Origin of the sequence: Methylobacterium sp. P1-11 (assembly GCF_008329595.1) — a bacterium.
In the GTDB taxonomy this organism is placed as follows: domain Bacteria; phylum Pseudomonadota; class Alphaproteobacteria; order Rhizobiales; family Beijerinckiaceae; genus Methylobacterium.
In genome coordinates this window covers 220839-273591 of record NZ_NPKS01000002.1, presented here as the reverse complement: position 1 = coordinate 273591, position 52753 = coordinate 220839, and the positions used below count along the sequence as shown (strand labels likewise).

The following is a 52753-nucleotide window of genomic DNA, read 5'->3' as shown; positions in this document are numbered from 1 at the left end:
TGCCAGTCGCGCAGCGACGGTCGCGGGTTCGTGGCCATGTCACGATCCCTGGATGCGCAGGGACAGGATCAGCAGCGCCGTCACGGCGGTCAGAAGGCTGAAGTCGAGCAGGGCGCGGTTCCACACGAGGTGGTTGATGCCGATCCAGTCCAGGATCCAGCGCAGGCCCCAGGTAATCACCAGGGCGGCGAGCAGGCAGATCACCGCGGGCTCTACGAAGAGCCCCAGCACGTCGACCGCCCGCAATCCGATCACGCTTGCACCCCTGGATCGAGGTTCGGCCAGCCCGCGCGGTCGACATCCGACACGAGGGCGGCCAGCGCCCCGATGCGCTCCGCCTGGAGCGGCAAGGTCGCCCGGTCGGCGAGATCGCGCAAGGGATCCGGCACCGTCGTCGGCTCTGCCGGACGCGGCGCGACGAACCGGGCCCAGACCATACGGCCAACACGGCGGCCCTCCCGGTCGTCCGTTTCCCGCAGGGCGAGCAGCAGGAGCCCGATGACGAGCAGCCGCTCGCCGCTGCGGGCCGCTTGGTCCTCCGCCCCGATAAGGGCGAGCCGGCCGAAGCCTCGGGCGAGATAGCGGTCGAGCGGCGGCAGCAGGAACGCCGGATCGAGGGCCGCACCGCGCACCGACCGGACCAGCCGGCGACGGGCCCGCAGCCGCAGGGTCGCGGCACGCACCGGCGGAGGCAAAGCCGAGAATGCGACGGCCGCCACCGCCATCCCGAGCAGCTCGGCCAGCGCGGTGTTGAGCGAGTCTGCGAGGTCGTAGGTCATCGGGTTCTTGGGATCGAGAACGCCGAAGACGAAGAAGCCGAAGCCGATCCCGTAGATCGCGCGTTTGTCGGCCCGGCCGACCACCGCCAGCATCGCCACTGGCAGCAGCACGGCGGCCAGGAGCGCGAAGCTCCCGGTTGTCGTCAGCAGGGTGTAGCGCAGGGTGAGCCCGACCACCGCGGCGAGCAGCGCGCCGATCAGGAAGGCCCGGGACTCCGCCCGCGGATCGGCATGCGCGGCGAGCAGGACGCAGACGAGGCTCGCCCAGGTCGCGGCGCCGGCCCCGTGCGACCAGCCGGTGACGTACCAGAAGCCGTTGACGATCAGGACGGCGGCGGCGGTGCGCAGGGCGTTGTCGAAAGCGTGCCAGCCGTCCCAGTCGAGGTCGTTCCACAGGAGCAGGTGCGGGCGGAACGGTACGCGCCGCCGTCCCACCCGACCTCCGGCGCGCAGGAGCTGCGCCGAGACCCGGACGCGCCCGATCTGCCGGACGGCGATCGCCCCGCTGGCCCCGATCAGATCGGTCGAGCGCGATCCCGGACGGTCCGGCAGCAGGGCACGCAGCAGGCCCGCCGCGAGCACACGCCGCAGCCGCGGCGCGGCGTTGCGGATGCCCCGGCCGCCGGAGCGCAAGGAGGGCTGCTCGGTGAAGGTGTCGGTGACCACCTCGCCCAGCGTCATCACGGCGGCGATCGGCATCGGTCCGGGCCGCGCGCCCCGCCGCAGGGCGGCCATCCAGACGTCGCAGGCCTCCGCGGCCGCCTCGAGCCGCTCCGCCAGGGCGCGGCTGACGGCCGGGACGCCCGGAGCGACGAACACGTTCGACGCGTAGGCACAGCCGATCCCGAGCAGGATCGTCGAGCACCGGTCGACGCCGATCTGGAACACCGCCTCCGGATTCTGGACGTCGGCCAGCGCGATGATCGGCACGGTGAAGCCCATCGAGGCGAAGCCGTAGGCGCGCTGGCCGCTCTCGACGCTGGAGGCCGCGGTGAGCAGGCCCATCCACAGGGCCAGCGCAAGGTCGAAGGCCATGGTCGCCTGCGCGAAATTGGCCACCAGCGCCATCGCGACGGCGACGCCCACCAGGGTGCTGCCGGCCCGCCACAGGCTCTTGCGCAGGGAGGCCGCGCGGGTGGCGAGGGTCACCGAGATGACCGTCCAGCCAGCCCAGTGCGGCAGCGCCAGTTCGAGCCACATGGCGAGCCAGATCGCCGCGATGGCGGTGAGCGCGATGCGTAAAGCCTCGGCCGCCTCCCGCGGCCACCATGCCGCGAGCCGCTGCAGCGTGTCGGAGGGGGCGGATCGGAAGTCCGGGAGAGCGGTCTCACCGGCCATGGCGTACCTCCTCCGGGCGGGTGCTCGCGCCGGAAAATGGCGCGCCAGCGAAATGCCGGACCTGCGCCGCCTCCGTCGAGCCGAGAGCGCAGGCGGGGCGGTCCCATCGCAGTGGAGCACCATCGATCCGCACGAGCCCGTGCAGCCGGAGGGCGTGTCCCCACGCCGTGTGCTCGATCTCCGGTGCGAAGTCCCGATCCTGATACCCGCTGAAGGCGGAGCCGGGTGCGCCGCCGGCATGATCCGTGAGCAGACCTGCCGTCCGGGCCAGGGAGAGCTTCGCGGTGACGGCCTGCCCATCCCGCAGACGGGCGATGAGGCCCCGTAGGGATGCGGCTGCCATCAGGTAGCCGGTGGCGTGGTCGAGCGCCTGGACGGGCAGCGGCACCGGCCGGTCGGCCATTTTCCAGCGCTGCCCGGCCGCCGCGATGCCCGTTGCCATCTGGACGAGGCTGTCGAAGCCGCGGCGGCCGGCCCAGGGTCCGGTCCAGCCATAGGCGCAGAGCGCGACGTCGATCAGGTCCGGGTTGAGCACCCGACGGCCGGCCTCCCCGTAGCCGACCCGGTCCAAGGCGCCCGGGCGGTATCCGTGCACGAGGATATCCGCTTCGGCCAACAGGGTCTCGAACTGGCGCCGGTCGGCTGCCCGATGGAGGTCAAGTCGCGTGCAGCGCTTGCCCAGGGTGATGTCGGGCGCCAAGGACGGCTCGTTCCAGCCGGGCGGGTCGATCCGCAGGACTTCGGCACCCAGTCCCGCCAGGAAGCGCGTGGCCACCGGACCCGCCAGGATGCGGGTCAGGTCGAGGACCCGGATCCCCGCGAGGGGTCGGGCCGGGTCCGGGCGCCATAGCGACGGGCGGTGGCCGGACATCGCCGCGATCGACACCAGAGGTTCGACGCGGACCGCTTGGCCCTGGTCCAGCCTCTGCCACGCCTCCGGGCTGCGCATCGCAGCGGCGCAACCGCCCGCGCGCAGGATCGCGGCTTCCAGGGGCTCGGCCGCCTTCCCCGCCAATGCGGCCGCGACGGTGTCCCGTTCGCCCGGACAGTCGAGGACCGCGAGGGCGGCGGCGCGGTGGTGGGGCGCGTTGGTGTGCAGTCGGATCCAGCCATCCGCTGTCCGGTAGTCGCCGGCGATCGGATCCCAGGCAGCCGGTATCGTCCAGCCGCACGGTCGCAGCGACGTCCCGAACCACGCCGAGGCCAAGTGCCGGTCCACCCTTACGTCAGGCGCGTGTCCGAACAGGCCCAGGAGCTCGGAGACGGCGAGGCCGGCGGCACCGATTGCCGCCGTCGCCAGCGCGGTGACCGGGAAGCAGGATGGCAGATTCTCCGCGCCGGTAACCGTCAGCCGTTCCCCGGCATCGGGCGGGAGCGCCAGGGCTGCCAGCACCTCCGAGAGGATCGACGGCAGGGCGTCACCGGCGGCGTGTCGTTCGAGCATGGTCGCGGCCCTCGAAGGGTGCGCGCACCCTGCCGGCCGTCGGCGGATCAATCAATCTTGATCCAACTGATCAACATGACGGACTGGCTGGACCGCGCCAAAGTCCTCGACGCTCGACTTCGCGCTCACGGCCCCGATCCGCAAGGCGTCCCTACCGCGGAGCGCGCCCTTCACGGTCCTCATGCTCGAACGGAGCCGGGGCTGGGCGGGGCACGTCATGGAGCAGGGTTGCCAGGGCATCATGATCCGTCCGCGGGCTCGGTACGAGGGGCGGCGGATCCGCGCGGCGGAGCCCGGCTGATCGACCCCGGCCCCCGCCGAAGGGCCGGCCCCGATGCGCGTCGCGGTGCCGTCCGCGGAGGACGCGGGCTCAGGCGAACATGTCCGGTTGGGTCTCGGCGATGTGGTTGTACAGCGTCTGGAAGTGCAGCCAGCCGATATAGTCGCTGCCCACGTGCTCGCGGCTGTAGCGCGCGGTCTTCTCCGAGAGGAGCTGCGGCTTGATGCCGGAGGCCTCGACCAGGAGCTGCTGCTGGCAGGCTCGCTCCAGGGCGATGAACCAGAAGGCCGCGTCGTCGATGCTGTGCTGCGAGCAGGTCAGGAGGCCGTGGTTCTGGTGCAGCACGCCGCGGTTGCGGCCGATCTGCTGGGCGACCGAGAGGCCGCTCTCCTTCTCAACCGCGACGGCGCCGGCCGAGGCGCCGATCACCGCGTGGCTGTTGTAGAAGGCCGCCGCGTCCTGGCTGATCATCTCGAGCGGTCGGCCAGTGGCGCACCACGCGGTGCCGTAGGTGGTGTGCGCGTGGCACATCGCCATGACCTCGGGGTGCTCTTCGTGGACGGCGGCGTGGAGGACGAAGCCCGCCCGGTTGATGGCGTGACGCCCCTCGACCACCCGGCCCTTGTGGTCGGCCAGGATCAAGTTCGACATCCGCACCTGCGAGAAGTGCACGCACATCGGGTTGGTCCAGTACAGCTCCGGCCGTTCCGGGTCGCGGATCGTCAGGTGTCCGGCGAAGCCATAGTCGAAGCCGTGCAGCGCGAAGGCGCGGCAGGCGGCGACGAGGTGCTGCTTGCGGTACGCGCGCGCCTCGGCATGGGTGGCGAAATCCGGAATTTCCGGGAAGACCAGGCCGGCCTGTTCGGGCTGGTAGATCGAGGTTCGCTTGCGGCCGGCATCGTCGTTGGGCAGATCGAGGACGACGGCCTCGTCGTGGGCGTGATCGTCGAGCATGGCGTGTCCTTGCCGGCGGGGCGCAGCCGATCGCGGGATGGCTGGCACTATCCTGCTGCCTCTCCGCGTTGACAAACGACGATTTTTCACCCTTTTCGTGAATTTGGTTCATGGATTCCGCATGCGCCGGATACCGAGCTTCCCGGCTCTGCGCGCCTTCGAGGCGGCCGCGCGTCTCGGCAGTTTCGCCCGGGCGAGCGAGGAGCTGCACCTCACGCCCTCCGCGGTGAGCCACCAGATCCGGGGCCTGGAGCGCTGGTTCGGCCGCGCCCTGTTCCGGCGGTCGAATCGTCAGGCGCTGCTCACCGCCGACGGCCAGCGCCTGCTCGCGGGCCTCTCCAGCGCCTTCGACGCGATCGAGTCGGTCTGCGCCGAACTCGGCCCGCCTGTGCCGTCGTCGCTTGCCGTCCACTGCACCCCGAGCTTCGCGGCGAAGTGGCTCGGGCCGCGGCTGCCCACCTTCGTGGAGAGCCATCCCGATATCGCCATCCGGCTCTCGACCAGCGCAGAACCGGTGGATCTCGGCCGGCAGGCGGCAATCGACATCCTGATCGCCTATGGGCGCCCGCCGCGCGGGCCCGGCTTGACCGTCGAGTCCCTGGGGCCGGAGGAGATCGCCGCGCTCTGCGCGCCGGAGGTCGCCTGGGCTGCGGAGTCGGCCGCGCCCGGAGCGATCGGTCCCTTCACCCGCCTGGACTCGTCGTTCAGTCCCGTCCGCTGGCCGGACTGGTTCGCCCAGAACGGCCTGCCCGTCCCGGCCGGGGGCGCCGGTACGGCCTTCGACCGGGGAGCATTGGTGATTTCGGCGGCCGTTCAGGGACTCGGCGTGGCGCTGGAGACCTTGCGGTTCGCGCAGGACGAACTCGCCGCCGGACAGCTGGTTCGCCTCGGCGGCGGCCGGGTCGAGAGCCTGACTCGAGACCTCCATTTCATCTGCTACCGCGAGCGCGACGGGGCTCTGGAGAAGATCCGGGCCTTTCGCCGCTGGCTCCTGGAGGTGGAGGCCGAGAGCCGGTCGGGGCGAAGGGCTGAGCCGGCCTGACTCGGAGGAGCCGGCGGGACGCTAGCGCTTCGGTCACAGCGCCGTGACTCACGGTGTCGTTTCCGGCCTCGCAGGCGAGCCCGGAACCCGGAGCCGTCGACGGTGCAGAAGCCCGAGCGGATTCCCCCTCCCGCACGGGAGCGGCGGCGCGTTCCATCGTCCGAACCGACGGTGCCGGTCTTGTCGTTCGACAGGTCTCAACGGGATCGGGAGCCGCTCTAGGTTCAGGTCCAAGCAACGAGGCGAACGCGGCGGAGCCAGGGCCCGACCGTGCGCCGCTCAGGGAGAACGCCCCATGTCCCTATTCGCCAAGCTGCAGCGGCGTGCCAATGAGGGCCGGCCTGTCCGGGTCGGCCTGATCGGGGCCGGCAAGTTCGGCGCGATGTACCTGTCGCAGGCGCCGCGCACGGCCGGGATCCATCTGATCGCGGTGGCCGACCTGTCGCCCGACCGGGCGCGCGCGTCGCTCCGGCGGGTGGGCTGGGACGACGCCCGGTTCGCGGCACGCGGGCTGGAGGAGGCCGCCAGGGCCGGCACGACCTTGGTCACCGAGGAGGCCGACGCGATGATCGCGAGCCCCTTCGTGGACATCGTCATCGACGCCACCGGCAGCCCGGCCGCCGGCATCCGCCACGCACTTCGGGCCTTCGCGGCGGGCAAGCACATCGTGATGGTCAACGTCGAGGCCGACGTCCTGGCCGGGCCGCTGCTGGCGCGCAGGGCGGCCGAGGCCGGGGTGATCTACTCCATGGCCTCGGGCGATCAGCCGGCGCTCATCGCCGAGCTGGTCGACTGGGCCCGCACCATCGGGCTGGAGGTGATCTGTGCCGGCAAGGGCACCAAGTACCTGCCGGCCTACCACGCCTCTACGCCCGATACGGTCTGGGGCCATTACGGCTTCAGCGAGAGCCAGGTCGCGGGCGGCGACTTCAACCCGCAGATGTTCAACTCCTTCCTGGACGGCACCAAGTCGGCGCTGGAGATGGCCGCCGTTGCCAATGCCTGCGGGCTCACCCCGCCCCGCGACGGCCTCGCCTTCCCGCCCTGCGGCGTCGACGACCTGCCGAGCATCCTGAAGCCCGTGGCGGATGGCGGCCTCCTCACCGAGCGCGGCACAGTCGAGGTGGTCTCGTCGGTGGAGCGGGACGGGCGGCCGGTCTTCCGGGACCTGCGCTGGGGTGTCTACGCGGTGTTCGAGGCGCCGAGCCCCTATGTGCGCGACTGCTTCGCCCAGTACGGCCTCAGGACCGACGCGAGCGGCCGGTTCGCCGCGACCTACAAGCCCTATCACCTGATCGGCCTCGAACTCGGCATCTCCGTCGCCTCCATCGCAGTCCGCGGCGAGGCGACGGGGGCGACGGGCGAGTGGCGCGGCGACGTCGCCGCCACGGCCAAGCGGCCGCTGCGGGCCGGCGAGCGGCTCGACGGCGAGGGCGGGTTCACCGTCTACGGCAAGCTGATGCCGGCGGCCGCGTCCCTGGCGCAGGACGCTCTGCCGATCGGGCTCGCCCATAACATGGTCCTCAAGAACGATGTGCCCGCGGGCCGGGCCGTGCGCTGGAGCGACGTCACCTTCGACGCCGGTCAGGAGGCGATCCGCGTCCGGCGCGAGATGGAGGACCTGTTCCGCGGGGCGACGGGGCGGGCTGCCGGCTAGACGGTCAGGCGCGCCGGCCGGCCGTGCGCCCGGTCGGTGAGCGTCCGACGAGTTTCCGGAAGGTCCGGCTCATGGCGCTGGCGCTCGTGAAGCCCGACCGTGCGGCGACCTCCGCCATCGATCCCGCGCCGGACCGGATCAGGGCCTCGGCCCGGTCGACCCGCTCGCGCATGATGTACTGATAGGGCGTGACCCCGGTGGTCTGGCGGAAGGCCCGGATGAAGTAGCCTTCGCTGAGCCCGACGATCCCGGCCAGGGCGGAGACGGTTATCTCCTGATCCAGGTGCTCCCGGATATATGCGCAGGCCCGTCCGGCCTGCGACGCAGAGAGATCAGGGTCGGCCGACCGTCCGGGCGCGCGGATCGCGATGACCGAGCGCAGGACCGCCAGATGGAGGCTCTCGATCAGCAGCGGATCGGGTGATGGATCGTCCTGGTGCACGCAGCTCAGGGCGCTGAGGATGTGACAGGTGCTCCGGCAGGCGCGGAGATCGCTCCCATCGGTCGCGAAGGCGATCCGGCCGATCGGCGCGTCCGCGAGCCGCTCCACGGCGGCGGCCGAGAAGGAGAGAACGCGGCCGGAATAGGGACCCACCCAGCGGGTCGTGCCGTTCAGGCCGGGGCGCCGGACCAGCAGGCCCTCACGCTCGCTCAGGCGCGCCGCGATCTCGTAATCGACCGCGTGGTCCGCCCCCGCGGGCTGCGTGCTGGCGGCGACCTCGAGGCCAGTGACCGCATGCGTGCTCCACCCGCCGTCGGCGAAGCGGAAGTCGATGAAGGTGATTTCCGGGCGACCGCGCACGCTTGGCGCGTAGCATGTCAGCTCGGGACGGTCGGAGAGATGCCCGGAACTCCCGCTGGTGGCATACGCGATGGTCTCGGATAGGCTCTCGGCTGTGCTGTCCATGCCGGCCAAAGCGATTCCGACGGCGTCGCATCCGGGGCGGAGGAGGACGGCCTCGCGGCCGCCCTCCCGATGCGCCGCCGTCAGCGAAGGGCGCCGGTTACGCCACCGACGACGCCGCCGACCGCACCGAGGACGCTGCCTACGAGGCCGCTGACCAGACCGCCCGCCTGGCCGACGAGCCCCGAGACCGCACCGAGTTCCTGGCTTGCGTCGACCCCCAGGCCGACGGTGAGGCCAACTCCGAGGCCGCCGCCCACCTGATCAAGCTCGGCGGCGCTCAGCTCGCGGACGGTATCGATGCTGTCCTGCATGATCGTTCTCCAGGTTGAGACTTATGAAGAAGGCTATACTGCTGCGGTCTATTGCCTGACCGTAGCGTCGAGGTGCCTTGGACGTCGGCACCTGCCTTTAGGATTACAAAGATATGCTTCATGTCAATCGGCCCTGAGCCGCCGATATGGATCGAGACCCCTCCTAATGGACCATTGGGCAAAAACTGACGGCACTTGCCTTTCCTGCGCCGCGCCCCATGCGTTGTCGCTCGATCCGCCCTCGGCGCTGGGGAAGCGGGCGCTTCAGCAACACCCCGCAACGGCAGTCTTCGCAGCGCGGCATGAAACAGTGCAAAAATTGACCTGGTTTTGCGCTGCGAAAGAAGCCGAGCGAAGTTGTCATGCAAATCATTGAAAAATATGATCTTTTGCCCAAAGTTGCGACGTTATGACGCAGTCATGATTATTCAATATTCGACGTGTTTAACGGTGTTGACACAGAACTCCTGTGATGCGAGCGAGTAAGGTGGAGAACGCGCAGCGCATTGTTCTCGAATGTGCGTGTTCCTTGCAGAAAGGTTGCTATTGCCGGGTGCCAAATCCGCTCTTTCGACTTGAGGTTATCGAGGCACGACGCAATGCGTGGCTGGGCGAGGCGCAGATCATCCAGCCCCTGTCGATCCGCATCGTGGCCTTGGCCTGCGTGATCATGGTGGTGGCGGTCGGCCTCTACGCCTGGCAGGGCACCTACACACGCCGCATTCACGCCGTCGGCCTGCTCGCGCCCGATATCGGGCTGATCAGCCTCGCGAGCCCAGTGGCAGGGCGCGTCGGCTCGACTGGCGTTCGCGAGGGCGACAAGGTCGCCCGCGGGCAGCTCCTGTACACGATCGATCTCGACGCCGTGTCGGCGAGCGGCCCCACGCAGGAGCGCGTGATCGCCGAGTTGGAACGGCAGCGCCAGAGCGTGGAGCGGCAGCGGACCGCGCGGGCCGAGCTGGCCGGTACCGAGCGGCAGGCCCTGCGCGAGCAGGTGGCGAATCTGAGCGAGCAGTCGGCCCAACTCGCCAAGCAGATCGAGCTGCAGGACAAGCTCGTGCCGCCGCTCCGGGCGCGGGTCGAGGAACTCGCCGACGCCGTAGCGCGCGGCTACGCCCGCGCCGCCGACTTCCAGAGCCAGAACTACCTCTACATGCAGGCGAGCGCGCAGCTCGCGCAGTTCCAGCAGAGCCGCCTCCAGATCGACGGCAAACTCGCCGACACGAAATCCCAGCTCGCCGCCTACGACGACCGGCTGGCCCGCGACCTCGCCGACCTCGACCGGACCGCGGCCCAGCTGGCGCAGCAGAAGGCCGAGAGCGAGGCGCGCCGCGCCATCGAGATCCGGGCGCCGGAGGCCGGGACCCTGACGTCGATCCGCGCGCAGGTCGGCCAGACCGTGGCGGCCGGGGCGACGCTCCTGACCTTGCTGCCGAGCGCCGGGCGCCTCCAGGCGAACCTGTTCGTCGACTCGTCGGCCATCGGCTTCGCCGAGGCCGGCGCGCCCGTGATGCTGCGCTACGCCGCCTTCCCGTTCCAGCGCTTCGGCCTGCATCGCGGCGTCGTCACCGAGGTCACGCGCGCGCCGCTGGGCAGCGACGACGCGCCCGATTTCGCGCGGCGCGCAGCCGCCCGGGGGGAGGGAACCGACCTCTACCGCATCGTCGTCCGGCCGGATTCCGACACCGTACTGGCCTACGGCGAGCGGCGCAGCCTCGAGGCGGGCATGCGCGTCGAGGCCGACATCGCCCTGGAGAAGCGGTCGCTCTACCGCTGGCTGCTCGATCCGGTGGCGCATGTCCGGGAAAGCCTCGCCCTCGTCACGCGGGGCGGCCTTGACGGCCTGCCGGTCCGGAAGGCCGCGCCGTGACGGCGCCGTCCTTCGCCACCCGGCTGGATTTCGGACTCCGCCGTCGGGTGCCGGTCGTCCTTCAGGCCGAGGCCGCCGAATGCGGCATGGCCTGCCTCGCCATGGTCCTGGCCTATCACGGGCGCCAGATCGACCTCGCGACGCTGCGGCGGCGCCATCCCCTGTCTCTCAAGGGCATGACCCTGCGCAACCTGATCGATCTCTGCGGCGCGCAGGGCCTGACGGCCCGCGCCCTGCGGGTCGAGCTCAAGGATCTGCCCCGGCTCCGGCTGCCCTGCATCCTGCACTGGGGCCTCAACCACTTCGTGGTGCTGACCCGGGTCGAGCGTGGCGGCCTCGTCATCAACGATCCGGGCCGCGGCCGGCGCCGGGTCAGCCTCGCGGAGGCGTCACGGGAATTCACCGGCGTCGCCTTGGAGGCGGTGCCCAACCCGGGCTTCAGGCGCGAGCGGGCCGCCCCGGGCCTGCGGCTGCGCGATCTGTTCCGCAACATGGGCGGCATCCGCTCCGCCCTGGCCCAGGTCCTGGCCCTGTCGCTGGGAATCGAGCTCGTCGCCCTGCTGATGCCCATCGCCTCGCAGGTCGTGATCGACGAAGTGATCGTGAACGCCGATCACGACCTGCTTCTCGTGGTGGCGATCGGCCTCGCGCTGCTGCTGCTGCTCCAGCTCGGCCTCAGCATCGCCCGCACCTGGGCGATCATGCTGGCCGGGACCCGGCTGAACTACCAATGGTCGGCCGGCCTGTTCGACCACCTGTCGCGGCTGCCCCTCGACTATTTCGAGAAGCGCCATGTCGGCGACGTGATCTCGCGGTTCGGCTCCCTGGCGACCATCCAGAAGGGCCTGACGACCGACCTCGTCCAGGCCATGCTCGACGGGCTCATGGCCATCGGCATGCTGGCCATGCTGACGGTCTACGGTGGCTGGCTGGTTGCCGTGGTCCTGATCTCGACGGCGCTGAACGCGATCCTGCGCGTCTTCGCCTACGGCGCCTACCGAGAGGGCAGCGAGGAGGCCCTCGTGGCCGAGGCCCGCCAGCAGACGCACTTCATCGAGACGGTCCGCGGCATGGCGAGCGTCAAGCTCCTCGACCTGCGCGAACGGCGCAGCGGCGCCTGGATGAACCATTTCGTCACCGCCCTGAACGCCCGGCTGCGGCTGCAGCGCCTCGATCTCGTGTTCGGGCGCGCGAACGAGTTCCTGTTCGGCCTCGACCGCCTGATCCTGCTGGTCTTGGGCGCCCGCGCTGTTATCGGAGGGTCCCTCTCGCTCGGCATGCTGGTGGCGTTCCTCGCCTATCGCGACCAGTTCGCCGCGCGGGTCGGCAGCCTGATCGACGCGTGGTTCAAGCTGCGCATGCTCGACGTGCAGACCGACCGGCTCGCCGACATCGTGCTGTGCGAGCCCGAGGAGCAGGATCTCGCCGGCGCCGCGCCCTCCGCCGCGGCGCCGGTCGTCGCCCTGAAGGCCGGGGCGCTCAGCGGCGCGGGCCTGGCCCTGCGCTACGGCGCGGACGAGCCCTGGATCTTCCGCGGGGTCTCGCTGTCAGTCCGGGCCGGCGCCTCCTTCGCGATCACCGGTCCCTCGGGCTGCGGCAAGACCTCGCTCATGAAGGTGATGATGGGGTTGACGCCCCCCAGCGAGGGGATCGTCACCGCCGACGGCCAGGACATCCGCGTTGCCGCGGGGTCCTACCGGCGCCGGATCGCCGGCGTGATGCAGAGCGACGGCCTGTTCGCCGGCTCGATCGCCGAGAACATCGCGGCCTTCGACGAGCATCCGGATGCGGGCTGGATCGCCGAATGCGCCGCCCGGGCGGCGATTCTGGACGACATCCGCCGCATGCCGATGGGCTTCGAGAGCCTCGTCGGCGACATGGGCTCGACCCTATCGGGCGGCCAGAAGCAGCGCATCGTGCTGGCGCGCGCGCTCTATCGGCGGCCCGAGATCCTGTTCCTCGATGAGGCCACGAGCCACCTCGACGAGGCCACCGAGGCGGTGATCGCCGGCGCCCTGCGGGACCTGCGCATGACGCGGGTCATCGTGGCTCATCGCCCGGCGACGATCGCCCATGCGGACGCGGTGTTCGATTTCCCCGCCCAGGTCCGGGGCGCGGCGGATCTGGCCGCCGCGGGCTGACTCGCTTCGCCTAGGGAAGGGCGAGCCGGAGGTCCCCCGGCGCCAGGCCGAAGCGCTTGCGGAACCCGCGATTGAAGGTCGGCACGTCGGTGAACCCGCACGCATAGGCGATCGTGGCGATCCGCATCTTGTCGTCGCGGGCGGCCTCAAGCCGCCTGCGGGCCAGGTCGAGGCGCGCGTCCCGGATCGCCGCCGCGATGCCGCCGGTCTCCGCAAAGGCGCGGTACAGGCTGGTGCGCGACAGACCCAGCGCCACCTGGATGTCCCGCGGGTTCAGGTCGGGATCGTGCATCCGGCGCGCGATATGGGCGCGGGCGAGCGAGACGACGGCCGCCTGCGAGACCTCCTCGGGCTTCGTGCGCTGGGCCGCGCCGTCGACGAGGCGGCCGAGGAGATGGAGCACGCCCTCGATGGCCGCCTGCGCCTCGTCCTCGGACATCCAGGCGATCGAGTTGGCCAGGCTGCGCAGCCGGGCCCGGACCTCCGCCCCGGCCGGGTGCGGGTTGAGGCTGCGACCCACGAACGCGTCGGCGTCGCCGACCCAGGCTTCGAACAACTCGCGCGGCACGGCGAGGCGGATCTCATCGTAGGCGCTCTGGGTGCCGGCCACGAAGGGCCGGTTCCGCGACAGGAAGCTGATGTCGCCAGGGGTCAGCTGGGCCCCGCGGCCGTTCTGCTCCTGGTAGCCGATACCGTCGAGCGCGAGGCCGATCACCACGATCCCGCGGGCGTTCCGGTCGACGTGGCGGGAGCGGAACTCCACCTCGACCGGGCTGCTCACCGTGTGGGTCAGCGACCAACCGGTTGAGGCCACGGTCAGGCGCTTGGCCGAGAACCGCTCCCGCGGATGCTGCCGGTCGATATCGCCGAACGCCGCCAGGGCCGTGCAGCGCCAGAACTCGAAAGACCGCTGGGGCTCGATATGGTTCGTCGTCTCGACGAGGCTTGGGACAAGCACCGGGCTAGACACGTGTGACGCTCCCGTCCTGTCCGGCGGCGCCCTCCCGCCGACTGCACAAGTCTATCCTGTGAATCTTGCCGGATTGGCAATCGAAGTCCTGCCGACCCGGCAAGGTGGGGCGTCCCCGCAAGACTTATGCAACGGCTTGGCCTGACAGGCCGCGCGGACCCGCGACCAGCAGGGTCGCACTCGCGCCCAGAACGACCGTGATCACGGCGAACATCGCATGCGGTCCGTAGGCCGTGAGGATCGGCAGGAGGATGATCGGCGCCAGCGCCGCGACGATCCGGCCGCCGGCCCAGGCGCAGGTCATGGCCGAAGCCCGCAGCGGTGTCGGGAGCAGTTCGGTCGCATAGACGGCAAGGATGCTGCCGTAGGTCGCCGCCGCCGTGTTGAAAGCGATGCCGACCAGGACCAGCGTCAGGAACGTGCCGCTCGCCGCGAAGCCGGTGCCCAGGGCGGCCATCGCTGCCGCCAGACCCGTCAGGCAGGCGCGCCGCTCGAGCCGGTCGATCACCAGCGCGGTCAGCAGGGTGCCCAGCGGCGGACCGAGCATCGACAGCGCGGCGAAGGCGAGGGATTGCTCGACCTTGAAGCCCTTCTCCACCATGACGACGGCGCTGAGCAGCGGAAAAGCGATCGTCGCCAGGGGTGCGAGCGTGTAGAGCCCGACGAACAGGCCGGTCCGGCGCAGTTCGTGCGTCCCGGTGAACAGGGCGCGAAAGCCCACCGCGCCGGGTGCTGCCGGCGTGGTGGCCGGTCCGGCCGGTGTCGAGACCGGCACCCGGCCGGCGGCGCACTCGAACAGGCGGCAGGCGCTGTCGGCCTCGATGGAGCGCCCGATTGAGGCGAGCCACCGCGGCGAGTCCGGCAACCGCGCGAACAGGAAGCCGCCGAGCGCCGCCAGGGCGCCTCCGAGGATCAGCGCCCAGCGCCACGGCTCAATCCCGAGCGGCGCGCCCGGTGAGAGCGCCTGAACCAGGAGGATGACCGCCAGGCCGCCGAGAAGCCCGATCCCGGCACAGATCAGCAGCGTCGCGCCGCGGTGACGCGCCGGCATCACCTCGGCCAGGTAGGTTGCGACCAGGGGCGGAAACCCACCGATCGCGAAACCCGAGATCGTGCGGGCCACGGTCAGCGCGGTGAGCCCCTGGCTCGCGGCAGCCGCCAGCGATCCGGCGGCCATCAGTGCCAGGGAGGCCTGAAGCGCGCGCCTGCGACCGAGGCGATCACCCAGCATCCCGAAGAACGGGGCGCCCACGGCCCCGCCAGCGAAGACGGAGGCGAGAAGCAGCGAGAGGCTGCCGCGCGCCATGTTGTGGGGTGGGGCAAGGAAGATCGCCGCCAACGCGTTGCTCAGGGCGACTTCGGCGATGTCGGTGAACAGGCCCAGCGTGCAGACCGCGAGCGCCGCCGCGTGAAGCCGCGTGATCGGCAGGGCGTCGAGCCGTTGCGTGACGGCCGCGACCGACCCGCCCGTATGCGCGGCGGCATCGGGGGGCCTCGCGGCCTGAATTCGGGCGTCGATCACGCGTGTGTCCTCTCCGATCCGGAGCATGCGCGCAGCCGGTGACGCACCGCCTTAGCGGTGCGCCCGGCATCGGGGAACGTGATGGCGCTCACAAATCCACCATGCGCGCGGTCGTCGCGGCTCAGAGGAGCCGGCGCGGCGCGTTCAGGCGGCCTGCCAATGGTCCGGATCTAACGCGAATGCGGCGCGGCGCGCGGCACAGCGCGACTCGACCGTGCCGTCGCATTCATCCGACGGCGCGGTCGAAAGCGGCCGCCCGTTACGCAAGTTTACTACGATATGCCGGTTGAAACCCTGGCCGGGCGCCTGGAACACGGCGGCGACCTGCGCCGCCAACCAGTCCTCGGTCGGCTTCTGACAGGCGGATAGGATGCCATCTGCTATTTGAGCTGGTCAACCGGCCGTGGCCACCTGTCCGCGTGTCAATTGCCGAGCCATCGTGCGACGCGCTGCGTGCCACCTCTCGATGTGAGTGTTCGGGATCGCGAACGTCACGTTAGGCAGGCGCGTTCGCGGAAATCACTGTCCATCCAGGAAAGCGAGTAGCGCCGCGTTGAAGAGTGCCGGATCTTGGAGGAAGGCGAAGTGGCTGACATTCGGCAGGATCAGGAGACCCGCCCCGGGGATCGTGGCGGCGAGATATTCGGTATGCGCGCGCTTGATACCCTCGTCGTGGTCGCCGTCCGCGATCAGGACCGGCGTGCGGATCCGCTTCAGATCGGCTTCGGTCCAGTGCGGCTGCCCGCTCCACATCCGGCCGACCGCGTCGACGAAGGCGCCATAGTCCTTCGGAGCCGGCGAGAGGGCCTCGTACTCCTTGCCGGCCCGATCGATGAAGGCGGCGAAGGTCGGGTTCTTCTCCACACCCTCGATCAGGCCCGAAGGATCGGCGTTGGCGCCAAACGCGAACACTTTGCCGACGCGGTCGGGGTGGCGCATCGCCATGTCGAGACCCAGGATCGCGCCATCGCTCCACCCGACGACGTCGGCGCGTGGGATCTTCAACATGTCGAGCAGACCGACCACGTCGTCGGTCATCAGATCGTAGCCGAACGGCTGATCATCCCGCGTGCTGCGGCCGTGCCCACGGCTGTCCACGAGGATGACCGTGCGGTGGCTGGCGAGCGCCTCGGCCTGGTGACCCCAGTAATCGGAGTTCGACAAGCCGCCATGCAGCATGACGATCGGCGGGCCATTGCCAATTCTGGCATAATACAGCCGGATGCCATTGACCGCGGCATAGCCCGCGGTCTCGCCGACGAGCGGCGCGGGAGTCGGCGGCAATTCCTGCCAGCGCGGTTTGGCCCAGGCCGGGGCACAGCACAGCAGGAGCGAGAGGGCGATCACACGTCGAAGCATCGAGCGCCTGTCCGTCAGGTTCGGAACCGGGCTGTCGGATAGGGACGGGACATCTCGAACCGCTATCGCCGCGCTACGCGGTCGACTTGCACGCCTCGATCTGCTCGCCTCCTATGACAGGACGATTTCAAAAATGCTCGGGGCCAGCAGCGCCGCGGGACGTCGGCTTTGCCGCGCTCACCCAAACACGGATCGGACGCTCTCCGTCCGTCGCGGGGGCACGAATGGGCATCGAGCGTCGAATCCGGCTCTCTAGAAGCGTGGATTCGTGCGGCGTGACCGGTCCGGCGGCGATGCGGGAGCGGCCAGGGCGGGCCGATGGCCGACCACGTCCCCGTTCCGGTAGGCCTCCCGGATGTTGTGGCGCGCGGCCCGCCCCGCCGTCCCGCCGGGCTGCGTCACGGCCGAGTCGCCCGACGGGGCCAGGACGGTCTGCGCGGCGGCTGGTCCAGCGCCGAGAAGGACAGCGATCGCGGCGCAGCCCGACAGACCCTTCATGCCCGCATTCCTCCTCATCGATCTCGCCGCTCCAAAGTGCGGACACCGGTTCGCCCTTCCGCGTCGGCCGCCGGGATCCGAAGGCCCGGACCGACAGTCGCCTGCGCGCGTCACCCGTCAGGCATATCTACGTTCGTGCGGGCGATCGGTTCACCAAGGCGGCGGTCGTTGGCGGCGCTCGGCGGAACGGACGGGCTTCCGTCGGTCAGGCGGCCTTTCGGCCGAGCCGGATCGCCTTGGCGATCCTTGAGCGGCGCTCGGCATAGCCGGGCGCGGTCATCGGGTAATCATCCGGCAGCCCGTAGCGCGCGCGGTAGAGTTCGGGCGTGAGCCCATGCGCCCGTAGGTGCCGCTTCATGGTCTTGTAGGATCGGCCGTCGATGAAGCTGACGATGCCATCCTGGCGGACGGACCCGCGGATCTGTGCGGGCGAGAGCTGTTCGGGGCGCGCCTCGACGGCCTCCGGTCGGTCGGCGAGTGCAGACAGCGCTCCGTGCACCGTCGCCAGAAGCGGTGGCAGACTGGTTTGCGGGATCGCGTTGTACGACAGATAGGCGGTTACGACTCGCACCGCGACCTCTCTGAGCGTCGGTTCGCGACTGTCTTGGTCCGTGCGCAATTCGATCGATCCCATCTTCGATCCTCGCGAAACCTTCCGTTCATCATGCTTACTCGGACATTATTGGGTGTCAATGATCCATGATGTATCCGGCAAGTGACTTGTTTTGAATAAAAAATTCTTTGCGTGAATGTGCGATGGCGTTTGGTCGCGGATGAGCCTGCGCTCATGTCTGAGATTTCAAGGGAGGCGGTCTGGCGCTTTTGCTTCGCCAGTCTTCGTGATCCAATGCCGTCTTACCGGATCGCGAAGTCTCTCCATGACCGCTACACGCCGCCTGACCGTGTCGAGGCCGAGAGTGCAGAGGTTTTCCGCCCTCACGGCCACGCACCGCGCGGCGCCTGCGGCAGGCCGAGGGTGCGTGGTGCTGGTGGCACTCTTCGGAATGCTGCTCGCGGCGCCCTCTGCGCACGGGCAGGAGGTGGATGATCCGTCGGAAGCCGAGATGCGGGCCCGGGTCGCGGCGGCGTTCCCGGATGCGGGTCTAGTGCGGTTCCGCAAGGTCCGTCCGATCACCGCAGGGACGGAGCCCATGGTGGCGTTCTGCGGCCAGGTCAGCACTGGAAATCCGGCGCAGGGGCAGGCGGATTTCCAGCTGTTCCTCTACGATCGAACCGCCACGGCCGAGACCGTCCGCATCCTCGGCGCCGAGTCCCTCAACGGCTATCGTGTTGGCCGGAAGCTGATCGGCGCGCTGCGGCGCGTCGGCTGCCTCTGAGGCCGACGGCCGGGATGCCCCGTCTCATGCGTGACGGAAATGTGGCAGAAGCTTGACTATTGTGGCGCAACGGGATTATAACTTGACCGTGGCGTTGCAGTTACACCCCCGAGACCTTTGGAGGTTCGGATGTGCGCGCGGAAGACGTTCTACATTTTCGTCGAGGCCTCCGATGGAGCGCAGTTCTGCGCCGTCCGGCAGGATCAGCCGATCCCGTCGGTGATCGACGGTGTGCGCTGGAAGTATGTGAGTTGCATCGATACCGCGCGGGACAAGCCGTACGGGTTCGACGCTGATGCGGCGCATGCGGCAATGCGGCGGCAGGGCGTCTACTTCTACCGGCGCGAGCTGATGTTCCGCAGGGCCGATTTCCTGCTCGAAGCCGCCTGATGGCGGGCTGCTTCGGCAAAGGTCTGGCCGGCGTGCTCGTCCTTCTTGGCGGTCTCGGCCTCGCGCCTGGCGTCGCCGAGGCACAGATGCCGACACGGATCGGCACCTGCGTGGCGACCACGATCACGCGAATCGGAACCCGCTTCAGCGATACGCTCGTGAAGCCGAAGGGTGACGGGACAGGCGATGGGACGAGTGTCGATCTCAAGAACGGCGTCTACGGCATCTCATATGCCTATATCGAGGCTATCGGGCGGTCGCGGGTCGGAGACCGGGTCCTGACCTGCCTCGTCGCCTTGCCGACCGGCTGCCCCAAAGGCGACGATCGCGGCAAGACGTACACCACGACCAACCTGCGCACGCTGGATTCTTGGACGCTGCCCGACTCGCAGCACATGTGCGGCGGGGCCTGATCCCGCGACGGTGAAGCCACCGTGGGGATGACCGCGTTTCCTCACCGAGGGCGAGAATCGGGCCCTTGCGATCAAGAGGATGATCCGTGTCGATCAGGAACGGTCTTGCCGCCCTCATGCTGGCGGCGGCGGGCGCGGCACCGACCCCCGCCGGGGCGTGGGGCGTTCCCGGATGCACCAACCTCCCCGAATACAACCGCGCCCTGGGGGCCCTGCAGGGCATGACGAGCGCCTGCGACATGAGCGTCGAGGAGGCCCGGCGGGTCGTGGCGGCCCATGACGGCGTCGCGCCCGGCCCGGCGGTCGCCGCGGAGCCGCAGGCGTCACCGCGGGGCGCGCCGCGCCACCGCCGAGTGCGAACGCACCGGGGCGCCCGCCCGCGGCATCACCGCTGAACCGGCTGTCCGCCGGGTGACCTGCGCTCAGGTCTCGTTCCGCGCCGTGTCTGGAGGATCGGCGCGCGTGCGCGCCCAGTCCCGGTCGCGCTCCGCCTGCCGGGCGCGCTGCTCCGCCGCGTAGGCGTCCTGGTCGGCGCGCTCCCGCTTCCGGTGGCGGTCGGCGGCGGCTGCCGACCGCTTCCGCCACGCTTCCGTCTCGGCCTTCTGACGGAGCAGTTCCTCGACCGTGATAGGCGCCACCGGCGCCTTGGGTTGCGCCCAAGGATAGGTCCGCCGGGGCGGAGGCGGACGCGACGCCCGGGGCTCGGACGCCTGCCCACTCCGCCGGACGATCTCGGCCGCCTCGGCGAGTGTGAGGCCGGCGCCCTGGGCGATGCGCTCGGCGGCAGCCCGCGCGGCCGCGCGCTCGCCCGCCGTGCCGCCCTGGGCGGCGAGGGTGAGGCATTTTTCGAACCGGTCTCGGTCGGCGGGCGTCATGGGCGGCGTCTTACCGCCAACTCGGCCCGCCTGTCCCGCCGCGGCGCGTCGACCCGTCCGCGCCCGTCAATCCGGCTTCGCGCTGGCCACCGTGTTGGTGAAGCTGTAGCTGCCGAGCTTCTCGCCGACGACCTGGACGGCACCCTCCGTGAGGGAGTTCAACCGTCGGGAGCGGATCTTCATGGTCCCGGACAGGCCCGCGAACTTGCCGGTGCCGCCGATCCACTCGCCCGTCCCCTCGTTGACGGCGCCCAGAGGCTGAACCGGATAGTCCCACTTCTCGAAGACGTGGTCGCCGTCGGCGTCGACGTAGTCGCAATAGCCGTGATTCTCGAGGGTCTTGGCGATGTTGTCGATGAGCGGGGCGGAAGTGCAGCGTCCGGCCATGTTGTGCAGGAGCCGGCCACCCGATTCGTTGACGGCGGTCATCATGTTGATGCTCGCCGAGGCCGTGCGGTTCTCGCCGATCACCACAGGTTTCTGCGCGGAGATACTGGTCGACGTATAGGTGATCCTGAAATCACCCTGCCGCGGCATGTCCTCGGCGCGGGCCGTGATCGCGCCGAGGAGAAGCAGGCCGAGTGCGGTGGCGGACGGACTCGTGAGGGATGCTGCGCGGATGGTCCTTGGTGTCATGGCGACCTCCCAGTCCGACGCATTCGAGACCGGTCGGCTTCGATCGTTCTGTCGGACGACAGCATACCGAATCATGTGCGTCCGTATAATACTGTTCTCGACCAGATGAATATTCAATATGGATCGAACGCAACGAGATTTTTCGGCCGGAATCGTCTGACGGAGCCGTGGGCGAGTCGGTGATCTCTGCAGCGTCTGGCCGGGAGGCCGGTCTTCTGTGGCCGGAGCCGTCGCGCCGTTCCAGACGAGGAGGCGTTCGGGTGCCGCTACGGCCGGGCGCGCCCGTTTCCACTCGGTCTGACCGCCGGCAGGCCGCTCCCGTCCGGCAAGCCGCCGAGCACAACGAGGATGCGTCCCAGCAGCGCCCGCGAGTGGCGCGCGCCGCTCCCGATGGCTGTGGGGTCCGGACGGCCTGGATGGGCCTCGTAGGCCGCGCGCAGCCGGGCAAGCTGCCGTCTGCGCGTATCGGGATCGCTGGAGCCCATGGTCCATCCTCCCGGCGGGCTCTGGCTCGCGGTGCGCCCCCGCGAACGAGCCTTCGACCATCCCGAGTCGGGGAGTTGGAAAACCGTGTCTGAACGGTCCCTACGACCTTTAGCGCCGGAACGCCTGGACATGCGTCGCAGGCTCCCCGACCGTGTGGCCAAGGATGCGGGTGCCGTTCTGGTCGGCACCGACCATCAGACAGGGGGTTCCACGCCCCAGGGTCGCGCGTACGGCCCCGCGGGCTTTCTAACCGCCTCTAGGAACTGAATCCAGCCCGGCGTGTCGCGCCGCGCTCGAGATGGCGGAAGCCGGCATCAATCAGGAGCGCCAGCGCCGACACCACGAGGCCGCCCTGCAGCACGTAGGCGGTGTTGCCGGTGAGGAGGCCGGAGACGATGACCTCGCCGAGGGTGCTGGCCGCCACCGTCGAGCCGATCGTCGCCGTCGCAAGGCCGATGACCGCAGCGAGGCGGATCCCTGACAGGATCATCGGCAGCGCCAGGGGTAGCTCGACGCGGAGGAGCCGCTGCCGGTCGGTCATGCCCATGCCGCGCGCGGCCTCCATCAGCGCCGGATCGAGCTCGTCGAGTCCGGTGAGGGCGGTCTCGAAGATCGGCAGCAGCCCGTAGAGCACGAGCGCGATGAGGGTAGGGGCGGCGCCGAACCCGAAGATCGGCACCGCCAGGGCCAGGACCGCCACGGGCGGGAAGGTCTGGCCGACGCGGGCCACGGACCGGGCGAACGGCAGCACGTCGCGCCCGGCAGGCCGCGTCGCTGCGACGGCGAGGCCGAGGGCGATCACGGCGGCCGTCAGGGTCGCGACGGCGACCAGCAGGAGATGATTGGCGGCGAGTGTCAGCAGCGGCGTCTGCGCGTAGATCGGCGGCGTATCGCCGGGGGTGAACGGGCGGAACAGTGGCGCGAAGCGGCCCGGCGTGATCAGGAACGCGCCGAGCAGGGCGAGGAGCGCGGCCCAGGCGCAATGCGAGGCCCGGCTCACGGCCGGCCGCCCTGGGCCTCGAGGGCCGACCGCGTGACCCGTCCCAGGACCACGCCGTCGCGGCTGACCGGGAGGGCAGGGCGCCGGGACCATAGGCTCTCCGCCAGGGCTACGCGCACCGAGGTCCCGGTCGGGATGGGCAGGCCCGGTGCCGGCCCGGGCTCGACGAGGTCGTCCACGACGCGCAGGCTCATGAGCTGGAAGGCCCGGTCGCCGCTGCCGAGGAGGGCGCCCACGAAGGCGGTGGCGGGCGCGCCGAGAAGGTCCGCCGGCGCGGCCTCCTGGACCAGACGTCCGCCATCCATCACGGCGATCCGGTGGCCCAGGTGCAGGGCCTCGTTCATGTCGTGGGTCACCAGCACGATCGTGGTTCCGTATCGCTTCTGGATCGCCAGCAGATCCTCCTGCGCCCGGCTGCGGATGATCGGATCGAGGGCGCCGAAGGGCTCGTCCATCAGCAGAATCGGCGGCTCGGCTGCGAGCGCCCGGGCGACGCCAATCCGCTGCTGCTCGCCCCCCGAGAGCGCCGCCGGCAGGCGGTCCCGGTAGATCGCCGGATCGAGGTTGAACAGGCCGAGGAGTTCATCGACCCGGGCGGCGATCCGCCCGCGCGTCCAGCCGATGAGGTTCGGCACCACCGCGATGTTCTCCGCGACCGTGCGGTGGGGGAACAGCCCGTGACCCTGGATAGCGTAGCCGATCCCGCGCCGCAGGCGATGTGGGGGCACCTCCCGGATGTCCCGGTCCGCGATCCGGATCGTGCCGGCACTCGGCTCGATCAGGCGATTGATCATCCGCAACAGGGTCGTCTTGCCCGATCCCGAGGTGCCGACCACCGTCAGGATCGTCCCGGCCTCGACCCGCAGGGTGACGCCCGCCACGACCGCGCGCCCGTCGAAGACGCGGCTCACCTCGGCGAGATCGATCATGGAATCCGCTCCGCCGCGCGGCCGCGGCTCAGGTCGATGACCGCGTCGAGCAGCACGGCGGCGCCGGTCGCCATGGCGACGGTCGGCAGCGCGCCGAGCAGGACGAGATCGCCCGCATTCTGGCTGATGCCCTGGAAGACGAACACGCCGAGGCCGCCGCCGCCCACGAGCCCCGCGATCACCGCGAGCCCGATATTCTGGACGAGGACGATCCGGATCCCCGTCAGGATCGCCGGGAGGGCGAGGGGCAGCTCCACCTGGAACAGCCGCTGCCGCGCGGTCATGCCGACGCCCCGGGCGGCGTCGCGCACCCGCCAGGGCACGGCGTCGAGGCCGGTGACGGTCGCTGCGGCCACGGGCAGGAGCGCGTAGGCCAGCAGCGCCACGAAGGCTGGTGCGGCGCCGATCCCCGCGATGCCGAGGGCGGCCGCGCCCGGAATCTCCCGGCCGATCCAGGCGAGCGGCGCGATCAGCATCCCGAACAGCGCCATGGATGGGATGGTCTGCACGACGTTGAGGGTGGCGAGCAGGCCGGTCCGCAGCGCCGGGACCGGGCGGCCCAGGATGGCCGCCGGGATGCCCAGAGCGGCGGCGGCCGCCACCGAGGCCAGGGCAAGTCCCGCATGGGTCCGCAACTCCCGGCCGAACGTGTCGGAGCGGCTGGCATATTCCCGCAGGACCGAGAGGTTGTTCCAGAACCCGGCTCGCAGGGCGAGCCCCGTCACCGCGGCTAACGACGCCAGCAGAGCGATCCGCAGGACCGGTCCCGGCCGCAGCCGCGCCAGCCCGTCGCCGACGGCGAGGGCCGCCGTCACGAAGGCCAACCACCAGCCCGCATCCGGCGAGACCCGGCCGTAGCGGTCGCCCGGCGCAGTCAAATGGTCGGCCGCCCAGCCGGCCGCGAGGCCGAGCAGAAGCAGCGTTGCGGCGGCGGCGACAAGGCGCAGGAGCGGTGCCGCTCGCAGGGCCAGGAGCGGCAGGGCGACGGCAACGATGCCCCCGAGGAGAAGCGCCTCGCCGGGCGGAAGCGCCGACCAGGCGGTGAGCCCGGAGCCGGCCGCGATCCTGTTCGGTCGGGTCGTCATCAGCGGTAGGACGAGAAGACTCAGTGCCAGCAGGGCAGCGAAGGCCGAGCCCAGCGGATCAACGCCGGGGCGGAACAGCCAGGTCGTGGAACGTTCCCCCATCCTCAAGCTCCGACGGTGCCCGGCGGCGCTAGTTCAAGTCTGGTCTGCACGGGGGCGCGCTTCATGAGACTGGTGACCGGCTCCGCGACGCGTCCCTGCGGCCCGCCGACCATCCTTGCCGACGGAGCGTCGGCTTGTCGACGCAGGATCCTTCGGAAGGCCGTTGAGGATTCCGCACCGTCACTTCGCGCGGCGAGCAGCAATCCCGTGGGCACCATCGCGTCCGATGTCGCGCGGCCCTGGATTGCTTACGCTCCGCTCGCAAGGACGCGGGTCGCTGCGCTGTCTGTGCGGGCTGCTCAACGCACGAACCCGTTCTGCCGGAGGAAATCCGCCGCGACGGCGGAGGCCGGCTCGCCGCCGATCTGGACGCGGCCGTTGAGATCCCGCAGCGTGGCGAGATCGAGCCTGCGGAAGACCGGTTCTAGCGCCCTGGCGATCTCGGGGTGGGCTTTCAGGACAGCCCCGCGGACCACAGGTGCCGGCTGGTAGACCGGCTGTACGCCCTTGTCGTCATCCATCATCACGAGCCGCGCGGCCGCGAGGCCGCCATCGGTGCCGAACACCATGGCGGCGTTCGTTCCAGAGGTGCCCCTTGCCGCCGCGGCGATCGTGGCGGCCGTGTCGCCGCCGGCCAGGATGACGAGTTGCTCGGGCCTGAGCGCGAAGCCGTAGGTCCTGCCGAAGGCCGGCAGCGCGCCCGGGGCAGTCACGAATTCCGACGACGCGGCGAGCTTGATCGAACCGCCGCCCGCTACGTGGCGGCCGAAATCGCTCATGGTCTTTAGGCCTGCGGCCTGCGCGATGTCCTGGCGCACCGCGATGGCCCAGGTGTTATTGGCCGAGGCCGGGGTCAGCCATGCGATGTCGTTAGCGGCCAAGTCCAAGTCCCGGGCCGTCCGGTAGGCCGCCTCCGGGTCCTTCCAGACAGGGAGATCTGTCTTCCCGAAGAAGAACGCCGCGTTACCAGTGTATTCGGGATAGATGTCGATCTGACCCTCGATCAGGGCCTGACGCAGGATCGCGGTGGCGCCGAGCTGGATCTTGTCGACCGTCGGTAGGCCTCTGGCCTTCAGGACTTGCAGGATGATGTTCCCGAGCACCCCGCCCTCCGTATCGATCTTGGAGGCGACGACGATCCCAGCCGCCTGCGCATCGGGGAGGGCGATGAGCAGCGCGATGGCCGACGCGGCGAGCCATGCGAGGATCCGCTTCACCATCGTCTCAAGGTTCCCCCATTCGTGCGCCGGCCGGTCTCGGCAGGCGCCTGCGCCGCGACATGTAGGGTCGGCCCGGGGAAATCCCGTTGAGTTCGGGCGACATTCCGGTGGCCACGGTCGCGGCGCGATTCGACGGCGCACGGGGCGGACGTTTTCAATCGCTGGCTTCGGCGCCGTTCCTGCGCGTGGCCTGGGAGCTGTTCGCCGCGCTCGTCATGCCGGGAAGGCACATCGAACGAAGGCCCGAATCGGAGCCGTATCAAATGAACGCAATCCCGTTAATATTGCTTAACCTTTACATGATGCTGCTGCGAACAATCATAGCCCTAAAGAGATAATCTTGGTTAGATTGTTCTTGTCGAAAGGAGGGGAGATATGTCGTATTCGATTCTCGTTCGCGATCTCACCCGCGCGAACGCAGGCACGCAGCAACTTCTGGCCTACGACATTCATGACCGGTCGGCGGCGGAAACTCTCGTTTCCGTGATCGCTACGTCGTACCGGGATCACGGTTTCAATCCAGCCACCCGCGTCCACTGGTTTCGCCATCAGGGGGGCGTGCGCGAGATCTTCACCTGGCCGCGCCATTGACCGGCGGCGCACCGCCTCACGTGCCGCAGAAGGTGCGATAGCCAACGCCGCCGCCCTCGGGCGCCGCGGCGAAGGCGGCGTGGTCCGGCTGGTCCGCGTAGGGGCGAGACAGAACCGCCAGGAGCGTCTCGAACGGCGCGAAATCCGCCCGCTCCACGGCCGCCTCGATCATCGCCTCGACCCGGTGGTTGCGCGGGATGAAGGCCGGATTGGTCCGGCGCATCGCGTCGGCTGTCTTGGCCGGGTCGCGCGCCTCCTGCGCCAACCGGCTGCGCCATTCAACCGCCCAGGCATCGTAAGCCGTGGGATCGACGAAAAGGTCGCGCACGACCGCGTCGGCCTCCGGGCGCTCCGCGGCGGCGCAGAGATTGCGGAACGTCAGGGTGAAGTCGGCCTGGTTCTCGGCCATGCGCTTGAGGAGGTCGCCCGCCAGGGCGGGGTCGCCTTCCCGGGTCTCGGCGAGGCCGAGCTTGCGGGCCAAGCCGCCGTGATAGGCGGCCTCGAAGCGCGGCGCGTAGAGGGCCAGCGCCGCCTCGGCCTCAGCGACCGAGGCGGTCTCGTCGTCGGCGAGCAGCGGCAGCAGGGTCTCGGCGAGCCGGGTCAGGTTCCAGAGCGCAATGCGCGCCTGCTGGCCATAGGCGTAGCGACCGTTCCGATCGATCGAGCTATAGACTGTCCGGGGATCATAGGCGTCAAGAAAGGCGCAGGGCCCGTAATCGATCGTCTCGCCGGCGACCGACATGTTGTCGGTGTTCATCACCCCGTGGACGAAGCCGACATGCAGCCAGCGGGCGACGAGGTCGGCTTGGGCGACGACGACGCCCTCCAGCAGCGCCCGGTAGGGGCTCGCGGCCGTAGCGGCCTCGGGATAGTGTCGGGCCACGACGTGGTCGGCGAGGGCGCGCAGGCCCTCGACGTCGCCGCGCGCTGCGAAGAACTGGAACGTTCCGACTCGGATATGGCTCGAGGCCACGCGGGTGAGGACCGCGCCGGGCAGGAGCGTCTCGCGCACCACTGGCTCGCCGGTGGTGACGGCGGCGAGCGCCCGGGTGGTCGGGATGCCGAGCGCCGCCATGGCCTCGCTGACGAGATATTCGCGCAGCACCGGGCCGAGCGCCGCCCGCCCGTCGCCCCGCCGGGAGAATGGCGTCGGGCCCGCCCCCTTGAGCTGGATGTCGCGGCGATGCCCATCACGGTCGACCACTTCGCCGAGGAGGACCGCCCGGCCGTCGCCGAGCTGCGGCACGAACTGGCCGAACTGATGCCCGGCATAGGCCGCCGCGATCGGATCGGCGCCCTCCGGGACGACGTTCCCCGCGAGCGCGGCAACGCCGTCCGGGCCGGCGAGCCAGTCCGGATCGAGACCGAGTTCCTCGGTGAGCGCGCGGTTCAGCCGGACCAAGCGCGGCGCCGCCACGGGCGTCGGCAGTCGGCGCGCGTAGAAGCGCTCTGGCAGGCGGGTGTAGCTGTTGTCGAAGGGGAGTGCCGTCATCGTCAGGATCTATGAAGGGCGGGAGCGGGGGGCAAGCGGCGCCCTCCGGGGGAACGGGATCAGACGGTGCAATCGAGTCCGGTGAGCGTCTCGGACAGCGACCAGAGCCGCTGAGCGGCGGCGGAATCGCGAGCCTGTGCGGCGATGTCGGCCCGGGTCGGATAGCCGTGCAGCTCCCAGATCCCGTCGGGCCCGCAATAGGCGCCGCCCTCGGCCTCCGGCGCCGTGGCGGCGAAGAGCAGCGGCAGCGCGCCCCGCGCCGCAGGCTGGCCGATCACCGTGAAGATCAGGTGCCCGGCGAGCCGCTGGACCGGCCCGGCCCGGTCGCCGCGGCGGAACACATCCGTCCGCGCCGCGCCGGGATGGGCCGAGACCGCGCGGATCGGCGAGCCCGCCGCCTTCAGGCGCCGGTCGAGTTCGAGCCCGAACATCAGCATCGCGAGCTTCGGCTGCCGGTAGGCCTTCTGCGGCCCGTAGCCCTGCTGGAGCTGGAGATCGTCGAAGTGAATCCGCCCCCGCCGATGCGCGAGGCTCGCCACTGGGACGATCCGGGAGGTCGCCTGCGCGGGTATGAGGGGCAGGAGCAGCCCGGTAAGCGCGAAATGGCCGAGATAGTTTGTGCCGAGCTGGCGCTCGAACCCGTCCACTGTCTCCTCGCGCTTCGGAACGGCGGCAATGCCGGCATTGAGCAGGAGAATGTCGACCGGCCGCTGGTCCATCCGGCACGCCGCGCCGAAGGCGCGCACGGAGGCGAGGCTGCCGATGTCGAGATGGCGGAAGTCCAGCCGCGCGCCCGGATGACGGCGCCGGATCGACGCCATGGCGCGCTGCGCCTTCTCTACGTCGCGGGCGGCGAGGATCACTGCGGCGCCCGCCCCCGCGAGGGTGAGGGCGGCCTCGAAGCCGAGCCCGCTGGTCGCGCCGGTGACGATCGCCCGCCGACCGGTCTGGCTCGGCATGTCGCGGATCGTCCGCCGGGTCCGGGTCATCGTCGCTCACATCTCCGCTCCTCGGCTAATCCGCCGGGCGCGGGGTGGTTCGCGGCGGAGCCGCCGCGCTCAGGCGTCGGCGGGGCTGATCGTCTCGATCGCCCGCGCTGCCGGATCCCGACGAGTCGAGGCGCCGGCCGGCGCGCGCCGCACAGCCCTGTCCCGGCAGGCGAGGGCAGCGAGGGCCAGCAGCCCGCCCGCCAGCACATCCGACAGGTAATGGCCCCCCGATCCGACCGTCGCGACGATCACCGCCAGGTTGAGCAGGACGGCGAGGAGGCCGAGGAGCGGCACCGGTGCGAGCGCCCAGGCCGTCAGGATCGCCAGGCAGACATGGAAGGATGGGAAGGTCGCGAGTCCGCGCAGGTCGCCGAGCGCCAGCGTGTGCAGGGTACCGGCCCGCAGCCGCGCCACCGGCTCCAGGTGCCAGAGCGCGCCCACCGTCTCAAGCGGCTCGGACGGGACGAGGGGTGGCGCATAATGGGCGTAGGGTCCGAGCGCCGGCAGCAGCGCCGCGAGGGCGATCACACAGAGCAGCGTCGCGGCGAACAGCCGGATGTAGGTCCAGAGCCGACCGAGCCGGCGGGTCGCGCTCAGCGCGATCACCACGAGCCCGACCTGCGGCCCGCTGGAGTGGTAGGCGAGCGCCAGCCACCACGACAGGGTCGGATGCCGGGCCAGGAAAGCCACGTGGGCCGTCCAGTCGAAGCCGAGGGCAGTCTCGATGCGGGCCAGCATGCCATCGATGAAGGGCAGCCCGAGCCCGGCCGCCAGGAAGTGCAGGACCGCCACCGGCACCGTGAAGGCGATCAGGAATGCGCTCGCCAGGGCCATGCCGCGCAGGGGCGGATCCGATTTCACCGTGCTCAGGCAGGAGGCCGCGATCAGCAGGACAAGAACGGCCCCGCCGGCGAGGCTGAAGCCCAAGGGCTCGGCCGCCACCCCGGCCACCCCCATCCAGATCGCATCGACCACGCTGATCGCCAGGGCGAGAACCCATAGCCCGGGATCTGGCGCGGCGATCCCGGTGCTGTGCCGGCGCAGGAGACGGTACCAGGGGCGGGCGGAGCTTCGATCGGGGCGGGCGGGCTCGCGGCGGGCGTGAACGACCCGGTCTTGACGCATGATCCGGCTCACCTCGCCCGTCACGGCCAATGCTTGGCCGCGACAGGGATACGCCGCCCAGCCGGAAAGGTTCTCGGCCTGGGGATGCGGCGGGGATTAACGGCCTGTCGGCGAGGCAGCCCCGGTGGCCGGGGGCTTGCCGGTACCGACCTCGCCCTCCGTCGGGGGCACGGCGGACGGATGGGTGACCGCGTCGGTCGCGGTCTTGCCCGGATCCTTCGTGTCGGCTGCCGGCTTCGGCGCAGTCTCGGCGCGGGGCTCCGGTCCGGGCCGGTCCTGCGCCCAGGCCGCGGCCGGCAGGGCGGCCACGGTCGCGGCGGCGAAGAGAAGGGCGGGGATCGATCGGTTCAAGCTTGGCTCCGTCGCGCTCGGTCGGGCGTTCAGCGGGGCCAACGGCCGGCCGCAGGCGTCGTTCCGACGCGCGGCGGCCCGGAGGTGACGGGCGGGTGCAGCCAGCGCGCCATGCCCGATCCCGTCATCCCAGCTCCGCGCCCGAAGATCGGGCGCCGGAGCGCGGCCGGCGCTCACGCCTCCGCGGTGGCCTTCCGGGACTTGCGGCCCCTGCTCGACTTCGTGCCGCTCGCCTCCGGAGGCGTGACGGCGTCCGAGGCTTCGCTCCGCTTCGTGGCGGGGCCCCGGCGCTTGTGGCCCAGGCCTGCATTGCGAGCGAATTCGGCCCGCATTGCCGAGTAGTTGGACGCGGTCGTCGGGTAATCCGGCGGCAGCCCGTAGCGCTGCCGGTATTGCTCGATCGTCATGCCGTTGCCGGTGAGATGACGCTTCAGCGTCTTGTACGGCTTGCCGTCGATGAAGCTGATCAGGGCGTCCGGCGTGACCGACTTCTTGATCTGCGCCGGTGTCGCCTTCTTGAACTCCGGCTCGGCCGAGGCCGTCGTCTGGCCAAGACCGGCCAGCGCAGCATGAACGCCGGACAGGAGCGACGGGAGGTCGGGAACCGGGACCGAGTTGTTGGCCACATAAGCCGAAACAATGTCGGCGGTCAGCTCAACGAAATCGATCGGGTCCTGGTGCGGTGCAGGATTGCTATCTTCCATAGGCGCCTCTCACGTGTGAGTGATCCATGAACGTGGATTCGCTTCTCGACAGTCAAGTCCTTATCTGCATGAAGATATCCCATAATGCCTGTTATCTACCGGATGCATCGACGAATACCAACATAGATCAGTGGCGATTTTGGCGCTGGATACTTTCAGACACGATGGCTGCGCGCGCCGCCGGATCGACTGGCGCGCTCTCGCGCGGGACGGAGCCGTACGGGCGGCTTTAGAAAGCGTTAATCCTGCCGTGGTCCCTGGCAGGGTCGCTCCGGTTTCAGGGGCAAGAAGCCGAACGACAGGCGGGCCGAGCCATGCCCCTCCAAGCTCGGCCCGCGCCCTCGCGGCGCTCAGGCGTTGGCGGCGGTCCCGATGGGCGTGGTGATCGCGCCGCGCGTTCCCGGCGGGACGACAGCCTGCAGCACCCGCGCCGGCCCGGACGCGTGATCGGCGCGGTAGCTGCGCTCAAGGGTCATCAGCGTCCGCATCGGCGCCTCGGCCAGATCGAGGAGGCGGGCATCGCGCCAGCGGAGCTTGGTGAGACCGGCCCGGCTGAACCACCGCGGCCTTTCCTCTTCGACGAGCAGGACCAGCTTGCCCGTCCACGTCTTGCGAAACCAGAACCGTCCCGTGAGCTTGGCCGCGCCGAACATGCCGCACCTCGCGTGAGAGCCCCCTGAGGCAACGCGGGTCAAGCTCGGCGGTTTCCGCCGGAAGCTGGTTGCTACGCGCCGAAAAGGTGCCGCATCCCTGCACGGACTACAGGCGCGCGAGTGGCCACCGTCGCGACGCCCCGCGCTTCGCCCCTACCCTCTCGCGATGTCAGTGAACCGGTCCGGCGGGACTCATTCGCAGGTCCGGTCGCCCAGATCACGGCCATTGAGGGTGCCGCTGGCCAAGGGACTGCTAGCCAACGCATCGCTGGCTAACGGGCCGCTGCCGAATCGGCGATCGGCCAGGATCGCGAGCGGGCGGCCCGCCACGGCGCCGACAAGGCCGGCGCCGGCCTTCACGAGGAAGTCGTCGAATCGGCCATGGCGGGATCCGGTGAGGGTCTGGCCTGCTTCCAGACCGCCGGCCAGGACCACGCTGCCGGCCAGGATCCAGAGCCAGTGCCGCGGGTAGGCCACTGTCATGAGCAGCCCGGCCGCTGCGTAGGCCGCGATGCGCTCGATGCTGGGATTGGCCGTGACCACGGGGCGGAGGCCGATCGGCACCAGCGTGACCACGGCGATCAGCGCCACCAGGATCCAGGCCGCGACCCGTATCAGGCCCCGCCACCGCACGTTCGATCTCAGCATCGCGGAAACGTAACCTCACATCGACGGAGGCCGCGTACAATGATGGCGCGGCGCCGTCCGTATCATAACGACCGCCGGTGACCGGAACATCTCATCATGCGTGGTATTCTGGTCGTCGCCACCCTCTTCGCCTTCACGGCGATCCCCGCCGCCATCGCGGCCAACCCGGTGCGGGACGTACTCTGGGTGGCGCTGCAGGGCTGCGTGCTCGCCAAGAAGGCGGCGGGCCGAAGCTTTCCCTGTCTGGCCGTCGACCTCGGCGACGGCGCGCGCCCTGGAACGGCGGTGCTGCGCGCGCCGGGACAGCCCACCCACACGGTGGTGATGCCTACCGACAGCGTCTCGGGCATCGAGGCCCCCGCGCTTCAGGGCGCGCGGGGAGCCGCCTACTGGCGCGCGGCACTGGCGGCCCGACACTACGTGTCGGATGCGTTGCAGAACCGGCTGCCGGTATCGGCGGTGGGCTTGGAGGTGAATTCCGCAGACGGCCGCAGCCAGGACCAGTTGCACATCCACCTCGACTGCATGCGCCGGAGCGTGATGGCGGCCCTGAAGGCCCATGGCGGCGCCGTCGGCGAGGCCTGGTCCCCGTTCCCGGTGCCGCTGGAGGAGGTGCCCTACATCGCCCTTCGGGTTCCGGCCGACGCCGTGGCGGACTTCAACCCGTTCGCGGCCCTGGCCCACGTGCCGGGCTGGCAGGGTCATCTGCACGATGCGACCTTCGCGGCGGTGGAGGCCGTGCCCGAAGATCCGCGGGGCGGGATGATCCTCCTGGCCTATCGGGAGCCGGAGGCCAGCGCCGAGTACCTCATGGATCACAGCTGCCGGATGGCGAAGGCCGACCGGGCCGGATGAGCGGCTGCACCAGGCGGCCACTGTTGCCGCTACGTTCTATCCGAGGTGCAGGCGAATCGGGCATAGAACGGCCATGCGCATGCCGGTGCTCAGCTTGTCCGCGATGCTCCTTCTGGCCACCGATCCTGCGGCCGCGGGTTCGGCCGCCGGCGTTCCTGATCCTGCCGAACTGGAGCGCGCTTGGCATCGCTGCCTGCGGGAGGCCAGGGTACATCAGCCGACGGGCCAGAGCCGCGCGGGCGATGAGCGCAACGCCCTCGACGAGTGCAAGCCCCGAGAGGACGCCCTGGTGGCGGCCCTGATGGCCGGCGCTCGCCCGGCGGATGCGCGCACCGGCACGGTCTGGTCGCGGACCTGGGCCGCGTTCGTTGAACCGGTCGCCGCCTGGTTCGGCGCGCTCCGTCGCTGAGCGAGTAGCGGTTGGCTCGTTCGGGCGGGACCTCAGGCTCCGCCGATACCGGTCGTCACCTTGCCGGTGCCCTTGCATTCGGGACAACTTGCGTCAGCGACCTTGCCGGTTCCGCCGCAGGCTCGGCACAGATTCTCGCCGGTCCCCGGCGTGCCGGGCGGGGCCTCGTCCCCAGGTTTGCGCGGATCCGTCTCGGCCATCGTCTACCCTCTCCGGACGCTTGGTTCTGCCGGGCAAACCGGGCGCGGCCGACGCTGTTCCGGGCCACGTTCGTCGCGGCATCCTCTGGGTGTGACAGTGAGCCGGTTTCATCGCTCGGTCCCCGGGATCCGCCTCGATCCGTGCCACTGCGGAGCGACGTTGCGGCCGCGTCCGACCACCTCGGTGTCGCGCAGCGGAGTTCGAAATTCAGCCCCGCCGCGTCCGGGTCACTTCCGACAGAGGTTCTGGCTTGCCCGCCTCCGGGGTGATCCTTCGGGTCTAGGCTCACCTTGGGCGCCCCGGACAGGCGGTTCGGAACGGCGGGCGCGCCGCATCGACGCGTGGGTGCGTTCTCGAACGCGCGACCTGCAGAGCCGCGGCATCGCACCTCGTCTACCTAGTCGAACTGCGGCGCGCGCGCACCGTTTGGCGTCCATGAGCGATCAGACCCCCAAGCCGCATCCGGATCCCGTCACCGAGGCGCGTCGCCGTGAGATGGCGACGGAGCATCTTCTGTTCGGGACGATGCAATTCCTGGCGCGGAGCCAACCAGACCTGCTGGACGAGCTTGAAGGTAGCCTCGCCCACCTGTGGGACACGGTTGAGGGCGAGGCGCGGGACGATGAGGCCGTGCGGACCATTGCCCGGCGCATGATCAAGGGGCTGCGGGCCGAACGATGATCGGTCCGGCCCGGTCTAACGCTGGGCGGTGTCGTTCAACCGGATGGTGGGGATCATCGCGACGGCCTGCGCGGTCACCCGGTCGAATACATCCCCGGTCAGGCCGCGTTCCGCCGCGAGCTTCCGGATCCGCTCCGCATGTTGCGAGAGGGTCAGGCCGAAATAGGACTTCTCCGTCGCCTGTTCGACAGACTCGGTGGCCACGCTTCAACTCCTGTTCATGGTTGGTGAGGAGCGCTGATTTGGCCCAGGGCGGCCGCGGCTTCAAGCCCCGACCGCAGCCATGGGAGCCCGGCCATGAACCGTCGTCATATCCGCTCCCGGGAGCAGCCCGGCCTCACCGGTCGCAGCCGATGCAGATGCCGCGCGTGATAGCGTCGTTGCGCTGTTCGACGGCGTCCCGCCGTTCGATGCTGCCGGTCTCGTTCGGGCCGAAGGCGCTCGGGTTGGGCACCGTCTGGCCGGTCGCTGCGGTGTGAGGCGCCTTGGCGGCCGTGTCGGGACCGCCGCCGGTTCCCGTCTGGCTCACGGGATCGGCCCAGGCGGTGAAAGAGGCAAGGGTCAGGGCGGCCATGGCGAGAATCGCGGATCTGCACATGAGAAGCTCCCAGCACTGCGTGCGTCGGTCTGCGAGAAACTGACGCATGCGCACGCGAGAAGTTCCCCGACGCGCGGGATCGGCGCCGACGCGCGGCATTCTGCGGCGGATCAGCGCCCAGACGGTGTCGAATGCAGGCGCTCACCTTCGGGCGTAACGGCTAAGCCATTTTGAGAACTGTCTTCGCGGCAGAAGTGGCAGATGGTGCCGATCGAACATCCGGAGGCACGCGCATGAACCCGACCGTCAGAGCCGTTCTGCTGAACGAGCGGGCCGCCGTGCTGTCGGCCATCGCGGCGCGTCAGGGCACCGTGTCCGACCTCTTGGTCCAGATCAACGGCGTCGAGAACGACATCTGGCGCCTGCGCCACCGCCTCATCGACCTCGAAGCGTACCTGATCGGGCACCGAGTCGATCTGCCGAACGTGGGCGATGAAGCGGCCGAGATCGCCGCCGAGCCCGACGCCTTCGTGGCGCGCGCACCGGCGACGCAAGCCGGGCCACGACCGGCAGAGGTGATCGGCCTCCCGGTCTGCAAGCCCCTCGGCGACTTCGTCCGGCCGAAGACCGCCGCGCGCAAGGCGCAGGCGGCCGCCCCCTCTCGCCGGGTCGAGACTGCCTGAGTTCGCCGGGGACCAAGCCCATGCACCGCATCCGCAACGGGACGCGCCGGAGACCCGTGCCGCCCGCGCCGGCTCTGCCCGAGAGCCTGACACGCTTCGTGTCGCAACCGGTCCCGAAGCCAGGTTGGATTACCGCTCCGCTCCGGGACATCGCCATGGCGCTGCTGGTCGGGATCGTGGTCGCGCTCGTCGGCGGCCGGATCCTGCAGGCCTGGTAGCCGGTCCTGACTGCATCCTTGCCATGGCCTATGAGGATCGATGAGGATCCCGAGGGGGCGACGGATGGGCAACGGCGACGGCGGCGGCGCGAAGATCGCGGAGGTGCAGCGCCTCGCCACGGCGCTCGCGGCGCGGGTGCGCTACGCGCAGTTGGTGGGCCGACCGGTCTACGAGGCGCAGATCTCCGCGCTGGTCAGCGCCGCACGCCTCATGGACGAGGAGAAGGCACCCTGGCCGCCGATGGTCGAGGAGGTGCTGACCGAACTTGCCCGCACCATCGAGGGGGCCGGCCCCGTCGCGGACGGCGTGTCGGGAGAGCCTTGAACGCGGCGCTCCGGGAGCCACCCTTGTATCGATCACCACGAGATCGAGGCAGGGACGCAATGCCGCAGGACACGCCGGGAGTCGATCGGACGGCCCGAACGATCGCCGAGAACGTCTACGCCGCCTATTGGCGCCAGGCCGCTGGGGCCGATCACCCGCAGATCGAGCAGACCTGCCTCGCGCGTCTCGCCGAGGCGATCCGGCCCGAGATCCCGGGCGGATCCCCCGGCGCGATCATCGACGCCGCCAACGCTGTTCTCGACGCCCTGGAGCAGCAGAATCCGGGGCTGCGCGGCCCGCGCGTCAGCGCCTTGAACCGCGCGGACGGGACGGTCGCAATGGGCCGGGCCGGCGCCTGAGCGGGCCGGATCGTCGCGGCCTTCAGGCCGGAACGCCCACCATCGCCCGCCGCTCCCGGACGGGGTGGCCGCCGGCCGCGTGCCGAATGCGGGCCAGGTGGGGAGAGGCCCGCATCCGGGACAAGGGCCAGCCCGCGGGCCGTCACCCTGTCCTCCCTCTGCAATTCTGCTTTCCAGGGCGGCCGGTCCATCCCTGGCCAACCGGGCGGTCCGGCCCGGAACTTCGTCGCGAAGGGCCGATTGATCAGAGGGACTGGCACGAAAATCCGCGCCGGTCACTGTCGCGCGACGGTCTCGTCCGGCCGCAATCCTTCGTTTTGCTTTCGATTCGAAGTCGATGTCCACATGATCCTGAACCTGCAGGCCGTGCAGGTCGCAACCGGCAGCGACGATGCTGAAAGTCAGCTCGTCTTCGCCGACGGGTTTCTGGTCGCGGTCTTGGTCCGTCTCTCGGCGCAGCACGACGAGGATGCCGGGAAATGGTTCCTGGAGGCCGGGTTCGGCCCGATCGGACCGGCCGCGCCGTCGCTCTTCGCGGACCTCGGGGCGGCCCGGGCCTGGATCATGCGGCAGCTTGCCACCGCAGCCTGACGCCGACGGCTCTCAAGACGGCGTCCCGAGCCAGCGGAGCGAGCGCCGCAGGCGCGCCGTACCGTCCCCCGCGAACCAGAGGCCGTGCGCGAACACGACCCGCTCGGGCGCCAGGCCGACGAGGTCTGCCGCCGCACGCGCCGCGTCGCGCCTGCGGAGCTTGATGACGAGGCGCAGATAGGGCGGCGGCTCGCCGCAGGGCGGCGTCATGTGGGCGAGACGCAGGAACGGGCGCAGGAGGGCCGGCATCTTCGCCGGCTCCAGGTTGAGGACGAGATCGGTCAGAATCAGCGTCCGGCTCGCGCCGTGGAAGAACGCGACCTCCCGGAAACCGAAGCCGCCCGGCACGACGATCTGACGCAGATCCGCCGCCCAGTCGGGGGGCGCGGCATCCTCCAGCACCCGGTCGATGCGCAGCCCGGAGCGACGGACCTGGCGACGCTGCCGCAGGTTCGGCGCCCCCCAGGTCAGTGCCTCCGGGCAATGGGTTTGCCAGTCCTTCAGGAAGGTCCAATGGGCGATGTTGGGGGCGACCAGATGGCGGATCGGCCCCAGCGCGGCGATCGCGCGACACAAACTCTCGTCGAAGCGCGTCGGCGAGTGCAGCCAGATCGCCCCGTCCCGAAGCCGGATCACGGTCATCCGGACGGGCAGGGGAATGCCGAGGGCCCGGAGCGGACCGCTGTCGACGATCCAGACGCCGTCGGCCACGGGCTTGAGGACGTCGAGGGGCGGATAGGTTGCTTCGGGCAAGTCCCGGTCTCTCACTTGGCCGGCCGGCGTGGCGACCCCGCACCTGTGCAACAGCGGAACCGCGACGAATTTCCCGTATGGATCGCCGCAGGTTCCGCGCGCCTCACGCCCGCGCGCAGTCCGGTGCGACCGGTTCCACGGGCGCCACCGCGACGGCGCGCATGAGCGCGATCCCGAGGCCGAGGATCGTCAGCACGTCGCAGGTCAAGCCGAAGACCGAGCCGACCAGAAGGTTGTGCCCGGCCCAGCACAGGGAGGCGCCGAGGAACAGCTGGCGCATCATCTGCGGAGCCGCCTGCAGCCGCGCGCCGGTGGCGAGCAGCGTGCCCAGGGCCGCGCAGGCCGATGGCCACCCGTTCCATGTGGCCACGGTCAGGCACGCGGCCGCGACGGTGCTGGCGGCGAAGACGGGCGGAACCCAGCCGCTCCGAACCGACGTGCCGATGCAGCGGAGGGAGACCAGGCTCTGCAGCACCGAGATGGCGCACATCGCCGTCCCGGTGAGTGCCCCGAGCGTCAGGTAATGCGCGCCGAAACAGGCCGCACAAGCCGCCGAGGCAGCAAGGATCCAGGCGCGCCGCGGCATCACGCCGGCAGTAAAGCCCAGGAGCAGGCCCAGAGATCCGAACAGATCGAGGTGCGTCGCGGCCGTGGCGGACCAGGAATACAGAAACGTTGCGGTGTTCATCATGCGCGACCGGCCGGCGCGGAGGCGCCGGTTCTGCCGATTGCGTTAGGATCGCATGGTAATCGGTTGGTTAACGACGCGTCGGACCTCGATTACGACGCGGCGAGCGTGGCGGCGCGGCCGCACTGCGATCCCTTGCGCCGGCCCGCCCTGCGGTCGGCTGCGACCGTTCGATCGTCCAGAGATCGAAATCATGGCCGTCTTCTGCTAAGTATTAAATTCATATGTACTCTTAATGATCCAGAATTAACATAGATCAATCGGTGGATTGGCGATGCCGGTCGGGGAACAATGCTGGCCGTCTCCGGTTTTCCGGGCATTCAAGTCGGGATTACACCGCGGCCGGCCGGGCGGTGGTGTGCGCGTCCGCGCCCGACGCCGATGGTGTGAACCAACGCTCATATGCAGCTTCCTACGAATGACGATCAACATCCCGTTGCCGCACGGTTTCGGGACTTCATCGAGCATGCGCCGTTCCCCTGTGTCGGTGCCAAGTCCGCCCTTTCGCGCGGCCAGATGAAGATCGTGGTCGCCCGCGACATCACCTCCGGCCTGGACGATGCCCGGATCTATCCGGCCCTGCTCGCCTTCATCTGTCGGTACCGTGCGCAGCCGAGCCTGTTCCAGAGCTTCGCGGTACTGTTCGAGGAACCGCATATCCTCTCAGAGGAAGCCTTCGAGGCCGCGCTATGGCAGCGGGTTCAGTCTCTCTCCGATATGGATCAGTGCCTCGGCCAGGGCTACGACCCGCGCGTCGCTTCCGACCCCGACGATCCGCATTTCTCGCTCAGCCTCGGTGGCCAGGGCTTCTTCCTCGTCGGGCTGCATCCCGGGGCGAGTCGCCGGGCCCGCCGCTTCGAGACGCCTGCCCTGGTGTTCAATCTGCACGACCAGTTCGAGCGGCTGCGAGCCGCGGGGCGCTATGAGCGCCTGCGCGCGGCGATTGTCGACCGCGACGCGGCCTGGACCGGAACGATCAATCCGATGCTCGCCCAGCACGGCGAGCGTTCGGCCGCCCGGCAGTTCAGCGGACGCGCGGTCCCCGACGATTGGGCCTGCCCGTTCCGGCGCGGGGAGGCGGCCCCGACCTGGGACGCGCAGCAGGTTGCCGCCGATCTCGCCTCGGGTGCCTTCGTGATGCGCCAGATGGACAGCTGAGGGCCGACCGATGACGCGTTCCGTTCCGTTTCCGCAGGACGAAGAGGCGGTGCTGTCGCTGGGGCGTGCGCTGCGCGAGACCGGCTACACCTTCACCACGGTGACCCCGGCCACCCATGCCCACGTCAACGCCCGGCCGCGGAACGCCGAGGCCCGGAGCCTGCGCGACGTGTTCGGCTGGAGCCGGCCCTTCCGCGCCGATCTGGTCCCGGAGCCGATCCTGCGCCTGATGCGGGTGGCCGGCGCCATCACCGAGGATGGCCCGCTGCTACGACCGGCGATCCGGTTCTCCAGCCTCGACAGCGAATTGTTCGCCCATTCCTCGTATCCGCCGAGCGCGACCGACGCGGTGTTCTTCGGTCCCGACACGATGCGCTTCGCCGCGGCCGTGATCGCGCATCTCGAGGCGCGGTCACGGCCGGTGCGCCGTGCCGTCGACATCGGCTGCGGGTCGGGCGCGGCCGGGATCTGCATCGCCAAGAGGGCGCCCGGCGCGGAGGTGGTGCTCGTCGACATCAACCCGGCGGCCATGCGGGCGGCGCGCGTCAACGCCCGGCTCGCCGGCACCGACGGAGTCGATGTCCGCCGCAGCGACATGCTGCGCGACGTCGAGGGCCAGTTCGACCTCATCGTGTCGAACCCGCCCTTCATGATCGACACGGCGGAGCGCGCCTACCGTCACGGTGGCGGGCCCCTCGGCGCCGGGCTGTCCCTCGCCGTGGCCGAGCAAGCGGCCGAGCGGCTTGCCCCCGGCGGCAGCCTCGTCCTGTTCACCGGCGCGGCCATCGTCGATGGCGAGGATCCGTTCCGTGCCGCCGTCGCCGAACTCTGCGGGCGGGCCGGGCTGGATTGGACCTACAGCGAGTTCGACCCGGACGAATACGGCGAGGAACTCGCGACCGCCGCCTACGACGCGGTCGAGCGGCTCGCCTTGGTCATCCTGACCGTCACGCGCCCTGTGATCCAGCCATGACCGACACATTTCTCCGTGACGCCCTCGCGGGCCTGACCAGCCAGCCAAAAACACTGCCGGGAAAGTACCTCTGGGACGAGACCGGCTCCGACCTGTTCGATCGGATCTGCCACAGCGCCGACTACTATCCGACCGCGCAGGAGATGACTGTTCTGCCCCAGGTCGCCGCCGACGTGGCCCGCTTGGTGGCCCCAGGCGTGACCGTCGTGGAGTTCGGAAGCGGCGCCAGCCGCAAGATCCGCACCCTCCTCGATGCGCTGCCCGAGCCGGCGGCCTACGTAGCGATCGACATCTCCGGCGCCTACCTGGAAGCCGCGATCCAGCGCCTGTCCGCGGATTACCCTACCATCCCGATGGTTCCGGTCTGCGCCGACTATTCGAAGCCGGTGCAGCTGCCCCGAGCGGCGGGACCGGGCGGAATCCTCGGTTTCTATCCGGGGACGAGCATCGGCAATTTCGATCCGCACGAGGCGCGGCTCTTCCTCGAGCGGGCGCGCGCGACGCTCGGACCGAGCCTGTTCCTGGTCGGTGCAGACGGCACGACGGATCCGGAACGCCTGCAGCGTGCCTACGGGCGTGCGGACGGCCTGATGGCCGCGTTTCACCGCAACATCCTTGCGCGGCTGAACCGGGAACTTGGCGCCGATTTCGACGGCGACAAGTTCCGGCACACCGTCCGGATCTGCCCGGATCCGCTGCGGGTCGAGGCACATCTCGTGGCAACGCAGCCCGCTACGTATCGCCTGGGCGACCAGACCATCGCGTTCGCTTCCGCCGAGAGCATCCGGACGGACACGTCGCACAAGTACCCTGCGGATACCTTCCGGGCCCTCGCGGTCCAGAGCGGCTGGCAGCCCCGCGCCCTCTGGACGGCAGAAGGCGGGAGCTTCAACCTCCACCTCCTGCAATCGGAGGGCTGACCCGGCTCTACAGGGCCTCGATCGGGGTGTGCTTGCCGTCATGCGCCGCACCGGATTGCAGGCTCCGCGTCTCGGCGGCGTGCCGCTGATCCCGGGCGGGTGGCGGATAATCCGTCAGCGGACGCCAGGGGGCGGCCGGAGCGCCGAGGCGCGCGCCGGACGGCCGCAGCGCCATCCAGATCGCGACGGCCATCCAGGGGACGACGAAGAAGACGAAGGCGGCGAGCCCCACGGCGATCCTCCACAGAACGGTGCTGCCGGGAGAACGCAGGACCGGTGGCCGCGGATCCGCGCCGGAGGCTACGGTTCCAGCCGGTCGCAGGCCTCCCGCTCGGGCGCCGCGTCGCCCGCCGGCAGCACGAGATCTCCCAGCGCGGCGCGCACCGCATCGAGGCCGGCGACCCGGTGCATCAGCGCGATCTCCCCGCGTTGCTCGTGGTGGATCGCCTGCGCCATGATCCGCAGGCGCAGATCGACCGCCCGGTCCATCGCCGTATCGGCCATCTGAATCGCGCCGGTGTGGTGGAAGATCATGAGCGCTGCGAACTGCGCCTCGAAGGCCGCCCCGGTCATCGCGCGCAGCTGGTCGATCTGGCCGGGCTCCAGCATGCCCGGCATCGACGCTTCTTCCGCCGGTGCGCAGATCTGGGACACGGCGCCGAACCAGCTGCGCCACCACTGATCGAAGACCGCGAACTCGCCGCCCTGGGCGGCGGCGATCAGGCGCGCCGGAGCCCGGAGATGGTCGTTCTGTGCGCGCACCGCCCCGAGCCGGGCGAGGTCGATCCCCTGGCGATGATGGGCCATCATGCGCCGCATGTAATCCTGGTCGAAGGTGGGATCACGCCCCATCCAGGCGACCTCCCGGCCCTGCCAGCCGAAGAGGGCCAGCACCCCGAGCATGCCCGCGCCCAGCAGCGCGCCGCCGCTCCAGGCGACCGCGAAGCGGCGATGGGGCGACGGGTGCCGCCGCGCGACGGCATCCCGCAGGCATGGGAAGAGCGGGTAGAGCGAGGCCGAGGTGACGTGGACGAGCAAGCCGATTCAGTAGGGTGGCTCCAGGGAGAAGATCGGCTGCCGGAACGGCGGCAGCCGGAACAAGGACGAGCCATTCGGTCGCCGAGGTGAACAGCGCCCAGACCGGCGCAATCAGCAGGATCATCCAGGGATTGAGGCGGCCGGTCCAGCGCCCGAGCAGGCCGAAGAACACCACCGCCCAGGAGAAACCCGCCGCTTGATGAAACAGGATGCCGGCGAGGATCACGGGACCGGACGGATCCATCTGAAGCGCGCCGTCGCGCAGCGGGATCGCGGCGACCACCATCCGGTCGACGACGGCATCCCGGCCGATGCGGGCCGCCGTGACTTGGCTGACCAGCGTCGAGAACGTGCTGCTGAGCAGGCCGAGCAGCATGGCGGCGCGCCCGTTGATCCCGGCTTCGCCCGACCAGAGGCGTTGTGAATTCCGCGCACGCGCTGCCCCGCTCGTGATCGGAATGGCCGTACGAAGCCTGAGCCGGGACGGCGATAGCCTATGTTGGAAACGGCGGCGCAGCGCCGACGGAGCGAGGCGGAGGGGCGATCGGGCCTGGAGCTCGGCGCGGTGAGCACCTACAAGGATCGGCCGCTCAGCCGGGAATCCGGGATCTGATTGGCAGCCCCGCCGGGCGCGACCCGCGTGACCCGGTCCGGACGCCTTCGCGGCGAAGCGAGGCCTGCTGGGAGCGAGCAATGGCAGATCTTTCCGGGAAGACGGTCCTGGTCACGGCGGCGGGACAGGGAATCGGGCGCGCCAGCGCCCTCGCCTTCGCCCGCGCCGGGGCGCAGGTCCACGCCACCGACATCAACGCGGCGGCCCTGGCCGATCTGCGCGCCGACAACCTCAGCACCGCACCCCTCGACGTGCTGGATGCGGGCGCCGTCAGCGCCCTGGTCGCGCGCATCGGCGCGGTCGACATCCTGTTCAACTGCGCCGGCATCGTGCATGCCGGCACCATCCTGCAGATGCGCGACGACGAGCTGGACTTCGCCCTCGACCTCAACGTCAAGGCGATGATCCGCACGATCCGGGCGGTCCTGCCCGGCATGCTGGAGCGCCGCGACGGCGCCATCGTCAACATGGCCTCCGTCGCCTCCTCGGTGAAGGGTGTGCCCAACCGCTTCGCCTATGGGGTGACGAAGGCGGCGGTGATCGGCCTGACCAAGGCGGTGGCCGCCGACTATGTCGGCCACAACATCCGCTGCAACGCCATCTGCCCCGGCACGGTGGAGAGCCCGTCGCTGCAGGAGCGCATCCGCCAGCAGGGCGACTACGAGGAGACCCGCGCCGCCTTCATCGCGCGCCAGCCGATCGGGCGGCTCGGCACGCCCGAGGAGATCGCCGACCTCGCCGTCTATCTCGCGGGCGCCACCTACACGACCGGCCAGGCTGTCATGATCGACGGCGGCTGGACGATCTAACCCGGCAGGGCAGGCCTCAGAACCGGGCGACCAGCGCGACACCGCCGATCATCAGGGCACCGCCCAGGATGCGCCACAGGCTCGCTTCGTGGACCTTGAAGCCCACGAGGCCGAAATGGTCGAGCAGGATCGACGTGACCACGCCCGCCGTCACGATCAGCCCGAGGAAGCTGGCGGCGCCGATCCGCTTGGAGACGGAGAGCTGCGCCATGGTCAGGCCCGCGCTCATCAGGCCGCCGAGCCATGCCCACCAGGGCACCTGCGCGAGGCGGTCCGTCGCCGGCAACCCGTACTGCCCCGTCACAAGCATGGCGGCGAGAATCGTGGCGATGCTGACGACGAGGCTCACCACGCCGGCGAGCAGCGGCCGCGCGAGGGATTTGGCGAGGCCCGCGTTCTGGCCCGGTTCGATCGCGGTGGCGATGCCTGCCAGCAGGGCAAAGCCGTAGAGGAAGATCATGCTGGGATCCTGAGGATGCGACACGTTCGGATTGTCGGCCGGGGCCGTCAGAACACCGCCACGAGAGCGACGCCTGCGACCATCAGCACGCCCCCGAGGATGCGCCAGAGGCTGGCGCGATGGCGCTCGAAGCCCACGAGGCCGTAATGATCGAGGGCGATGGAGCCGACCACGCCCGCCGTGATCACGCAGCCCAGGAACGCTGCGGCACCGACCGTCTCGGAGATGTAGAGCTGCGCCAGGACGACGGCGGCCCCGAGGATGCCGCCGGGCCAGGCCCACCACGGAACGCTGGACGCCGCTTCGGCCTGCGTCCGTCCCCGCAGCCGGGCGACGATCATGGCGCCGAGGAAGCAGACGATCGCCAGGCCGAAGCAGAAGAGACCCGCCAGCATCGGCTGTCCCGTGACCTTTGCCAGCGTGGCGTTCTGGCCGGGCTCGATGGCGTTGGCGACGCCGGCCAGCAGGGCGATGCCGTAGAGATACCACATGGGCTGTCTGGGATGTCCCGGAAGATGCGCCCGGCACCCCGAGCGGGGCGGCGGGGACGGTCTGCTACGAAACCCTCCAGGGCGGCAGGTGACTGCATCCCGTCGACCGCATGACCCAGGGACAGATCGCCTCAGGCCTCAACCGTCGGGGATGCGGAAGGGGGTATGGCGGCAGGCCCGGGGAAAGTTTTCGCCCCTCGGATGGTTTGCGGACGACAGCCCGAGTGGATGATGGACGCCTGCAACCCGACGATCACGCCGAAGACGCAGGACCGTCAGGCCGAGCTGACCCTGCGCGGGATCGCGCTCGGCGCGGCCATCACCGTCGTGTTCATGGCCGCCAACCTCTACATGGGTTTGAAGACCGGGATGACGTTCTCGTCCTCGATCCCGGCCGCGATGATCTCAATGGGCGCCTTCCGGTTGATGGGCGGCGCCGGCATCCTCGAGAACAACATCGTGCAGACCCAGGCTTCGGCGGCCGGCACCCTGTGCAACGTCATCCTGGCCCTGCCAGGCCTCGTCCTCATCGGGCACTGGCACGGCTTCCCGTTCTGGCAGACCACGGCCGTGTGCCTGCTGGGCGGCCTCCTCGGCGTCGCCTTCTCGATCCCGCTCCGGCGCGCCCTCGTATCGGGCAGCGACCTTCCCTATCCCGAAGGCATCGCCGCCGCGGAGGTGCTCAAGACCGGCCACGAGGAGCAGGGCGGCCACGGCCTTCGGGACCTGCTCGGCGCCGCCGCGGCCGCCGGGATGATCGGGCTGGCCACGACGGGGCTGAAGATTCTGGGCGAGGGCCTCAACGGCGCGGTCAGCCTCGGCGGCGCCGTGTTCCGCAGCGGGACCGGCTTCTCGCTGGCGCTGGTCGGCGTCGGCTATCTCGTGGGCATCGGCGCCTCTCTGGCGCTGCTGACCGGCGTCCTGGTCGCCTGGGGGATCGCGGTCCCGATTCTCACCGCGCTGTCGCCCGATCCCGGCAAGTCCGCGGGGGCGGCGGCCGAAGCGGTCTGGTCCGGGCAGGTGCGCCTGATGGGGGCCGGCATCATCGCGGTCGGGGGGATGTGGACGGTCGGATCCCTGGCGCGCCCGATCTTCGCGAGCATCCGCGCCGCCCTGTCGGGCAGTGGCGGGCTCGGCAAGGATCATCCGCGCGAGGAGCGCGATCTGCCGATAACCTGGGTCGCCGCCGCGACCCTCGGCCTGTGCGTGCCACTGGCCATCCTGTTCGGGTACTTCGCCAAGCCGGCCGACCTCGGCAGCCTGATGATCGTGCTGGCGGTGGCCGCGACCCTGTTTACCATCCTGTTCGGCTTCCTGATGGCGGCGGCCTGCGGCTACCTCGCGGGCCTTCTCGGCTCCTCGTCGAGCCCGATCTCGGGGATCGGCATCCTGACCACGATGGCGACCGCGCTGCTGCTGCCTGTCATCCTCGGGCATTCCGCCGGGGCGGACGGGGAGCGGTTCGTCACCGGCATGGCGCTGCTGCTGACGTCCGTGATCATCACGACCTCCTCGATCGCCAATGACAACCTGCAGGACCTGAAGACCGGGCAGGTCGTCGGCGCTACGCCCTGGCACCAGCAGGTCGCCCTCATCCTCGGCGTCGGGGTCGGCGCCGTGGTGATCGCCCCGCTCCTGGCGCTGCTCTATGAGGCCTACGGCTTCGTCGGCGCCCCCGCCCACGAAGGCCAGGATCCGGGCAGCGCCATGCCGGCCCCCCAGGCCGCGCTGATGACCCAGATCGCCAACGGCATCACGCAGAACGAGCTTCCCTGGAGCATGGTGCTGATCGGTGCCGGTCTCGGCGTGGTGCTGGTCGCCGCGGAGTCTTGGCTGAAGCGGCGCAATCTCACCTTCCCGGCGCTGACGGTCGGGATCGGCATGTACCTGCCGCTCTCAGTGGAGATGACGATCGCCATCGGTGGCGTGCTCGGCTGGGTCGCCGAGCGCCGGCTGCGCGCCTGGATCGGCTCCGACGGCGGCAAGACGGGGAAGAAGGCCGACAAGGCGGTAGGCGCCGCGCGCCGCCGGGGCGTGCTCCTCGCCTCCGGGTTCTTGGTCGGCGAGAGCTGCGTGGGCGTGCTGCTCGCCGGGACTGATCTCCTGGCGGGCCACAGTGCGGCAATCGCGATCGCCGGCAAAGATTTCGCACCTTACGCCACGGGGCTCGGCCTCGCGGTCTTCCTGGCGGGTCTGATCGTCTACCTGCGGATGGTGTCGACCCCGGCCGTGACGCCGCGCGAGCCGTGACGGATCCGCCGGGTTCCGGAGCGGTTTTTCCTCGAGACGCCGTCGTCCTGGCGTGCGGAGCGAAGCATTGACGGGGCCCCGGATCATCCGCCAAGCGGGAGTTGTGCATGGAAGCGGCTGACACCCGAAAGCGCGTCTTCCCGCTGAGCGCCGGCATCCTGTTCGGGCTCGGGCTCGGCGGCTTCTTCGACGGGATCGTGCTGCACCAGGTTCTGCAATGGCACCACATGCTGAGCAGCTGGTACCCGGTCGACACGATCCCGAACCTCGAACTGAACACCCTCTGGGACGGCATCTTCCACAGCGCGACCTACGTCTTCGTGGTCCTCGGGCTGTTCATCCTCTGGCGAGCCGCGCACCGCACGCACCTCTATTGGTCCAGCAAGCTGCTCGCCGGGTCTCTCCTGATCGGCTGGGGCCTGTTCAACCTCGTCGAGGGCGTGATCGACCACGAGATCCTCGGCGTGCACCACGTCAACGAGCTGATGCCGCGGGCGCAGTGGCTCTACTGGGACATCGGGTTCCTGCTCTGGGGCGGCGCGATGCTGGCCGCGGGCCTCGGCCTCGTTCTGGTCGGCCGGGGGGAGGAGGCGTCGCTGGCGCGGCGACCCGCGTGAAGGCCGCCGGTCCCAGCCTTCGACCGGTTCTGCCCTGGCTCGCGCTGACAGCCGGCCTGATCCTTGCCACCCTGCCGGCTTGGCGGCCGCTGATCTTCGGGACCGCGCTCACCGTTGAGGATCTTCTCACCTTGCGCTGCCTGTCGCGCTGATCCGCGCGTCTCGGCATGCGCCGGTCAGGCCCCCTCCGTTGCCTCGCCGAGCAGCGTCCGGACGAAGCGGCGGGTGCGCGGATCGGTCGGGCGGCCGAAGAGGTCCGCTGCCGCGCCCTGCTCGACGATCGTGCCCCCTTCCAGGAACACCACCGTGTCGGCGACGCGCCGCGCGAGGCGAAGGTCGTGCGTGGCCATCAGCATGGTCATGCCCTCGCCCGCGAGGCCGGCCAGCACGTCCACCACCTCGGCGGCGAGTTCCGGATCGAGGGCCGAGGTCGGCTCGTCGCAGAGCAGCAGGCGCGGGGAGGGGGCAAGCGCCCGGGCGATCGCCACCCGCTGCTGCTGGCCGCCCGACAGGCTGGCGGGCCAGTCCGCGGCCTTGTGGGCAAGTCCGACGCGCTCCAGCAATTCCAGGGCCCGCGCCCGGGCCCGGGCCTTCGGCCACTTGGCGACGGTGACGAGGCCCTCGGTGACGTTCTCCATCACTGTGCGGTGGGGGAAGAGCTGGAAGTTCTGGAACACCATGCCGGTCTGCCGGCGCACGGCGAGCACGTCCCGCCGCGCCGGCGCGCTGCCGGGCCGGAAAGTCAGGCGGATGTCGCCGAGTATGAGAGTCCCGGCCTGCGGGAGTTCCAGCAGGTTCACGCAGCGCAGGAGCGTCGACTTGCCCGAGCCCGACGGGCCAATCAGCGCCGTGACGCGCCCCTCCGGCACCGCGAGGTCGACGCCCCGCAGGACCGGGTTGTCGCCGAAGCGCTTCTCGATGGCCGACAGGGCGATCACGCGCGGGCCTCCAGGTAGCCGCCGTAGCGCCCGAGGCGCCGCTCCAGCAGCGTCTGGAGCCAGGACAGGAGCGTCGACAGGACGAGGTAGATCAGCGCCACCTCGATGTAGAGGATGAGCGGCTCGTAGGTGACGGCGACGATGCGCTGGGCCGCCTGGAACAGCTCCGGCACGGTGATCGCGGCGGCGAGCGAGGTGTCCTTCACCAGCGCGATGAAGGAGTTGGCCAGCGACGGCACGGCCACCCGTGCTGCCTGGGGCAGGATCGTGCGGCGCAGGGCCTGAACCGGCGTCATGCCGGTGGCGTAGGCCGCCTCCCACTGCCCCTTCGGGATGGAGGCGATGGCCGCGCGGACGATCTCGGACGTGTAGGCACCGACATTGAGGGTGAACCCGATCACGGCGGCCGGAAAGGCGTCGATCAGGATGCCGGTGCTCGGCAGGCCGTAGAAGATCACGAAGAGCTGCACGAGGAGCGGCGTGCCCCGGAAGATCCACACGTAGAGCCACGCCAGCGCCGCCAGCGGTCGCGGTGCGAACAGGCGCACGAGGGCGGTCCCGAGCCCCAGCGCGAGGCCGAGCGCGAAGGCGATGAGCGTCAGCGGCACGGTGAAGCGCAGGCCGGCCGCGAGCAGCGGCCCCAGCGACTGGAGCATGAGGTCGAGCCAGTGCGGCACGGGACGGCGTCTCCTACCGGGCGGAACGAGCGGCGAGCTTTACGGGATCGGCGCCCGGACGGGTCCCCGCCGGGCGCGCGCTGCGGGCGGTCTACTTTGAGACGTCGGCCCCGAAGTACTTCTGGGCGATCGCCGCGTAGCTGCCGTCGGCCTTGATCGCCTCGAGCGCCCTGTCGATCGCGGCCTTCAGCGCGGGGTTGTTCTTGCGCATGATGATCCCGGAGGCGTCCGCGTCGGCCTGCTCGGCGGCGATCTTCACGGGGGCGTTCGGCTTCTGCTTGTGGAAGTCCAGGAACGACAGGCTGTCGTTGACGGTCGCGTCGGCGCGGCCGGTGAGGACGAGCTGGACCGACTGGTCGAAGCCGTCCGTTCCGACGAGCTCGGCGCCGGACTGCTCGGCGAGGCGCGCGAAGTTGCTGGACAGGCTCTGGGCGGCCTTCTTGCCCTTGAGGTCGGCGAAGGCCTTGATGTCCGACCGGTCCGCCCGCGTGATCAGCACGGCCCGGGCCCGGATGTAGGGCTCGGAGAAGTCGAACTTCGCCTGCCGCTCCTTAGTGATTCCGACTTGGTTGATCACCACGTCGTAGCGCTTGCCGTCGAGCCCAGCGATCAGGCCATCCCACTTGCCTTCGAGGAATTGCGGCCCGACGCCCAGCTGTTCGGCGACCTTGCGGCCGATCTCCACGTCGAAGCCGACGAGCGCCCCGGAGGCATCGTGGAACGTGAAGGGCGCGTAGGTGCCCTCGGTGCCGATGCGCAGGGTCCTGGCGGCGCGGATCGCGTCGAGGTCGTCGGCCTGTGCGGGGGCATTGACGGGCACGCCGAGGAGTGTCGCGATGACAAAGGCCGCGACGCGGCTGACGGAGAAGAATTGCATTACAGTAGACTCCGGAAGGAAAACGCTGTTCTCGCGCGGCCGCCGCCCGTGATCTCGGCTGACGATGGATAAAGCAATGAAGAGCTCGGCCGTACAGGAAAGTCGGTGCTCTTGTCGACAGCTTGGTTTGCTCGATCCGGCCCGCACCCTGTCCGATGTCACACCATTCGGCGCAGCGTGCTAAGAGACGGCCGGGTCCCGCCCGCGGATACGATTCGTCCGTCGGGATGCGCGATCCCGGCAGAAGGACCGCGCATGACTTCGTCCGCCCAAGCCTATCGCGGCGTCTTTCCGGTCGCCCCCACGGTCTTCGACGCCGCGGGCGCCCTGGACCTCGACGGGCAGCGCCGAGCCATCGACTTCATGATCGACGCCGGGAGCCAGGGCCTGTGCATCCTGGCCAATTTCTCCGAGCAGTTCGTCCTCACCGACGACGAGCGCGAGCGGGTGATGCACGCCGTGCTGGAGCACGTGGCCGGCCGCGTGCCGGTGATCGTCACCACGACGCACTTCGCCACGCAGGTCTGCGCCGAGCGCTCGCGCCGGGCTCAGGAGGCCGGTGCCGCGATGGTGATGATCATGCCGCCCTATCACGGCGCCACGATCCGCGTGCCGGAGCTCGGCATCTTCGACTTCTTCCGCGCAGTCTCGGACGCGATTTCGATCCCGATCATGATCCAGGACGCGCCGGTGGCGGGAACGCCGCTATCGGCGCCGCTCCTGGCGCGCATGGCCCGGGAGATCGCGAACGTCGCGTACTTCAAGATCGAGACCGCGGGCGCTGCGTCCAAGCTCCGCGAGTTGATCGCGCTGGGCGGCGACGCCGTCGTGGGCCCCTGGGACGGCGAGGAGGCGATTACCCTGATGGCCGACCTCGACGCCGGCGCCACTGGGGCGATGACCGGCGGCGGCTACCCGGACGGGATCCGGCAGATCACCGACGCCTACGCGGCGGGCCGCCGCGACGAGGCGATGGACGCCTACGCGCGCTGGCTGCCGCTGATCAACTACGAGAACCGGCAGTGCGGGCTGCTCGCCTGCAAGGCGCTGATGGCCGAGGGCGGGGTGATCGCGAACGAGACCGCGCGGCTGCCGATCCAGCCGCTGCACCCGGCGACGCGGGCCGGCCTGATTGAGCTCGCCCGGCGGAACGACGCGCTGGTCCTGCGCTGGGGACGTTGAGGCGGCGTGACTCGAGGCGGCACGGAGACCGAAGGGCTGCCGCCGGACCCCGCCCGAATCAGTGTGCCGCCGCGGCCGGCACGCTGGTCCCGAGCACGCCCGTGAGCCGGCGCACCGCCTCCCGCGCCAGGTCCGGGCTGATGGCGAAGCACATCCGCACCAGGCCCTCGCCCTCGGGCCCGAAGGCGGTGCCCGGCGCCACGCCGACCTTGGCCTCCCGCAGGAGGCGCAGCGCCAGGTCGAGGCTCGGCTCGTCGCCGCCCATCCGGGCCATGAGGTAGAAGGCCCCGTCCGGCGGCGCGACCGTGACGCCCGGCAGGCGCGACAGCCCCTCCACCAGGATCGCCCGGGCCTCGGCGCAACGCTCCACCATCGTGCGGATGAAGGCGTCACCCTCCTCGAGGGCCGCGATGCAGGCGTGCTGGACGAAGGTCGGGATCGAGGTGGTGCTGTACTGCCCAAGCTTCGCGAAGGTCGGCGCGAGGCCGCGGGGATAGATCACCCAGCCGGCTCGCCAGCCGGTCATCGCCCAGTTCTTCGAGAAGGTGTTGGTCACGATCAGCCGGTCGTCCTCCGTGCAGATCTGCAGGAAGGACGGCGCGATTCGGTTGCCGTAGGTGAAATGCGCGTAGACCTCGTCCGAGAGGATCCAGAGCCCGCGGTCCCGGGCGAGGTCGCGCAGGGCCTTCATCTCGGCGAGCGGCATGGTCCAGCCCGTCGGGTTCGAGGGCGAGTTCACCATGATCACCCGGGTGCGCGGCGTGATCGCCGCCGCGATGTCGGCGAGCGGCAGCGCGAAGCGCCCGTCCGGCAAGCGTCGGTACGGCACCGTCACGGGCACGCCGCCGGCGATGCGGACTGCCTCGCCGAGATTGGGCCAGGCCGGGGAGGGGATGATCATCTCGTCGCCCGGCTCCAGCAGCACCTGGGCCGCCTGCATGATCGCGTTCATGCCGCCCGCCGTGACGCCGAACCGGTCCGGCGGGATCTCCACGCCCCAGTGGCGGGCGTGGTAGGCCCCGAGCGCCGCGCGCAGCGCCGGGAGCCCCAGCGACGTCGTGTAGCGGGTATGCCCGGCCAGCATCGCCCGGTGCGCGGCCTCGACGATGAAGGGCGGCGTCGGCAGGTCGCCCTCGCCGATCCACAGCTTCACCACCTCCGGGTCGTCGCGCCCGCGATCCGCCACGAGGCCGATCTGGCTCGTGCCGATGCCGCGGATGCGCGCCGAGAGCGCGGCGGAGAGATCGACGGGTGCGGCGGAGACGAGGGTATCGGCCATGGCGGCGCGTGCTCTCCTTGCGCCGGGACGCGGCGGGTCGTGACGCAGCGAGCCACGCGGCGCCTGAGAGGT

Annotated in this window: 67 protein-coding genes (1 of these 67 running past the window's edge); 26 read left to right on the top strand and 41 right to left on the bottom strand. The window is 70.2% G+C overall.

What is annotated here, in order from left to right; translation table 11 throughout:
* From CIW48_RS03535 to CIW48_RS03515, 5 genes are all read right to left on the bottom strand, one after another.
* Positions 1–38, bottom strand: the 5' portion of a protein-coding gene (locus tag CIW48_RS03535) for an HlyD family secretion protein (RefSeq protein WP_149309100.1). It extends 958 nt beyond the left edge of the window; only the first 38 of its 996 coding nucleotides appear in the window; its start codon is at positions 36–38; its stop codon lies beyond the left edge, outside the window.
* A gap of 1 nt (position 39) precedes the next feature.
* On the bottom strand, positions 40–255 hold the full coding sequence (locus CIW48_RS03530) for a DUF1656 domain-containing protein (RefSeq protein ID WP_149309098.1): 216 nt from the start codon (positions 253–255) through the stop codon (positions 40–42).
* On the bottom strand, positions 252–2117 hold the full coding sequence (locus tag CIW48_RS03525) for an FUSC family protein (RefSeq protein WP_149309096.1): 1866 nt from the start codon (positions 2115–2117) through the stop codon (positions 252–254). Before CIW48_RS03525 ends, CIW48_RS03530 begins: the two co-directional genes overlap by 4 nt.
* The gene (locus CIW48_RS03520; protein WP_149309094.1) at positions 2107–3561 is read right to left on the bottom strand and encodes a CoA transferase; all 1455 of its coding nucleotides are present in this window, start codon (positions 3559–3561) and stop codon (positions 2107–2109) included. The genes CIW48_RS03525 and CIW48_RS03520 overlap by 11 nt, the downstream gene beginning before the upstream one ends.
* 370 nt (positions 3562–3931) lie before the next feature.
* Positions 3932–4795, bottom strand: coding sequence for a class II aldolase/adducin family protein (locus CIW48_RS03515; RefSeq protein WP_149309092.1), 864 nt, complete (start codon positions 4793–4795; stop codon positions 3932–3934).
* A gap of 121 nt (positions 4796–4916) precedes the next feature.
* Between CIW48_RS03515 and CIW48_RS03510 the strand changes: the two genes are divergently transcribed.
* Positions 4917–5837, top strand: coding sequence for a LysR substrate-binding domain-containing protein (locus CIW48_RS03510; protein WP_149309090.1), 921 nt, complete (start codon positions 4917–4919; stop codon positions 5835–5837).
* Positions 5838–6132: 295 nt separating this feature from the next.
* On the top strand, positions 6133–7494 hold the full coding sequence (locus CIW48_RS03505; RefSeq protein ID WP_149309088.1) for an SAF domain-containing protein: 1362 nt from the start codon (positions 6133–6135) through the stop codon (positions 7492–7494).
* 4 nt (positions 7495–7498) lie between these two features.
* Here the strand turns inward: CIW48_RS03505 and CIW48_RS03500 are convergent, their stop codons facing one another.
* Positions 7499–8401 (bottom strand): AraC family transcriptional regulator, encoded by a 903-nt coding sequence (locus tag CIW48_RS03500; RefSeq protein WP_149309086.1) that lies wholly within the window; start codon positions 8399–8401, stop codon positions 7499–7501.
* An 80-nt stretch (positions 8402–8481) separates the two neighbouring features.
* On the bottom strand, positions 8482–8712 hold the full coding sequence (locus tag CIW48_RS03495; protein WP_149309084.1) for a hypothetical protein: 231 nt from the start codon (positions 8710–8712) through the stop codon (positions 8482–8484).
* A gap of 553 nt (positions 8713–9265) precedes the next feature.
* On the opposite strand from CIW48_RS03495, the gene CIW48_RS03490 reads away from it, so the two are divergent.
* Together CIW48_RS03490 and CIW48_RS03485 are read left to right on the top strand one after the other, a co-directional pair.
* Complete coding sequence (locus CIW48_RS03490; protein WP_149309082.1) at positions 9266–10582, top strand: HlyD family efflux transporter periplasmic adaptor subunit; 1317 nt, start codon at positions 9266–9268, stop codon at positions 10580–10582.
* Entirely contained in the window at positions 10579–12723 is a 2145-nt protein-coding gene (locus tag CIW48_RS03485; RefSeq protein WP_149309080.1) for a peptidase domain-containing ABC transporter, read from the top strand. The genes CIW48_RS03490 and CIW48_RS03485 overlap by 4 nt, the downstream gene beginning before the upstream one ends.
* 10 nt (positions 12724–12733) lie before the next feature.
* Here CIW48_RS03485 and CIW48_RS03480 read toward each other — a convergent pair whose 3' ends face one another.
* From CIW48_RS03480 to CIW48_RS03455, 6 genes are all read right to left on the bottom strand, one after another.
* Positions 12734–13693, bottom strand: coding sequence for a helix-turn-helix domain-containing protein (locus tag CIW48_RS03480; protein WP_246695110.1), 960 nt, complete (start codon positions 13691–13693; stop codon positions 12734–12736).
* A gap of 124 nt (positions 13694–13817) precedes the next feature.
* Positions 13818–15215 carry an MFS transporter gene (locus tag CIW48_RS03475; RefSeq protein ID WP_149309078.1) on the bottom strand — a complete coding sequence of 466 codons (1398 nt, stop codon included), beginning with the start codon at positions 15213–15215 and terminating at the stop codon, positions 13818–13820.
* Positions 15216–15359: 144 nt separating this feature from the next.
* Complete coding sequence (locus CIW48_RS03470; RefSeq protein ID WP_149309076.1) at positions 15360–15551, bottom strand: hypothetical protein; 192 nt, start codon at positions 15549–15551, stop codon at positions 15360–15362.
* Positions 15552–15734: 183 nt separating this feature from the next.
* On the bottom strand, positions 15735–16574 hold the full coding sequence (locus CIW48_RS03465) for an alpha/beta hydrolase (RefSeq protein WP_149309074.1): 840 nt from the start codon (positions 16572–16574) through the stop codon (positions 15735–15737).
* A gap of 252 nt (positions 16575–16826) precedes the next feature.
* Complete coding sequence (locus tag CIW48_RS03460; RefSeq protein WP_149309072.1) at positions 16827–17072, bottom strand: hypothetical protein; 246 nt, start codon at positions 17070–17072, stop codon at positions 16827–16829.
* Positions 17073–17277: 205 nt separating this feature from the next.
* A complete protein-coding gene (locus CIW48_RS03455) occupies positions 17278–17691 on the bottom strand; it encodes a MucR family transcriptional regulator (protein ID WP_246695116.1) in 414 nt (137 codons plus the stop codon).
* Between the two features lie 364 nt (positions 17692–18055).
* Here CIW48_RS03455 and CIW48_RS03450 point away from each other — a divergent pair, with 364 nt between their 5' ends.
* From CIW48_RS03450 to CIW48_RS03435, 4 genes are all read left to right on the top strand, one after another.
* Positions 18056–18409: a hypothetical protein gene (locus CIW48_RS03450; protein WP_149309068.1), complete on the top strand. Its 354-nt coding sequence runs from the start codon at positions 18056–18058 to the stop codon at positions 18407–18409.
* A 129-nt stretch (positions 18410–18538) separates the two neighbouring features.
* The gene (locus CIW48_RS03445) at positions 18539–18799 is read left to right on the top strand and encodes a hypothetical protein (protein ID WP_149309066.1); all 261 of its coding nucleotides are present in this window, start codon (positions 18539–18541) and stop codon (positions 18797–18799) included.
* Complete coding sequence (locus CIW48_RS03440; protein ID WP_149309064.1) at positions 18799–19212, top strand: hypothetical protein; 414 nt, start codon at positions 18799–18801, stop codon at positions 19210–19212. Before CIW48_RS03445 ends, CIW48_RS03440 begins: the two co-directional genes overlap by 1 nt.
* An 86-nt stretch (positions 19213–19298) precedes the next feature.
* Entirely contained in the window at positions 19299–19607 is a 309-nt protein-coding gene (locus CIW48_RS03435) for a hypothetical protein (RefSeq protein ID WP_246695109.1), read from the top strand.
* A gap of 27 nt (positions 19608–19634) precedes the next feature.
* On the opposite strand, the gene CIW48_RS03430 is transcribed toward CIW48_RS03435, so the two are convergent.
* The 7 genes from CIW48_RS03430 to CIW48_RS03400 form a co-directional block, all read right to left on the bottom strand.
* Positions 19635–20087, bottom strand: a complete 453-nt coding sequence (locus tag CIW48_RS03430; RefSeq protein ID WP_149309062.1) for a hypothetical protein — start codon at positions 20085–20087, stop codon at positions 19635–19637.
* Positions 20088–20153: 66 nt separating this feature from the next.
* Positions 20154–20723, bottom strand: a complete 570-nt coding sequence (locus tag CIW48_RS03425) for a hypothetical protein (RefSeq protein ID WP_149309060.1) — start codon at positions 20721–20723, stop codon at positions 20154–20156.
* 266 nt (positions 20724–20989) lie between these two features.
* Positions 20990–21208: a hypothetical protein gene (locus CIW48_RS03420; protein ID WP_149309058.1), complete on the bottom strand. Its 219-nt coding sequence runs from the start codon at positions 21206–21208 to the stop codon at positions 20990–20992.
* A 257-nt stretch (positions 21209–21465) separates the two neighbouring features.
* Entirely contained in the window at positions 21466–22209 is a 744-nt protein-coding gene (locus CIW48_RS03415; RefSeq protein WP_149309056.1) for an ABC transporter permease, read from the bottom strand.
* The gene (locus CIW48_RS03410) at positions 22206–23138 is read right to left on the bottom strand and encodes an ABC transporter ATP-binding protein (RefSeq protein ID WP_149309054.1); all 933 of its coding nucleotides are present in this window, start codon (positions 23136–23138) and stop codon (positions 22206–22208) included. The genes CIW48_RS03415 and CIW48_RS03410 overlap by 4 nt, the downstream gene beginning before the upstream one ends.
* Positions 23135–24325: an ABC transporter permease gene (locus CIW48_RS03405; RefSeq protein ID WP_149309052.1), complete on the bottom strand. Its 1191-nt coding sequence runs from the start codon at positions 24323–24325 to the stop codon at positions 23135–23137. The genes CIW48_RS03410 and CIW48_RS03405 overlap by 4 nt, the downstream gene beginning before the upstream one ends.
* Before the next feature lie 299 nt (positions 24326–24624).
* Entirely contained in the window at positions 24625–25545 is a 921-nt protein-coding gene (locus tag CIW48_RS03400; RefSeq protein WP_149309050.1) for an ABC transporter substrate-binding protein, read from the bottom strand.
* A gap of 86 nt (positions 25546–25631) precedes the next feature.
* On the opposite strand from CIW48_RS03400, the gene CIW48_RS03395 reads away from it, so the two are divergent.
* Together CIW48_RS03395 and CIW48_RS03390 are read left to right on the top strand one after the other, a co-directional pair.
* Complete coding sequence (locus tag CIW48_RS03395) at positions 25632–25883, top strand: hypothetical protein (RefSeq protein ID WP_149309048.1); 252 nt, start codon at positions 25632–25634, stop codon at positions 25881–25883.
* A 37-nt stretch (positions 25884–25920) separates the two neighbouring features.
* Positions 25921–26136 (top strand): hypothetical protein, encoded by a 216-nt coding sequence (locus tag CIW48_RS03390; RefSeq protein WP_149309046.1) that lies wholly within the window; start codon positions 25921–25923, stop codon positions 26134–26136.
* A 16-nt stretch (positions 26137–26152) separates the two neighbouring features.
* Here the strand turns inward: CIW48_RS03390 and CIW48_RS03385 are convergent, their stop codons facing one another.
* The 7 genes from CIW48_RS03385 to CIW48_RS03355 form a co-directional block, all read right to left on the bottom strand.
* Entirely contained in the window at positions 26153–27628 is a 1476-nt protein-coding gene (locus CIW48_RS03385) for a protein adenylyltransferase SelO (RefSeq protein WP_149309044.1), read from the bottom strand.
* A gap of 59 nt (positions 27629–27687) precedes the next feature.
* Positions 27688–28617 carry an oxidoreductase gene (locus CIW48_RS03380; protein ID WP_149309042.1) on the bottom strand — a complete coding sequence of 310 codons (930 nt, stop codon included), beginning with the start codon at positions 28615–28617 and terminating at the stop codon, positions 27688–27690.
* Positions 28618–28686: 69 nt separating this feature from the next.
* Positions 28687–29742, bottom strand: coding sequence for a phosphatase PAP2 family protein (locus CIW48_RS03375; RefSeq protein ID WP_149309040.1), 1056 nt, complete (start codon positions 29740–29742; stop codon positions 28687–28689).
* Between the two features lie 96 nt (positions 29743–29838).
* On the bottom strand, positions 29839–30093 hold the full coding sequence (locus CIW48_RS03370) for a hypothetical protein (protein WP_149309038.1): 255 nt from the start codon (positions 30091–30093) through the stop codon (positions 29839–29841).
* 173 nt (positions 30094–30266) lie between these two features.
* A complete protein-coding gene (locus tag CIW48_RS03365; RefSeq protein WP_149309035.1) occupies positions 30267–30797 on the bottom strand; it encodes a MucR family transcriptional regulator in 531 nt (176 codons plus the stop codon).
* A 350-nt stretch (positions 30798–31147) separates the two neighbouring features.
* On the bottom strand, positions 31148–31450 hold the full coding sequence (locus CIW48_RS03360) for a hypothetical protein (protein WP_149309033.1): 303 nt from the start codon (positions 31448–31450) through the stop codon (positions 31148–31150).
* Between the two features lie 192 nt (positions 31451–31642).
* The gene (locus CIW48_RS03355; protein ID WP_246695108.1) at positions 31643–32041 is read right to left on the bottom strand and encodes a hypothetical protein; all 399 of its coding nucleotides are present in this window, start codon (positions 32039–32041) and stop codon (positions 31643–31645) included.
* A 153-nt stretch (positions 32042–32194) separates the two neighbouring features.
* On the opposite strand from CIW48_RS03355, the gene CIW48_RS03350 reads away from it, so the two are divergent.
* Both CIW48_RS03350 and CIW48_RS03345 read left to right on the top strand, forming a co-directional pair.
* Positions 32195–32953, top strand: coding sequence for a CDP-diacylglycerol diphosphatase (locus tag CIW48_RS03350; RefSeq protein ID WP_149309031.1), 759 nt, complete (start codon positions 32195–32197; stop codon positions 32951–32953).
* A gap of 73 nt (positions 32954–33026) precedes the next feature.
* A complete protein-coding gene (locus tag CIW48_RS03345; RefSeq protein WP_149309029.1) occupies positions 33027–33362 on the top strand; it encodes a hypothetical protein in 336 nt (111 codons plus the stop codon).
* 32 nt (positions 33363–33394) lie between these two features.
* Here the strand turns inward: CIW48_RS03345 and CIW48_RS33095 are convergent, their stop codons facing one another.
* Complete coding sequence (locus CIW48_RS33095) at positions 33395–33562, bottom strand: hypothetical protein (protein ID WP_173009167.1); 168 nt, start codon at positions 33560–33562, stop codon at positions 33395–33397.
* A gap of 436 nt (positions 33563–33998) precedes the next feature.
* On the opposite strand from CIW48_RS33095, the gene CIW48_RS03340 reads away from it, so the two are divergent.
* Positions 33999–34244: a hypothetical protein gene (locus tag CIW48_RS03340; RefSeq protein ID WP_173009166.1), complete on the top strand. Its 246-nt coding sequence runs from the start codon at positions 33999–34001 to the stop codon at positions 34242–34244.
* Between the two features lie 15 nt (positions 34245–34259).
* Here the strand turns inward: CIW48_RS03340 and CIW48_RS03335 are convergent, their stop codons facing one another.
* Complete coding sequence (locus CIW48_RS03335; RefSeq protein WP_149309027.1) at positions 34260–34448, bottom strand: hypothetical protein; 189 nt, start codon at positions 34446–34448, stop codon at positions 34260–34262.
* Positions 34449–34581: 133 nt separating this feature from the next.
* Positions 34582–34842, bottom strand: coding sequence for a hypothetical protein (locus CIW48_RS03330; protein WP_149309025.1), 261 nt, complete (start codon positions 34840–34842; stop codon positions 34582–34584).
* 233 nt (positions 34843–35075) lie between these two features.
* Here CIW48_RS03330 and CIW48_RS03325 point away from each other — a divergent pair, with 233 nt between their 5' ends.
* The 5 genes from CIW48_RS03325 (at position 35076) to CIW48_RS03305 (ending at position 36958) form a co-directional block, all read left to right on the top strand.
* On the top strand, positions 35076–35465 hold the full coding sequence (locus tag CIW48_RS03325; protein ID WP_149309023.1) for a hypothetical protein: 390 nt from the start codon (positions 35076–35078) through the stop codon (positions 35463–35465).
* A 20-nt stretch (positions 35466–35485) separates the two neighbouring features.
* On the top strand, positions 35486–35683 hold the full coding sequence (locus tag CIW48_RS03320; protein WP_149309021.1) for a hypothetical protein: 198 nt from the start codon (positions 35486–35488) through the stop codon (positions 35681–35683).
* Positions 35684–35747: 64 nt separating this feature from the next.
* Entirely contained in the window at positions 35748–36008 is a 261-nt protein-coding gene (locus CIW48_RS03315; protein WP_149309311.1) for a hypothetical protein, read from the top strand.
* 59 nt (positions 36009–36067) lie between these two features.
* Positions 36068–36367, top strand: a complete 300-nt coding sequence (locus CIW48_RS03310) for a hypothetical protein (protein WP_149309019.1) — start codon at positions 36068–36070, stop codon at positions 36365–36367.
* Between the two features lie 345 nt (positions 36368–36712).
* A complete protein-coding gene (locus tag CIW48_RS03305) occupies positions 36713–36958 on the top strand; it encodes a hypothetical protein (protein ID WP_091775304.1) in 246 nt (81 codons plus the stop codon).
* Between the two features lie 12 nt (positions 36959–36970).
* Here the strand turns inward: CIW48_RS03305 and CIW48_RS03300 are convergent, their stop codons facing one another.
* Both CIW48_RS03300 and CIW48_RS03295 read right to left on the bottom strand, forming a co-directional pair.
* The gene (locus tag CIW48_RS03300) at positions 36971–37711 is read right to left on the bottom strand and encodes a DUF4336 domain-containing protein (RefSeq protein ID WP_149309017.1); all 741 of its coding nucleotides are present in this window, start codon (positions 37709–37711) and stop codon (positions 36971–36973) included.
* 103 nt (positions 37712–37814) lie between these two features.
* Positions 37815–38399, bottom strand: coding sequence for a YgjV family protein (locus CIW48_RS03295; RefSeq protein WP_149309309.1), 585 nt, complete (start codon positions 38397–38399; stop codon positions 37815–37817).
* Between the two features lie 402 nt (positions 38400–38801).
* On the opposite strand from CIW48_RS03295, the gene gntA reads away from it, so the two are divergent.
* The 3 genes from gntA to egtD are packed head-to-tail and all read left to right on the top strand — an operon-like array spanning position 38802 to position 41450.
* Positions 38802–39557 carry a guanitoxin biosynthesis heme-dependent pre-guanitoxin N-hydroxylase GntA gene (gene gntA, locus CIW48_RS03290; protein ID WP_149309015.1) on the top strand — a complete coding sequence of 252 codons (756 nt, stop codon included), beginning with the start codon at positions 38802–38804 and terminating at the stop codon, positions 39555–39557.
* Positions 39558–39567: 10 nt separating this feature from the next.
* Positions 39568–40530, top strand: coding sequence for a class I SAM-dependent methyltransferase (locus tag CIW48_RS03285; protein WP_149309013.1), 963 nt, complete (start codon positions 39568–39570; stop codon positions 40528–40530).
* Positions 40527–41450, top strand: a complete 924-nt coding sequence (gene egtD, locus CIW48_RS03280; protein ID WP_149309011.1) for an L-histidine N(alpha)-methyltransferase — start codon at positions 40527–40529, stop codon at positions 41448–41450. The genes CIW48_RS03285 and egtD overlap by 4 nt, the downstream gene beginning before the upstream one ends.
* Positions 41451–41457: 7 nt before the next feature.
* Here the strand turns inward: egtD and CIW48_RS03275 are convergent, their stop codons facing one another.
* The 3 genes from CIW48_RS03275 to CIW48_RS33790 form a co-directional block, all read right to left on the bottom strand.
* Entirely contained in the window at positions 41458–41682 is a 225-nt protein-coding gene (locus tag CIW48_RS03275; RefSeq protein ID WP_149309009.1) for a hypothetical protein, read from the bottom strand.
* A gap of 68 nt (positions 41683–41750) precedes the next feature.
* The gene (locus CIW48_RS33795) at positions 41751–42302 is read right to left on the bottom strand and encodes a DUF305 domain-containing protein (protein WP_246695107.1); all 552 of its coding nucleotides are present in this window, start codon (positions 42300–42302) and stop codon (positions 41751–41753) included.
* Positions 42292–42864: a hypothetical protein gene (locus CIW48_RS33790; protein WP_246695106.1), complete on the bottom strand. Its 573-nt coding sequence runs from the start codon at positions 42862–42864 to the stop codon at positions 42292–42294. The genes CIW48_RS33795 and CIW48_RS33790 overlap by 11 nt, the downstream gene beginning before the upstream one ends.
* 317 nt (positions 42865–43181) lie before the next feature.
* Between CIW48_RS33790 and CIW48_RS03265 the strand changes: the two genes are divergently transcribed.
* A complete protein-coding gene (locus tag CIW48_RS03265; protein WP_149309006.1) occupies positions 43182–43910 on the top strand; it encodes an SDR family oxidoreductase in 729 nt (242 codons plus the stop codon).
* A gap of 16 nt (positions 43911–43926) precedes the next feature.
* Here CIW48_RS03265 and CIW48_RS03260 read toward each other — a convergent pair whose 3' ends face one another.
* Positions 43927–44370, bottom strand: a complete 444-nt coding sequence (locus CIW48_RS03260) for a DMT family transporter (protein WP_149309004.1) — start codon at positions 44368–44370, stop codon at positions 43927–43929.
* A gap of 47 nt (positions 44371–44417) precedes the next feature.
* Positions 44418–44861: a DMT family transporter gene (locus CIW48_RS03255; RefSeq protein ID WP_091775281.1), complete on the bottom strand. Its 444-nt coding sequence runs from the start codon at positions 44859–44861 to the stop codon at positions 44418–44420.
* A gap of 231 nt (positions 44862–45092) precedes the next feature.
* Here CIW48_RS03255 and CIW48_RS03250 point away from each other — a divergent pair, with 231 nt between their 5' ends.
* From CIW48_RS03250 to CIW48_RS33090, 3 genes are all read left to right on the top strand, one after another.
* Positions 45093–47111, top strand: coding sequence for an oligopeptide transporter, OPT family (locus CIW48_RS03250; protein WP_149309002.1), 2019 nt, complete (start codon positions 45093–45095; stop codon positions 47109–47111).
* Between the two features lie 107 nt (positions 47112–47218).
* Positions 47219–47728 carry a DUF2243 domain-containing protein gene (locus CIW48_RS03245; protein WP_149308999.1) on the top strand — a complete coding sequence of 170 codons (510 nt, stop codon included), beginning with the start codon at positions 47219–47221 and terminating at the stop codon, positions 47726–47728.
* Positions 47725–47880, top strand: a complete 156-nt coding sequence (locus CIW48_RS33090) for a hypothetical protein (RefSeq protein WP_173009165.1) — start codon at positions 47725–47727, stop codon at positions 47878–47880. Before CIW48_RS03245 ends, CIW48_RS33090 begins: the two co-directional genes overlap by 4 nt.
* Before the next feature lie 24 nt (positions 47881–47904).
* On the opposite strand, the gene CIW48_RS03240 is transcribed toward CIW48_RS33090, so the two are convergent.
* The 3 genes from CIW48_RS03240 to CIW48_RS03230 form a co-directional block, all read right to left on the bottom strand.
* Positions 47905–48666: an amino acid ABC transporter ATP-binding protein gene (locus tag CIW48_RS03240; RefSeq protein WP_149308997.1), complete on the bottom strand. Its 762-nt coding sequence runs from the start codon at positions 48664–48666 to the stop codon at positions 47905–47907.
* Entirely contained in the window at positions 48663–49343 is a 681-nt protein-coding gene (locus CIW48_RS03235; RefSeq protein ID WP_012321834.1) for an amino acid ABC transporter permease, read from the bottom strand. The genes CIW48_RS03240 and CIW48_RS03235 overlap by 4 nt, the downstream gene beginning before the upstream one ends.
* A 91-nt stretch (positions 49344–49434) precedes the next feature.
* Entirely contained in the window at positions 49435–50220 is a 786-nt protein-coding gene (locus CIW48_RS03230) for an amino acid ABC transporter substrate-binding protein (RefSeq protein ID WP_149308995.1), read from the bottom strand.
* A 255-nt stretch (positions 50221–50475) separates the two neighbouring features.
* Between CIW48_RS03230 and CIW48_RS03225 the strand changes: the two genes are divergently transcribed.
* A complete protein-coding gene (locus tag CIW48_RS03225) occupies positions 50476–51402 on the top strand; it encodes a dihydrodipicolinate synthase family protein (protein ID WP_149308993.1) in 927 nt (308 codons plus the stop codon).
* A gap of 58 nt (positions 51403–51460) precedes the next feature.
* Here CIW48_RS03225 and CIW48_RS03220 read toward each other — a convergent pair whose 3' ends face one another.
* Positions 51461–52681 carry a pyridoxal phosphate-dependent aminotransferase gene (locus tag CIW48_RS03220; protein ID WP_149308991.1) on the bottom strand — a complete coding sequence of 407 codons (1221 nt, stop codon included), beginning with the start codon at positions 52679–52681 and terminating at the stop codon, positions 51461–51463.
* Between the last annotated feature and the right edge of the window lie 72 nt (positions 52682–52753).

Bases quoted from the DNA above. Each gene is read 5' to 3' on its own strand.
- CIW48_RS03525 (WP_149309096.1), bottom strand. From the start codon at position 2,117: ATGGCCGGTGAGACCGCTCTCCCGGACTTCCGATCCGCCCCCTCCGAC.
- CIW48_RS03520 (WP_149309094.1), bottom strand. From the start codon at position 3,561: ATGCTCGAACGACACGCCGCCGGTGACGCCCTGCCGTCGATCCTCTCG.
- CIW48_RS03515 (WP_149309092.1), bottom strand. From the start codon at position 4,795: ATGCTCGACGATCACGCCCACGACGAGGCCGTCGTCCTCGATCTGCCC.
- CIW48_RS03510 (WP_149309090.1), top strand. From the start codon at position 4,917: ATGCGCCGGATACCGAGCTTCCCGGCTCTGCGCGCCTTCGAGGCGGCC.
- CIW48_RS03505 (WP_149309088.1), top strand. From the start codon at position 6,133: ATGTCCCTATTCGCCAAGCTGCAGCGGCGTGCCAATGAGGGCCGGCCT.
- CIW48_RS03500 (WP_149309086.1), bottom strand. From the start codon at position 8,401: ATGGACAGCACAGCCGAGAGCCTATCCGAGACCATCGCGTATGCCACC.
- CIW48_RS03495 (WP_149309084.1), bottom strand. From the start codon at position 8,712: ATGCAGGACAGCATCGATACCGTCCGCGAGCTGAGCGCCGCCGAGCTT.
- CIW48_RS03465 (WP_149309074.1), bottom strand. From the start codon at position 16,574: ATGCTTCGACGTGTGATCGCCCTCTCGCTCCTGCTGTGCTGTGCCCCG.
- CIW48_RS03460 (WP_149309072.1), bottom strand. From the start codon at position 17,072: ATGAAGGGTCTGTCGGGCTGCGCCGCGATCGCTGTCCTTCTCGGCGCT.
- CIW48_RS03445 (WP_149309066.1), top strand. From the start codon at position 18,539: ATGTGCGCGCGGAAGACGTTCTACATTTTCGTCGAGGCCTCCGATGGA.
- CIW48_RS03440 (WP_149309064.1), top strand. From the start codon at position 18,799: ATGGCGGGCTGCTTCGGCAAAGGTCTGGCCGGCGTGCTCGTCCTTCTT.
- CIW48_RS03430 (WP_149309062.1), bottom strand. From the start codon at position 20,087: ATGACGCCCGCCGACCGAGACCGGTTCGAAAAATGCCTCACCCTCGCC.
- CIW48_RS03425 (WP_149309060.1), bottom strand. From the start codon at position 20,723: ATGACACCAAGGACCATCCGCGCAGCATCCCTCACGAGTCCGTCCGCC.
- CIW48_RS03420 (WP_149309058.1), bottom strand. From the start codon at position 21,208: ATGGGCTCCAGCGATCCCGATACGCGCAGACGGCAGCTTGCCCGGCTG.
- CIW48_RS03410 (WP_149309054.1), bottom strand. From the start codon at position 23,138: ATGATCGATCTCGCCGAGGTGAGCCGCGTCTTCGACGGGCGCGCGGTC.
- CIW48_RS03405 (WP_149309052.1), bottom strand. From the start codon at position 24,325: ATGGGGGAACGTTCCACGACCTGGCTGTTCCGCCCCGGCGTTGATCCG.
- CIW48_RS03400 (WP_149309050.1), bottom strand. From the start codon at position 25,545: ATGGTGAAGCGGATCCTCGCATGGCTCGCCGCGTCGGCCATCGCGCTG.
- CIW48_RS03390 (WP_149309046.1), top strand. From the start codon at position 25,921: ATGTCGTATTCGATTCTCGTTCGCGATCTCACCCGCGCGAACGCAGGC.
- CIW48_RS03385 (WP_149309044.1), bottom strand. From the start codon at position 27,628: ATGACGGCACTCCCCTTCGACAACAGCTACACCCGCCTGCCAGAGCGC.
- CIW48_RS03380 (WP_149309042.1), bottom strand. From the start codon at position 28,617: ATGACCCGGACCCGGCGGACGATCCGCGACATGCCGAGCCAGACCGGT.
- CIW48_RS03375 (WP_149309040.1), bottom strand. From the start codon at position 29,742: ATGCGTCAAGACCGGGTCGTTCACGCCCGCCGCGAGCCCGCCCGCCCC.
- CIW48_RS03365 (WP_149309035.1), bottom strand. From the start codon at position 30,797: ATGGAAGATAGCAATCCTGCACCGCACCAGGACCCGATCGATTTCGTT.
- CIW48_RS03360 (WP_149309033.1), bottom strand. From the start codon at position 31,450: ATGTTCGGCGCGGCCAAGCTCACGGGACGGTTCTGGTTTCGCAAGACG.
- CIW48_RS03350 (WP_149309031.1), top strand. From the start codon at position 32,195: ATGCGTGGTATTCTGGTCGTCGCCACCCTCTTCGCCTTCACGGCGATC.
- CIW48_RS03345 (WP_149309029.1), top strand. From the start codon at position 33,027: ATGCGCATGCCGGTGCTCAGCTTGTCCGCGATGCTCCTTCTGGCCACC.
- CIW48_RS33095 (WP_173009167.1), bottom strand. From the start codon at position 33,562: ATGGCCGAGACGGATCCGCGCAAACCTGGGGACGAGGCCCCGCCCGGC.
- CIW48_RS03340 (WP_173009166.1), top strand. From the start codon at position 33,999: ATGAGCGATCAGACCCCCAAGCCGCATCCGGATCCCGTCACCGAGGCG.
- CIW48_RS03330 (WP_149309025.1), bottom strand. From the start codon at position 34,842: ATGTGCAGATCCGCGATTCTCGCCATGGCCGCCCTGACCCTTGCCTCT.
- CIW48_RS03325 (WP_149309023.1), top strand. From the start codon at position 35,076: ATGAACCCGACCGTCAGAGCCGTTCTGCTGAACGAGCGGGCCGCCGTG.
- CIW48_RS03320 (WP_149309021.1), top strand. From the start codon at position 35,486: ATGCACCGCATCCGCAACGGGACGCGCCGGAGACCCGTGCCGCCCGCG.
- CIW48_RS03315 (WP_149309311.1), top strand. From the start codon at position 35,748: ATGGGCAACGGCGACGGCGGCGGCGCGAAGATCGCGGAGGTGCAGCGC.
- CIW48_RS03310 (WP_149309019.1), top strand. From the start codon at position 36,068: ATGCCGCAGGACACGCCGGGAGTCGATCGGACGGCCCGAACGATCGCC.
- CIW48_RS03305 (WP_091775304.1), top strand. From the start codon at position 36,713: ATGATCCTGAACCTGCAGGCCGTGCAGGTCGCAACCGGCAGCGACGAT.
- CIW48_RS03295 (WP_149309309.1), bottom strand. From the start codon at position 38,399: ATGAACACCGCAACGTTTCTGTATTCCTGGTCCGCCACGGCCGCGACG.
- gntA (WP_149309015.1), top strand. From the start codon at position 38,802: ATGCAGCTTCCTACGAATGACGATCAACATCCCGTTGCCGCACGGTTT.
- CIW48_RS03285 (WP_149309013.1), top strand. From the start codon at position 39,568: ATGACGCGTTCCGTTCCGTTTCCGCAGGACGAAGAGGCGGTGCTGTCG.
- egtD (WP_149309011.1), top strand. From the start codon at position 40,527: ATGACCGACACATTTCTCCGTGACGCCCTCGCGGGCCTGACCAGCCAG.
- CIW48_RS33795 (WP_246695107.1), bottom strand. From the start codon at position 42,302: ATGGGGCGTGATCCCACCTTCGACCAGGATTACATGCGGCGCATGATG.
- CIW48_RS33790 (WP_246695106.1), bottom strand. From the start codon at position 42,864: ATGCTGCTCGGCCTGCTCAGCAGCACGTTCTCGACGCTGGTCAGCCAA.
- CIW48_RS03265 (WP_149309006.1), top strand. From the start codon at position 43,182: ATGGCAGATCTTTCCGGGAAGACGGTCCTGGTCACGGCGGCGGGACAG.
- CIW48_RS03260 (WP_149309004.1), bottom strand. From the start codon at position 44,370: ATGATCTTCCTCTACGGCTTTGCCCTGCTGGCAGGCATCGCCACCGCG.
- CIW48_RS03255 (WP_091775281.1), bottom strand. From the start codon at position 44,861: ATGTGGTATCTCTACGGCATCGCCCTGCTGGCCGGCGTCGCCAACGCC.
- CIW48_RS03250 (WP_149309002.1), top strand. From the start codon at position 45,093: ATGGACGCCTGCAACCCGACGATCACGCCGAAGACGCAGGACCGTCAG.
- CIW48_RS03245 (WP_149308999.1), top strand. From the start codon at position 47,219: ATGGAAGCGGCTGACACCCGAAAGCGCGTCTTCCCGCTGAGCGCCGGC.
- CIW48_RS03230 (WP_149308995.1), bottom strand. From the start codon at position 50,220: ATGCAATTCTTCTCCGTCAGCCGCGTCGCGGCCTTTGTCATCGCGACA.
- CIW48_RS03225 (WP_149308993.1), top strand. From the start codon at position 50,476: ATGACTTCGTCCGCCCAAGCCTATCGCGGCGTCTTTCCGGTCGCCCCC.
- CIW48_RS03220 (WP_149308991.1), bottom strand. From the start codon at position 52,681: ATGGCCGATACCCTCGTCTCCGCCGCACCCGTCGATCTCTCCGCCGCG.